Source organism: Lentisphaerota bacterium (assembly GCA_016873675.1).
In the GTDB taxonomy this organism is placed as follows: Bacteria; Verrucomicrobiota; Kiritimatiellia; order RFP12; family JAAYNR01; genus VGWG01.
Genome location: VGWG01000012.1, coordinates 1 through 45955 on the forward strand (window position 1 = coordinate 1; position 45955 = coordinate 45955).

Consider the following 45955-nt stretch of genomic DNA (forward strand, 5'->3'; position numbering starts at 1 on the left):
GACCCGGAGCGTCTGGCCGTGGCGGCGAAGGATTTCCCCGGGATCGAGACCTACCGGACGGTCGAGGAGATGCTGCGCAAGTCGTCCGTGAATCTCGTGACCTTGATCACACCGCACAACACGCATGCGCCGCTGGCGATGAAGTGTTTGAAGGCCGGCCGGCATGTGGTGGCCGAAAAGCCGATGGCTGTGACCACGGCGGAGTGCGACGCGATGATCGCGGCGGCCAAGCGCGCGAAGGTTGTGCTCTCCACCTACCACAACCGGCACTGGGACGGCATCATTCTCGGCGCTATGGAGCAAATTCGCGCGGGCGCGATTGGCGACGTGGTGCGCATTGAGATGGAGATGGGGCGTTTGGCCAAGCCGCGCGACTGGTGGCGCTCCAGCAAGTCCATCTCCGGCGGCATCCTGTACGACTGGGGCGTGCACCTCTGCGAATACATTTTGCAGATGGTGGATTCCGATATCGCCGAGGTCAGCGGCTTCACCTGGTCCGGCGTCTGGGCCAGCCAGACCCGCTGGAAAAAAGACACCATTGAGGACGATGGACAGATTGTGATCCGGTTCACCAGCGGAGCCTGGGCGACCATCCAGATCACATCGCTGGACGCCCGCCCCCACGAGCCGTGGTTCAAGGTGGTCGGCACCCAAGGGACTCTGGCACCGAACTGGCAGACCTCCGAGATCACGACGCTGGATGGCGACAAGCGGATCACGACGCAGTTTCCCAGCCCGCCGTCGCAAGGATACCAGTTCTATCAGAACATCGCGGATCATCTGGTCAAGGGTTCCAAGCTGGTGATTACGCCGGAGTGGTCGCGGCGGCCGATTCATATCATTGATCTGGCCTGCCGGAGCGCCAAGGCCGGCAAGGCCATGAAACCGAAGTACCGGTAAGCGAGGGTGGTATGACCAAGCGCAAGATACGGATGGGGATGGTTGGCGGCGGACGGGGCGCGTTTATCGGCGCGGTGCATCGCATGGCCGCGCAGTTGGATGGGCAGATCGAGCTGGTCTGCGGTGCCTTCAGCGCCGATCCGGCCAAGTCCCGGGCGTCGGGCGCGGATCTCTTCCTGCCGGGCGACCGCGTCTATGATTCCTATGCGGAGATGTTTGCACGCGAGCAGGCGATCCCAGCCGACGAGCGGATGGCGTGCGTCGCGATCGTCACGCCGAATCACATGCACGTTCCCGTGGCGAAGCTGGCGCTGGAGCACGGCTTTCATGTGATCTGCGACAAGCCACTCGCGTTCACGCTCCAGGAGGCCCGCGCTCTGGCGGCCCTAGTCCGCAAGAGCGGCTTGATTTTCGCTCTGACGCACAACTACACTGGCTACCCGATGGTCAGGGAGGCCCGCGAGATCGTGCGCTCGGGACAATTGGGAAAAATCCGCAAGATCGTGGCCGAATACCCGCAGGGGTGGCTGGCGTCACTGTTGGAGTCCACCGGCCAGAAGCAGGCCGACTGGCGGACCGATCCCAAACGCGCCGGGGCCAGTTGCTGCATCGGCGACATCGGCACGCACGCGGAGAACCTGGCGGAGTACATCACGGGGCTGCGGATCGAGTCGGTCTGCGCCGATCTGACGACCTTCGTCAAGGGGCGGAAGTTGGATGACGATGGCAGCGTGCTGCTCCGGTTCACGGGCGGCGCCCGCGGCATTCTCAGCGCCAGCCAGATTTCGATCAACGACGAGAACGCGCTGGCCATCCGCGTCTACGGCGAGAAAGGCGGCATCGAATGGCATCAGGAGGAGCCCAACACGCTGCTCCTCAAGTGGCCGGACCGGCCGCGGCAAATCCTGCGCACGGGCGGCGGCTATGGCTACCTCTCGGCCGCCGCGCTCAAGGCCACACGCCTGCCAGCCGGGCATCCAGAAGGCTACATCGAGGCCTTTGCCAACCTCTATCGCAGCTTCGCTTCGGCCGTCGCGCTGGCGCAGGCCGGAAAGCGGGTGCCGGCTGCGGCGCTGGATTTCCCAACCGTCGAGGATGGCGTCCGCGGCATGGCCTTCATCGAGACGGTCGTGAAGAGTGCGATAAGCAAACAGAAATGGACAAAAATGCCGGCGCTGTAAGCCCGGCTACAAACAGGAGGATGCGGCCATGGCCAGACCGGTTACTTTATTCACGGGACAGTGGGCGGATGTGACGTTACAGCAGCTCTGCGAGAAGGCCGCATCTTTCGGCTACGATGGCCTCGAGCTGGCCTGCTGGGGCGACCATTTCGAGGTCGAAAAAGCGGATGCCGCGTATTGCCGAAAGAAGCGCGCGCTCTTGGAACAGTACGGACTCAAGCTGTTCTCGATCAGCACGCACCTCGTGAGCCAAGCGGTCTGCGATCGGATTGACGAGCGGCACAAGACCATTCTCCCGCCGCACATCTGGGGCGATGGCGATGCCGAAGGTGTGCGTCGGCGCGCGGCAAAAGAGGTGATCAAGACCGCCAAAGTCGCGAAACTCCTGGGCGTAAGCGTGGTCAACGGTTTTACCGGCAGTTCGATCTGGCCGCTGCTCTACGCCTTCCCGCCAGTCTCCCCGGCGATGATTGATGCGGGCTACAAGGACTTTGGCAAGCGATGGAAGCCGATCCTGGACGAGTACCAGAAGCTCGGGATCCGGTTTGCGCTGGAGGTCCATCCCACGGAGATCGCCTTTGACATTGTTTCCGCGGAGCGGGCCATCGAGGCGGTGGATGGGCATCCAGCCTTCGGGTTCAACTACGACCCGAGCCACCTCGGCTATCAAGGCGTGGACTACGTGGCGTTCATCGAGCGGTTCCGAGACCGCATCTTCCACGTGCACATGAAAGACGTGGCGTGGCGCCAGACGCCGGGGTTGTCCGGCGTGTTCGGCGGGCATCTGACCTTCGGCGATTCCCGGCGATTTTGGGATTTCAGGTCGTTGGGCCGCGGCAACGTGGATTTTGAGCGGATCATCCGCGCGCTGAATGCCATCGGTTACACCGGTCCGCTCTCTGTGGAATGGGAGGATAGCGGCATGAATCGTGAGCACGGGGCGCGCGAAGCCTGCCAGTTTGTCAAGCGTCTGGATTTTGCGCCATCCTGCGTGGCCTTTGATGCCGCCTTCGAAAAGAAATAAGGACCGCAACCTATGCACAGTCCCTTTCGCGTTGTTTTGGTCGGTTGCGGCGGCATCAGCGCCGCGTGGCTCACGCCGATGGCGTCCATGCCCGACCTTCAGATCGTGGGCCTGGTTGACCGGATTGAGGAGAGCGCCCGCAAGCGGGCGGCACAATTCCATCTGGAATCGGCTGTGGTCGGGACGGATCTGCGGCAGGTGCTGAAGAAGACCAAGCCGGACATCGTGTTCGATTGCACGGTCCCCGAGGCGCATGCCGACGTGGCCGTCGAAGCCTTCAGGCAGGGCTGCCATGTGCTGGGCGAGAAGCCGCTGGCGGACTCGATGGTGAATGCGCGGCGCATGGTCCGCGCGGCGGCAAAGGCGGGGCGGACGCATGCGGTCATGCAAAACCGCCGCTACCTCCCGGAGATCCGGATTGCGCGGACGTTGATCGCCTCGGAGCGGCTGGGCGCGCTGACCACGCTGAACTGCGACTTTTACATCGGCGCGCATTTCGGCGGCTTCCGGGATGAGATGCGGCATGTGCTCCTGCTCGACATGGCCATTCACACGTTCGATGCGGCGCGACTGCTGTGCGGTGCGGACCCTGTGTCGGTGTACTGCAAGGAGTGGAATCCGGCCGGGTCCTGGTACAATCACGACGCATCCGCCGTGGCGGTGTTCACGATGAGCAATGGTCTGGTCTACACCTACCGCGGAAGTTGGTGCTCGGAAGGCATGAACACCTCGTGGGAATGCATCTGGCACGGCGTCGGCACACAGGGCAGTTTCCGTTGGGACGGCTATCGGGACCTCCGGGCACAGAAGGTGCGGGATGCGAGTATCAAAACGGGTCTCGGCATTGCGCTGGAGGATGTGGAGGCGGAGCCTTTTGCAGACGCCTCCGGTCCTATCGGACACGGCGGTGTGATCGCTGACTTCGTGAAGTGTTTGCGCGAGGGCCGTACACCCGAAACAGCTTCCAGCGACAACATCAAGAGTCTGGCCATGGTCTTCGGCGCGATCGAAAGCGCGGAGAAGGGCCGCGAGGTCACGGTTAAGTGGTGAACCCGGGTTGGAAAGGAAGAGACGCACATGACCCACTACACGAATCACAAGGACATCCGCATTGGAACGCTCGTCAAGGGGGGGCGAATGCCGGGGAGTATATCCGCCAGATCCTGCCGCACGGCTTTGAGAGCCTCTCGCTGACCTTCTGGCAGACGCTCGGCGACACCGACTTGAAGCGGCTCGCTCGGGACGTGAAGGAGGTCATCGGCGACCGGGACGTGGTGATCAGTTCGCTGGCCATGTTCGGCAATCCGCTGGAAAACGACGAGAAGGACAAAGAGACCCGCAAGGGATGGACGGCGCTGATCAACCACGCGCATCTGTTCGGCACGGACGTTGTGGCCGGATTTACGGGCCGGATTCGCGGCCGCTCGATCCCGGATTCCATTCCGCGCTTCAAGCAGGTTTTTGGGGAATTGGCCCGGCGCGCGGCGGATAAGGGCGTCCGGTTGGCCTTTGAAAACTGCAGCATGGGCGGCACGTGGGCGAGCGGCGACTGGAACATCGCACACAATCCGGACGCCTGGAGCATGATGTTCGACGCCGTACCGGCAACCAACCTGGGGCTGGAGTGGGAGCCTTGCCATCAGATGGTCTGCCTGATTGACCCGATGCCGCAACTGCGCGAGTGGGCAGGTCGGATCTTCCACGTGCACGGCAAGGACGCCACCATTCACTGGGACGTGGTACGGGCAAACGGCGTGTTTGGCAACAAACAGTTCGCCTTCCATCGCACACCGGGCTTCGGCGACAGCAACTGGACCGACATCATTTCCGACTTGCGCCGTAGCGGGTTCAAGGGGTCGATAGACATCGAAGGCTGGCATGATCCGGTGTATCGGAGTGATCTGGAAATGACCGGACAGGTGCATGCGCTGAACCACCTCAAGCAGTGCCGGGGTGGAAACTTCGTACCGACCCCGAAAAGCTGAAGGCGCATAACGAAGGAAGCAGAACAACCATGACGATGACACACAAAGAACGGACACTGAACACGTTGCATCGCAAACCGGTGGATGCCTTGGCCTATGGCGACGGGTTGTGGGGCGAGACACACAAGAAATACATTGCCCAGGGCAAAATGAAACCGGATGAGGACAGCGTCGATCACTTCGACATGAGTTGGCGTGGCGGCGGATGGCTGAACAGTACGGCCGACCTGGATTTCCACGATCAGATACTGGAGGAGACGGAAGACACCAAGCTGGTCATCAACGGCAATGGCGCGACGCTGCGGTGGTTTAAGGCGAAATCCGGCACGCCGGAACATGTGGACTTCACGGTCAAGGAACGCCCGGCCTGGGAAGACGTGATCAAGCCGAACCTGCTCCAGGTGGACCGGCGGCGCATTCCGTTCGAGAGGTACCGCGATCAGAAGAAGCGGGCCGCCGCGGAAGGGCGGGCGTTCTGCTGGTCCGGCCTGGCGCCCTTCGAACAGATGCATCCTGTCTGCGGTCATGAATACATGCTGATGGGCATGGCGCTCGATCCGGAGTGGGTCCTGGACATGGTGATGACTTTTGCCCGCATGACGATCATGCATCAGGAGGTGCTGTTTGCCGAGGAAGGCACGCCGGATTTCATGTGGTACTACGAGGACATGGGTTTTAAGGACAAGCCGTTCATGTCTCCCGCCATGTATCAGGAGTTGGTCGAGCCCGGTCATAAACTGCTTTTTGATCACGCGCATGCCCGGGGCATGAAGGTGCTCGTGCATTCCTGCGGCTTTGTGGAGCCCTTGGTGCCGGGTCTGATCAGGGCCGGCATGGACTGCCTGCAGGCGATGGAAGTCAAAGCCGGCATGGATGTGCCGCGACTGGCCGCCACGTTCGGCGACCAGATTAGCTTCTGCGGCGGCATCGATATCTGCGTCATCGCCAGCAATGATCGGGCTCGGATCGAGGACGAGCTCAACCGCACAATCATCCCGGTCCTGAAAGCCGGCAGCGGGTACATCGTCCATTCCGACCATTCGATCCCGCCGGAAGTCGAGCACGACACGCTCGCCTGGTTCTTCCAGCGAGCCAGCTCCATTGTCAGCCGCCGCTAGATGGCATCCCTGCCGATCCCTTGACACTTCGCCGAGCGAGGCGTAGAATTTCCCCCATGTCTGTCCTCGTGGAGCGGGATCATATCGGGATTTTCGGCAAGATGAACTCGGGCAAGAGCTCGGTGATGAACTTGCTGACCCAGCAGGAAACCTCGATCGTTGATGCGACACCCGGCACCACCGCCGACACCCAGATCGCCCTGCAGGAGATCCACGGCATTGGGCCGGTAAAACTCTTTGATACTGCGGGATTGGACGAAGCGGGGCGACTCGGCGAGAAGAAGCGCCACAAGACCTTGAACGACTTGAAGGCATGCGACCTGGTCCTGCTGGTCATTGACCCGGCGACCCGGGATATCCGCACCGAACGGGACGTCATTGAGAAGGCGCGCGATTTGGACAAGCAGATTCTGATTGTCTACAATCACTTTGGGCAGACCTCTGCGGCGCCGATCGAGGAAGCGCTGGACCTGCTCCGGTTCTACAAAAAAATTCACATCGAAGCAAACAATGTCAAATACCGCGCCGGGCTCCTTGATTTTATTCTCACGAATTATGTCCCCAAGCAAGACACCACCGAACTGCTCCCTTTTGTACGGAAAGACGAATACTACGTGCTGATCATCCCGATGGATGTCGAGACGCCGCCGGGCCGTTACTTGCGGCCCCAGGCCATGGTCGAGGAGTCGATCACCCGCCACTGGGCCTATCCGGTCTCGTTTCGTCTGGATTTAGGCAAAGCCCGCAGCACGCGCGAACAGGCGGAAGAAGAGAAATCGCGGTTTCAGCGCTTTCTGAATAACTTCCAGAAGCGCCCGAAAGCGATGATTACCGACTCGCAAGCCATGGATATCATGAAAGACTGGTGTCCGCCGGACATCGGATTAACCACTTTTTCGATTGTGATGATCAATTATTTCAGCCGTGGCAGGCTCCACACGTTTGCCGCCGGGGTGAAAGCGCTGGAGACCCTGAAACCCGGGGACAAAGTCCTCATCGTGGAGGCGTGCAATCATTCACGGATTGGCGAAGATATCGGCACGGTGCAAATCCCGAACCAGTTTGCGAAACGCTACCCGGGCGTCATGATCGAACACAACTTTGGCCGCGCGTTTCAGAACAACACACAGTTGGCGCAGTACACATTGATCATCCACTGCGGGGGCTGCATGATCAGCGCCCAGAAGCTCCAGGCCCGTCTGCGCGACCTGGAAACCGTGGGCGTGCCCATCACCAACTATGGCGTCCTGCTCGCGTATCTCCAGGGGCCAGAGACGTTGGAACGCGTGCTCAAGCCATTTACCGCAGACGACAACACCCGTGCGTATGGACGCCATTGAAACAGAGGGGTGTCGGCAATGCGGCAACTGCTGCCGGGCACCGGGGTACGTCCGACTGCGGCCGGGCGAACCCGAGGCCATCGCCGCAGCCCTGACCATAACGGTGGAGCATTTTCACGCACGCTACACGCGCCTGACAGCCGACCGCCGCGGACTGTCTCTGATCGAGCAGGCTGATGGCGCCTGCGTGTTTCTACAAGACGACAACCGATGCCACATCCAAGCGGTCAAACCGGGACAGTGTCAAAACTACCCGTCGCACTGGCGCACGCCGCTCCTGGACTCGAACTGCCCGAGATTCGCCGCTTCTCGTGGCACGACAGACGACGCTCCAGTGTTCAGCGCATTAGCGTCGCATAACTAATCTCTATATCCTTTCTTTATTACCACACTCAGAACTGCCAAATCGGCTGGCGTCACACCGGGAACGCGTCCGGCTTGCCCAAGATTCTCGGGTCGCACCCGGCTCAGCTTCTCCCGGCACTCATACCCGAGCGCGTGGATACGCCAATAGTCAACCCACGGAGGGATTACATCCGCTTCCATGCGCAACGCCCGGTCTGCCTGCCGCCGTTCTTGCTCGATATACCCGCGATACTTGATTTCTAGCTCCACCTGATCGACGACAACCGGCGGATATGCGCCGTTTGCACACGGAAGATCCGAATACCGCTGTCCGGGGCGAGCCAAATGCCGGGAAGCGGCGGCCCCATCGGAGAAATGAATCGTATCGAGCCGCACGCATTCCGCCGCGATCAGCCGAGCATACTGCTCCGTCTCCTCACGGAAAACCGGATCAGCCAGTCCCAGTCGCTGGGCATGGGCGAGCATCCGAAAACGCGCGTTGTCCTGCCGCAACAGCAACCGCCGCTCCGCGCGCGACGTGAACATACGATACGGCTCGTTCGTTCCCTTTGTCACCAGATCGTCTATCATCACGCCGATGTACGACTCCTGGCGGCTGAGCAGCAGCGGATTCTCCTCCCGGACACGCAGCGCCGCATTGACCCCGGCAACAAAACCCTGCGCGGCTGCTTCCTCATAACCGGTCGTGCCGTTGATTTGCCCCGCAAAGAACAAGCCCGCATGCCTTTTGGACTCCAGCGCGTGCGACAGATCGCGCGCGTCGATGGCGTCATACTCGATCGCGTAGGCATAAGCGAGAAACCGGGCCCGCTCCAGACCGGGTATCATCCGAACAAACCGCTCCTGGACCTCGCGCGGAAGGCTGTTGGATATCCCGTTCGGGTAAATCCATGCTGTCTTCCCACGTCCCTCTGGCTCCAGAAACACATGATGGCTCTCTTTATCGCCAAATTTGACAATCTTGTCTTCCAGCGAGGGGCAATACCGAACGCCTGTCCCACGAATGCCCCCTCCATACAGCGCGCTGAGCGCGAGATTATCCTGAATGACCTGATGACAGGAGGCTGTGGTGTGGGTCAGCCAGCAGGAAACCTGCCCGGAACCCGTCAAAACGCTGTCCCGTGGCAGGATCGCGCGAGACGAATGGACACTCGATATCGGCGGCTCTGGCGCCCTGTTCCACGTGGAACATTCGGTGTGTGCTGCCAGCATTCGCGCACCCTGCCATGAAAAGAGGGGTGGCGGCGCATCGCCTGCTTGTTCCTGCGTCTTCCAAAAATCAATAGATGCCGGATCCAGGCGCGGGGGTGTACCGGTTTTCAGGCGAATCCGTTCATATCCGGCATCGCGCAGGCTTTGAGAGAGGGCATGGGCGGCGTCGCGCCCATCTCCTCCGCCCAGCGTCACCTCGCGTCCGATATGGATTGTACCTCCAAGCGCTGTTCCCGTGGTTAACACGACGCACGTTCCCGTGATGCGCCCGTTCGCCGCTGTCTCGACACCAGTCAGCCGACCTGCCGATTCCCTGTCAGAGAAAACGAGCGCGGTGACCTCATCCTCGATCACCTGGAGATTGGGCGTGGATTCGATGACCGCCCGCATGCGCGCCGCGTAGGCGGCTTTGTCGCATTGAACCCGCGTGGCCCGCACGGCTGGACCGCGGCTCGCATTGAGGACACGGAACTGGATGCCGGTGCAGTCCGCAGTGAACCCCATCTCGCCTCCCAGCGCATCCAACTCATAGATCAGATGGGATTTGGCGAGACCGCCGATAGCGGGGTTGCAGGGCATCCGACCCATCGCATCACGGTGGGCGGTGATCAGCAGGGTCCGGCAGCTCATCCGAGCCGCGGCGAGCGCCGCCTCGGATCCGGCATGTCCGCCGCCGATGACAATCACATCCCACCTGTCTCCGCTAATCACCCCGATGCTTTTCATGGCCGGATATGGTAGCGCGTCGTCGGCCGTTCGTCCAGCCCGTATAATTCTGATTTTTGGAGAGTTATGCACAACTCGATCACACGGTCCGCCGGTCTGATTCGCTCCTTATAGAGCGATAGCACGGCGATCAACTATTGTCATAAGTTATTGCTTTATAGTATATTACGAATACATGTGATGATCTGCCTTGCTGCATTCAGGCCTGTTGACGGGATTGATGTCTACTGGTTACTGACTGCTTATCAACAGCCCATCATTGGATTCTAAGTGCTGATTCTCAATCACTTACCGACACAGAAACGCGCGAACACCGTATCCAACAGATCGTCGCTGAAGATTCTTCCGGTAATCCGCCCCAGCGCTTCCGCCGCTTCGCGCAAGGGAGTCGCGGCGAGGACCAATCCTTCCGGGTGATTGAGGAGGCTGATCGCGCGCCGGATGGCGGCATTTGCGGTCGTCAACTCCACGGCGTGCCGCTGGCTGATCGCGACCGCCTCGTGTGTTCCCGCGCTGGCCTCCAGCTTGGCTTGCAGCACCTCGACAACCGATCTCGCCCCGTCGGGGGTGAGTGCCGAACAGCGGGGCATGGCGACGGCAGCGGGCAGGTTGAGGGCGGCGGCCAGCGCCGCATTGTCGGCACAGTCGGGACGGTCGGCCTTGTTGACCGCAACAATCATCCGCTCAACCGGTAGGGCGGCGATCGCTTCCCGATCGGTCTCATTGGGAGGCGTCGTCCCGTCCACGACATAGATGACCCAGTCGGCCGCCTCGGTCAACTGCCGGGCCCGGGCGATTCCTTCGCGTTCCACAGCGCACGCGGCGTCGCGTATGCCGGCGGTGTCGGCCAGCCGCAGCGGAATACCCTTGAGGTTATACCCCTCCTCGATCGTGTCGCGCGTCGTTCCGGGGGATTCGGAAACAATCGCGCGCGCCCGACCCAGCAGCGCATTCAGCAGCGACGACTTGCCGGCATTGACCCGGCCCGCGATCACCGTCAGCGCCCCGTCGCGCAGCACATGTCCTTCGCCCCACGTCGCGAGCAGCCCCTGAGCCTCGGTGACGACCGCGCCGAGTTCGGTTCGCGCGGCATCCAAAAACCGGGGGGGCATCGCCCCTTCCTCGAAGTCAAGCAGCGTCTCGATGTCGGCGCACACGGCGGTCAGACGCGCGTAAAGCGCCTCGACGCGACGCCGCAACCCGCCCGCAGCTTGTTCCCTTGCGGCCCGCGCCGCCCGCCCGGTCTGGGCCTGGATCACATCGAGCACCGCCTCGGCCTGCGTCAGGTCGAGGCGGCCATTGAGAAAAGCCCGCCGGGTGAACTCGCCGGGGCCCGCCGGGTGTGCGCCTGCGTGAAACACGGCTTGCAGGACCTGGCGCGCGACCACCGGGCCGCCATGCCCCTGCAGCTCGACGGTGTCCTCGCCGGTATAGCTGCGGGGCGCCCGGAAGATCAGCACGAGCCCGTCGTCCAGTGCCTCCCCCGCCGCGCCAGTGGCAAATGTGGCGTGAAAGAACGTCCCGGCCGGCCGCTGCGACGGCGGATGTCCCGCGCACCGTGCGACCCGGTCGGCCACGGTGAACGCCTCAGGCCCGGAAATCCGAATGACAGCCACACCCGCCGGTCCCGCTGCCGTCGCCAAAGCCGCAATGGTTTGTGCGGGCATGCCGCCCCCTTTATTCGAAGTAAATCGGCAGGTCGGTCAGCCGCAGCCGCGGCGCGGGAAGGAGCGGCGCCGTGCGGCCCAGCAGATCGCAGGCGCGCACGGCGACGACCGCAGCGGTCACGATCTGCGGACCGCCCTCGTTCCATCCCAGCCACACCGGCCTCCCGGCGGAATCTTCGAACCGCAAAAGCCAGACCAATCCGCCGCCCGCAATCGGCTCCCGCCGCACAAATTGGCCGCCGGCACCCACGCGGAGCATGAACACCCGCCAAGCCTCCTGTTGTGCCGCCTGTTGGGGCAGATCGCCGGAATCAGCCGGCTGCATCAGGACGACCTGCTCGATCAGCCCCGAACAGACGGCCAGTATCGTCCGTCTCATGTATCGCGCGAGCCGAAGTTCGCACGCTTCGGCATCGCCTGTTCGATCCTCCCCGCCGTCGGCGGCCGGCTCCACGATCAGAATCGGCCGTGTCTGCGCGTTCGCCCCGCCCCGGGCCGCGCGACAGAACCGGGCCAGCTGCTTCAGCCACGCCGCATCGCTGACCGCCGCCGATTCCAGCCACGCCGCGCGCGTCCGGCAGACACAGGACTCCCATCCGCCGACACGGGCCAGCGCATGGGTCGTGTGTGACAGAAACCGAGCATTGCCCACCGCACACGCCGGCCCGGAGAAAACAACTCCAGGAAAAACGTCACGCACCTTCTGCAGCGGCTCCAGAAAACGCCGGTACTCCGCTGCCGACCGAAACCCCCACGCCGTCTCATCCGGGGCAAACCCGTACACCGCCCGCCGCACCTGCCAGCCGACCGGCTCCAAGGCACGCATGACAAAGGTCACCCACCGCTCCGGATCCTGGACCGCCCGTCGATCTTGCACCAGCAGAACCGATACGCAATAGCCCTCTTTCAACCATTTCTGGACCGAGGCCAGCGCAGCCGCCCGCTGTTCGTCCGCGTCGTGGCAACACAGACGAACCCAAACATCGCGAATGCCCGGCTCGCCCAAGGCCGCCAACCCCTGCGGCTCGGAAATCGCAGGCACCCCAACCGCCAGCCGATGCGGCAGCGTCACCGGCTCGGCAAACACCGCGTCGTCGCCCCCCCACGATACTCGGAGCCGCACGGGCATCCAGCCGATCGGCGGCGTCACGGAAGACGCGTCCTGGCGTTCGAGGTCCACCGCCTCCTCGCGCGCCGCATCCCAGAGAAATGCCGCAGCGGTGTCCACCGGCGGCGGCGACGGCACCCCGCACAGACGCCGCACCGCGCCGATGGCGCGCCGTTGCGCCCGCAGGCCGCGCATCCCCCACGGCGACGGCGCTTTTCCCGGAACCGCCGCCCGCGCCTCCGCCATCAGCCGGGGCGGCAGATCGAGTGCGGCCCAGTCGCGCAGGCGTGCCCAAGGCCCCGGCGCCGATCCGATCACACACCGCTCCAGCCCGCTAAAGCAAACGCCTTCGCGGGGCGCACGCCGGGTGTCCACCCACACGCTCCACCGGTCGAGATTACCGTGAAACACGCCCGCCTCGTGCAGATCGTGGATCGCCGCGCCAACCGCGCGCACCCACTCGCGGACGCAGCCAAAATCGTTCTGCTCCGCCAGCAGATGCGCGAGCCACTCCTGCAACGGACAGAGGCCGGCGTGCATCTGGAACACCGCCAGCCCCTCCCAGCGCCGCACTCCATCGGGACGAACCAGACACGCAATCGGCCGGGGCGACTGAACGGCGCGCCCCAGCAGCCGCCGGGCCGACTCCACCGCGCGCACAGCCTGGGCGCCCCCACCGCGCGCCGGTGAAACAGACGGAACAAAACCGCCGGTGGCCGGAAACCCCTGAATCAGAAAGTGGTGTCCGCGCGCGCCCGGCTTTCCCGCCGCCTGGAACGTGAACAGACGTCCACGGCGCACCCAATCCGCATCCCGGCCCGCCGCCAGCTCGGCCAACGATCGCCGCATCTCCTCCGTGCGGAAGGGCGCCTCCAAGCATGCGCGATAGGCGCCCACCGGCTCCCATCCCTCTGTGAAATCCATTTGTGTCCTGCGATTCATAAGTTTGCCGTCGCACCTACGCGGGTATCCAGAAGACAGCTTTTCTGCATTCTGAGCAGTTACGGTTTGTCATTATAGCGCATTCCGCCGCCGCCGCATCAGAAAATGATCCGGTGCCGTAGTGCCGTAAGGGGTCCATTATTTGAACTTGTTTTCCGACGATCCGTTTGATACAGTCCGGTTCAATTCGGTTCATCATGCACCAAGTCATTCCTGGAGGGTGATGGCATGTATTCAATTACGATTCATAATCTTGACCCTGATGTCCGTCGTCTGATCCAGAAACAAGCTGCGGAAGAAGGTTTGAGCCTCAATCAGTTGGTGAAGCGCCTGTTGCGGAAGGCTCTTGGACTATCGGGTTTGACCTCCGCTCAACCGCACGGTTTTGCTGAGTTCTCGGGGCTTTGGACGCGGGAAGAGGCCGCTGAATTCAATGCCTCCACCGAACGCCAGGTTGATCCGGAGGGTTGGTCATGAAGCGGGTAATGCTCGATACCAATGCTTATTCGGCTTTATTATCGGGCGACCCTGCCGTGCGTGCCGCGCTTGAATCCGCCACGGAAATCCTGTTGCCGCTTTTTGTTGTGGGTGAACTGGAGGCGGGGTTCTGTGGCGGCTTGCGCTATGCCGAGAATGTCGCCATACTTCAGCGCTTTCTGGACAAGCCTGGTGTTCGTGAAGTTCCGGCCGGTCATGAAACCGCACACCTCTACGGAAAATTGAAGGACGGACTGAAAAGAAAAGGAACACCCATTCCGGAGAACGACATCTGGATCGCCGCATCCGTGATCGAGCATGCCGCCGAGCTGATCACGTATGACCGCCACTTCACCACCCTTCATAACATTCGCATCTGGGATCACCTCGGCCGCAACACGGCGTGATCGCCATCCGGGTTTGGGTGGACACATCCCCTCAAACGTTCTATAGTCATGCCACTCGTTTCTGGCGCGGCTTGTCGCCCTGTGGAAAACGTCACCGACTGGGACTGATTATGCAGAACACCGAACCGAATAAACTGGAAACCATCGCCTCCCTGTGCAAACGCCGGGGATTCATCTTCCAAAGTTCCGAAATTTACGAAGGCATCAGCGGCTTCTGGGACTACGGTCCGCTCGGATGCGAACTGAAGCGCAACATCAAGGAGTCGTGGTGGCGCCAGACCGTCCGCCTGCGCGAGGACGTGGTCGGGCTCGAGGCGACCATCATCATGCACCCGGCGATCTGGAAGGCCTCGGGTCATCTCGACACCTTCTCTGATCCGATGAGCATGTGTCACGACTGCAAGAAACTCCTCCGCTCAGACCAGGCCTGGGACATCTTCACCGACGGCGCCACCGGCGCCGCCATGGCCGAACTCTGCGCCGGCGGCGCGCCCGACGTCGGCCGCGTCGTGGCCTGGATCAAAGGCCGCGGCAAGGGTGTGGCCCCCAATCTCGCCGCCGTCAAGGCCCCCGACGCCTGCATCCCGCGCCTCACCGCCGGCCTCGCCTCGGTCGCCTCGCCCCGCGCGCTCTACACCCTGCTGGCCACGCCCGCCGACGCCGACGCGCCGACGCGCGCCTGCCCCCATTGCGGCGGCTCCCTGACCGAGCCGCGCCCGTTCAACCTGATGTTCAAGACCATCGTCGGCCCCGTCGAGGATCCGGCTAACGTCGCCTACCTCCGCCCCGAAACCGCCCAGGCGATCTTCGCCCAGTTTCCCAACGTCTACGCCACGGCCCGGCAGACGGTTCCCTTCGGCATCGCCCAGATGGGGAAGGCGTTCCGCAACGAGGTGACCCCGCGCAATTACACCTTCCGCTCCCGCGAGTTCGAGCAGATGGAACTGGAATTTTTCATCAAGCCCGACGAGGCCGTCGAGCTGCTCTGCGGCCGGGTCATCACCCTCGCCGACACCCCCGACCTCTCCACGATCTCCGAGGCGTGGGGCTGGGAGGTCTGGCACAAATATTGGGTCGAGCAGCGCAAGGCGTGGATCATCGCGGCGGGGCTCCCCGCCGACTCGTTCGTCGAATATTGGCAGAAGCCCGACGAGCTGGCCCACTACGCCCGGGCCTGCGTCGATATCGAATACGCCTTCCCGTTCGGCACGCAGGAGTTGGAGGGGATAGCGGCCCGCTCCGACTTCGACCTCACGCAGCACCAGAAGCACAGCGGCAAGTCGATGGAGGTCTTCGACGAAGCCCTCAAGCTCGCGGCGAACAAACTCGACGCCGCCGCCAAGTCCGCCTTCACCGAAAAGGTCGTCGCCGACTGGACGGCCCGCGGCAAGAGCGCCGACGACGCCCGCGCCTTCGTCGCCCGGCTCTTCGAGGGCAAATATATCCCCCACGTGATCGAGCCTTCGTCGGGCGTCGACCGCATGGCCCTCGCCCTGCTGTGCAACGCCTACGCCGAAGAAACGGTGACGGATGAAAAGGGTAAGTCCGAGGTGCGCATCGTCCTGCGCTTCGCGCCGAACATCGCCCCGATCAAAGTCGCCGTCTTCCCGCTGGTGAAGAACAAGCCCGAGCTTTATGGCAAGGCTCGGGAGATCTTCGGCGGGCTCCAGCGGCGCTGGAATTGCTTCTGGGACGAATCGGGGGCGATCGGCCGCCGCTACCGCCGCATGGACGAGGCCGGGACGCCCTTCTGCGTCACCGTCGACTTCCAAACTCTGGAAGACGGCACCGTCACCCTCCGCGACCGCGACACGATGAAGCAGGAACGACTCACCGTCGCCGCGCTCAGGGAACGGCTGGACGCGATTTTGGACTGAAACACACGCATGCCGATTAACTCAGACAAACCTCATCGGACGAAATCAAAAAATAAAGCGGACGGCTTGCAAGAAGATAAAAGTGCTTACACGGTTGGAATGAGAGCGCCGCGCGAAGAAGAGCGCTTGATCGCCCAGGAGCATGCGGATTCCCTGAAAAGCGCCGAGGACCGTAACAAACAGGGTCAGTACTCGACGCCCTACCCGCTTGCATTGCAAATGGTCGCACAAGCGTTAAGCTATCTGCCAGGCCATTCACCGCTGACCTTTCTTGAACCGTCCGTCGGCACGGGCGTGTTTTTCAGCGCCCTGATCCGGATCGCGGATAGAAGCCGTATTTTATCCGCTGTCGGTTGCGAGATCGACGACGCTTACGGCCATTTTGCGAACACGCTATGGGCGGTTGATGGCCTGAACTATGTCAACGATGACTTTATTGCCTTTGCTGAGGATGAACGTAATCATGGAAGGTTCAATTTTTTGTGCACGAATCCACCATACGTTCGCCACCACCATCTTCGTCCCGATTACAAGATCAGGCTTCAGTCTTTGATTGCTTCGCGCCTTCATGTGCAGCCGAGCGGGCTTTCGGGATTATACGTGTATTTTGTGCTTATGGCTGACGCGCTTCTGGCTGAAGGCGCCGTGGCGTCATGGCTGTTGCCTGCTGAATTTCTTTACGTCAATTACGGAAAAGTGCTCAGGGACTACTTGACGACCCGGGTCACGCTCCTGTCTATTCACCACTTCAATCCGGACGAGGTTCAATTTGACGACGCGCTTGTATCATCCTGCATTGTGACCTATCGCAAACCCCCCCATCTGGCGACGCCACGTGCGAAATGACATACGGCGGCAGTTATCGGAACGCCCGAGAGAAGAAATCCCTGATGTTTGACCACCTGCAAAGCCTCAACAAGTGGACCATGCCCCATTTTGCTCCCATCGTATCCCGTTCACCTGACATTCGGATCAAAGACATGCTGTCTGTTCGCAGAGGCATCGCAACAGGGGCAAACGATTATTTTCTGATCGATCAGGCGACGATTGACAGGTATGAGATACCGGTCCTGTATCTCAAACCCATCCTGCCGAGTCCGCGCTTCGTGCACGATGTGGTGATCGAGGCCAATTCCGATGGAACTCCAGTTATACGCGATCTCAAATACCTGCTGGACTGTACCGCGTCGCCCGACGAAGTTCGCCGCAATCACCCAGGCCTCTGGGCCTATCTGGAGGAAGGCGTGGCCAAGGGAATTGCCGGACGCGCACTCTGCGCATCGCGCGAAATCTGGTATTTTCAGGAGAAACGCTCTCCGGCCTTGTTTATCGCCTCGTATATGGGCCGGTCCAGCGAGAGCCGTGCGTGCCCGATCAGGTTTTTTGTCAATTTCTCAACCGCGCTTGTTACAAACGTGTTTCTCAATCTGTATCCGACACCGGAATTGAATCGTGCATTGGGAGGAGACCGGGAACGCGTGTTGGATTTTCTGAACATGCTGACATCCATCCCCGGCCCTTGCGTCATGCAGGCCGGGCGGGCCTACGGTGGCGGGTTGCACAAGATTGAGCCCAAGGAGATGCTGGAAATACAGATGCCTTCGGTTCCGGCCTGGATGGAAGGGGTGTTCACGCGACAGTTGACGCTGCTCTGAAAATCGCTTGCCTTGGGCAGCAGAATCGCGTTATGATCCACGGTAAGGGCGGGAGGCAAGTCGCCGCCGCAACTCAAACAGGAGGCGTGGAATGAACACAATCACATGCAAACAGATTCTGTGTCCGGTGGATTTCTCGGACTGCTCAGACTATGCCATGCGCTACGCGGCCCTGCTGACGCAGAAACTTGAGGCGCACCTGACGCTGCTGCACGTGGTGGCGCCCATTCTGGTGCCCCTGCCGGGCGACGCGCTGATGCCGCCGATGCGGCAGGCCGACCTGGCTGATATTGCCGATGCCTGCCGCGAGCGCCTGACCCGGACGGCCGGGGATCTGGCCGAGAAAGGGGTCACTCGGGTCTCCTGCCTGGTCACAAACGGCGTGCCGTACCTCGAAATCATCCGCGCGGCCGAGGAACTGCACGCGGACATGATCGTCATGGGCACCCACGGCCGCAGCGGACTGGTCCACCTGATGATCGGGAGCGTCGCCGAACGGGTGGTGCGCAAGGCGCCCTGCGCGGTTCTGACGGTCAAGCACCAGTAGCCTTCCGCTTTGAAACGCGGGCGCCTACTCCTCCCAGCCTTCCGGACGCTGCGGCGGGGTCGGCGCACCTTTCGAAATACCTCCGGGGCCTGCGCCGCGCGTGCCCGCCGCGCGGCGTGCGTTGGCGATCCGTTCACGGATCCTCTCGGGATACTTCTGCAGGATCTCATTGGCCCCACGGATCTGTTCGACGCTCAGCGTGTCGCGAATCGCCAGCATTTTCTCCGTCTGGATCTTAGCCTGTTCGGTGCGCAAGCTGCCGATTTTTTCCACCAGATCCATCAACGCATTCGTCGGCGCCTGTTTGTCGGCCATGACTTTTGCCGCCAGCGCCATCTGCTCCACGGCGGCGCCCCAGAGCGCTTTGTCAACCACGGACTGCCGCTCCCTCAGCGCGCTCATTCTTATTTTCAGCCCCTCTTTCTGCTCGTCCGTCACGTTGAGCTCCCGCGCGGTTTCGGGATGGGAGAGCACCTGCAGCACGCGCAACGTGCGGTCCACCTCCTCCCCGGTCCGCGAAGGCCGCGCCACGCCCGCCGCAGCCGAAACATCCGGACGGCCATCGGGAAGCGCCCGATCCTGCGCACACGAGACACACGCGGCAACTGCCGCCACGCAAAAAAGCCACGCCCGCCCGCAGTTCTTCATCGTCATACCTCCCCCTTGTGATCGTTCGTGTTCCATCACGGCCGCAGCCGCGTCAGGCCCGATGAGTCGTTACCACCCTTAACGCACAGACCGCAAGCATTATTGTCCGATCCGCCCGCAATCCTCCGTGAGAAACCGATTGTACTCATCCAAAATTAACATCCGCTGTTCATATCTTTTTAATCCTTTTACAATACCTCCTCTTCTGCCCCTTATTTATACGCTCAATTCGTTTAAATATAGAGACTTATGACATTATAACCGCTTGTTCATATCGTGTTGGCAACCTGTTGATGCTTTGAACACTTTTTCTTCTTGCCCGGATGCGGGGATTGGTGTCTCATGGTGCCTTCATGCGGCATCTTTTTTTCAAGGCTTACTCTTATGAACGCGACAACGATTTGGACCAAAGCATGCGATCAGATCATGCAAATCATCAATAAAAGCCAGTATGAGGCCTGGTTTGCCACGTTGCGGCCGCTCGGGCTGGAGCGGGACACGCTCCTGCTGGGCGTCGACAATGATTTCAAACAGACATGGATCGAGGAGAATTACCGCGACGTGATCGCGTCGGCGTTGCAGGTCGCGTCGGGCGGCGACTCCGTGCCGTTCCGCTTCGTGGTGAGCATGGAGGATGCGGGCGGTGTTGACGCCGCAGAACTGCTGCCCACATCGGCGCCGCTGAAGTCCCCTGCGACGGCGAAGCGACGGCCGCGCATGCAGCCGACGTTGGCGGCCAATCTCAATCCCCATTTCACCTTCGAGGAATATGTAATCGGGCCGTCGAACAGTTTCGCCCACGCCGCCGCGACGGCCGTCGCGCAGGCTCCGGGGCGCACCTACAACCCCCTGTTCATCTATGGTCAGACCGGGCTTGGCAAGACCCATCTGATCATGGCGATTGGTCATCGCGCGGTGCAAAACGATCCCGAGACGCGCGTGGCCTACGTCACATCGGAGGCGTTGTTGAATGAGTACATAGACGCGATCCAGAAAAACGCGGTCACCGAATTTCGCAACCGCTACCGCAAAGTCGACATTCTGCTGGTCGACGACATCCAGTTCCTCGTCGGCAAGCAGCGTCTCCAGGAGGAGTTTTTCCACTGTTTCAACGACCTCCACATGAAAGGCAAGCAGATCGTGATGACCAGCGACCGACCGGCGCGGGAAATCGACGGCCTGGAGCAGCGGCTGGTCTCCCGGTTCGAATCGGGGCTCGTCACCGAGTTGGAATGTCCCGACTTCGAAACCCGCATGGCCATCCTGCGCTACAAGCAAAGCGCCTCCAAGGTGGTTCTTTCCGACGCCTGCATGACGTTCATCGCCCAGCACGTCACATCGAATGTGCGCACCCTCGAAGGGGCGCTGTTGCGCGCGATCACCTTCACCACGCTCAATCCCCACCCGCTGACTCCAGACAACCTGCAAAACCTTCTGAAGGACGTTTTGACTCAGGAGACTCAGGAAGATATCTCGTTTGATGAAATCCAGCGCATCGTCGCCGAACACTTCGATCTGCGCCTGACCGACATGTCCAGCAAGCGCCGCCCACGCTCCGTCGCGATGCCCCGGCAGGTGGCCATGGTGCTGTGCCGAAAACTGACCCGCTCCTCGCTTCCTGAAATTGCGAAGGCGTTTGGCAAAACGCATGCCACGGTCATTCACGCCTGTAAATTGATCAAGGTCATCATCGAGACCGATCCTGACCTGGCCAAACAGATTTATGCGGTGGTCCGCAAGCTCGGCCGCGACCCCAAGGATATCGATTTTTGAACCGTTTTATCGCTGTTTGCAACCCGTTGACAACATGAGTAAAAACCGTCAGTTCCCTGTCAACAGATCCGGATCTATGAACACTTACCCACGCGTTTCAACTTCCATGAACACCCGTTTTCAGCTTATAAACAGATCATTAGGTGTTTGTTTTTTATTGCAACCTTTTATAAATAAACCATTTACGATCTTATCAACCGCTTTATTCAGGCTTATTAGTAAGGATGTTGCATTTAAGTAATGACTTGTTATACTATTCTCTCAACCGCGCAACCGCGCAACCGCGCATGGAGTACGCAGGAGGATCACGGATGAAGTTCTCAATCGCCCGCTCGAAGTTTTTGGAAAGTCTGCAAACCGTTCAGAACGTGGTTTCGGGTAAAAACACGTTGCAGATTCTTGCCAATGCGCTGATCAAGGCCGAGGACGGAAAACTGTGGATCACGACCACCGACTTGGATATGTCGGTCCGCAGTTTGATTGAGGCCGAGGTAACAGTCGATGGATGCACGACGTTGCCGATTCGCCGGTTGGCAAGTATTGTGCGTGAGTTGTCCGAAGGGCGCATTTCGTTCGACGTGGATGACAAGGACGTGGCGGCCATTGAGTGCGGCGCGTCGTCCTTTCGCATCAACGGTTTGCCGATGAGCGACTTTCCACCCATTCCCGGGTCGGACGGACGGATGTGTTACCGCATCGATCAGGGGGCGTTTCGTGAAATGCTCCGGAAAACGTCGTATGCCGCCTCGCTCGATGAAACCCGCCGCGTGCTCAACGGGGTGTTGCTGGCCTTCAAGGATGGAAAACTGACGATGGTCGCCACGGATGGCCGCCGCTTGGCGTTGGTCGAGCACGAAGTTGAATTTCCACCCGAAAACGATGTGGAACTGATCCTGCCGACCAAGGCCGTGACGGAATTGGTCCACATTTTGGGCAACGACGGAGACCTCCGCATTTTTGTCCAAAAAAATCAGGTGATTTTTGAGTTTGGCAACACGATGATGAGCAGCAAGCTCGTGGACGGCGTTTATCCGAATTACCGTCAGGTCATTCCGTCGGGTTGCGACGAGCGTGTGGCGCTGGAGCGAGAGGCGCTGTTGACCGCCTTGCGGCGAGTCTCGATCATCGCATCCGACAAATCCAATGCCACCAAGCTGACGTTCGCCGCGAATCAGCTGGAAATTCTGAGCACCAGCCCAGACATCGGCGAAGCGCGCGAACTGCTGCCAATCAAATTTTCAGGCAAGCCTATCAGCGTCATCTTCAACCCGGAGTATATCATGGATCCGCTGAAGAGCCTCGATTGCGACGAGGTTTTCATCGAGATGAACGACGGCAACAGCCCGGCCATTCTGAAGTGTGACATCCCGTTCTTGTACGTGCTGATGCCGCTGCGGATCAGTTAAGTGTGATTTAGGCTTGCCAGTGGCGCACGGTCTGGTGTAAGATACCCGTCCGTTTGATGAGAAAAAGGGTTGTTTATGAAGAAGGAAATCCATCCGAATTACGCTGAAGCGACGATCACCTGCGCCTGCGGCCACGTGACCAAAACGCGCTCGACCGTCACGGAGATGAGCGTCAACACCTGCTCGGCCTGCCATCCGTTCTTCACCGGCCAGCATACGATGATCGACACGGAAGGCCGTGTCGATCAGTTCCGCAAGCGTTACGCGGCCAAGAAGTAGCCGGGAAGCGCCAGGTGCCGGGTCGGATAGGCCGCTGGGCGGCCGGGTCCGGCCCGTGTCGTTTGCGGGTCCCGGTGTCCGTGTTCAGAAATAGGGGCTGCTTCCGCCTGTGTGTTTTCCCGTTGCACCCGCGCGCTCCCCACGAGGTCGAGCCATGATCGAACGCGTGCATGTGGCGAAGCGGCTGGAACGCCTCGCCTTTGTTGAACAGTCCCTCTCCGATCCCGACGTGTTGAAAAACCGCAAGCTGCTCCGGGAGCGTGTGCGCGAGCACGCAACATTGAAGCGGCTGGAGGCGGCTTTCCGGGCCTACGAGGCCTGCCGGCGCGAATGCGCCAGCAACCGCGAGATTGAGGCTGACGCGACGACCGACACCGAGATGCGCGCGCTGGCCCGCGCCGAGCGGGAGCATCTGGAGCCCCAGCTCCCGGATCTCGAGCGCCAGATGATGCTGGCCATGCTGCCGCCCGACCCGACGGACATCCGCAACGCGCTGTTCGAAGTCCGCGCCGGAACGGGCGGCCAAGAGGCGGCGATCTTCGCGGGAGACCTGTTCCGCATGTACAGCCGCTACGCCGAGAGCCGGGGCTGGAACGTGGTGGTCATGGACGCCAGTCCGAGCGAAATGGGCGGGTACAAAGACATCCTGTTCATGGTCACCGGAGAGGGCGCCTATGGCATTTTCCGGCACGAGAGCGGCGGGCACCGCGTCCAGCGGGTGCCGGTGACCGAGGCTCAGGGCCGGATTCACACCTCGGCCGCCACGGTGGCGGTCTTTCCCGAGGTCGACGAGGAGGATGACATCGAGATACCGGCGGACGAGCTGCGCATCGACATCTTCTGCGCCGGCGGGCATGGCGGCCAGGGGGTCAACACCACCTACTCCGCGATCCGGATCACGCACCTGCCCACCGGCCTGGTCGCGCAGTGCCAGGACGAGCGTTCGCAACACCGGAACAAAGACAAGGCCATGCAGGTGCTGAAGTCCCGCCTGCTGGACCAGCGCCGCCAGGCTGAGGAAGCCAAACAGGGGCAGACCCGGCGCGACATGATCGGCTCCGGTGATCGTAGCCAGCGGATCCGCACCTACAACTTTCCCCAAAACCGCATGACCGACCATCGGGTGGGGCTCACGCTCTACAGCCTCGACCGGCTGATGGAGGGCGGGCTTGGGGAACTCCTCGACACGCTGCACAAACACGCCCAAAGTCTCCGTCTGGAAGCGGAGCTGCAGCCGTCCGTATCCACCCTCTAATCCGATTGACGGGAATGATCGCGTGATAGCCACTTCAAATTTGACCAAACGATTCGGCGCCGACATCTTGTTCGAGGCTGTCAGCGTTAAATTCACCCCGGGCAACTGTTATGGCTTGATCGGCGCGAATGGATCGGGCAAATCGACGTTCATCAAGATATTGGCTGGCCTGATGCCCTCCAGCCAGGGCGAGGTGACCATCGGGAAGGGCTGCACGCTGGGGTACCTGCGTCAGGATCATGCCGAATTTGACGAGGTGGCGATTCTCGATACGGTTCTCATGGGCAATGCCAGGCTCTGGGCGCTTCATCGCGAACGGGAGATGCTCTATTCCAAGGACGATCTCACCGAGGCCGAGCAAATTCGGAGTGGTCATGTCGAGGATGAGTTTGGCCAGGCGGGCGGGTACACGATGGAAGCCGATGCCGCCAAGCTACTGGACGGCCTCGGCTTCACCGAAGATGTCTTTGCGCGGGAGATGAAAACCCTGCAGGGCGGTTTCAAGCTCCGGGTGTTGCTGGCTCAGGTGCTCTTCGCCCATCCCGACGTCCTGCTGCTGGATGAGCCGACCAACCATCTGGATCTGGAGTCCATCGAGTGGCTGGTGGAGCTGTTGAAACGGTACGAGGGGACGGTCATCGTCATCTCCCATGACCGCTTCTTCCTGAATCAGGTGTGCACCCATATCGCCGATCTGGACTATCACGAAATCCGCATGTTCACTGGAAATTACGATGATTTCACCATCGCGAGCCTGGAAGCGCGCGAACTGCGGGAGAAATCCAACAAGAAGCTGGAGAAACAGATTCACGATCTCAAGACCTTCATCAGCCGGTTCAGCGCCAATGCCTCCAAGGCGAGACAGGCGACCTCCCGCCAGAAATTGCTGGGCAAGATTGAACTGGAGTCCGTGAAGCCCAGCTCGCGGGTGTCCCCCTATATTCGCTTCAATCCCCGGCAACGGCTGGGCGACAAGGTGATCCGTGTGGATCGCATTTCCAAGGGCTATGATCGCACGCTGTTCAAGGACTTCTCCTGCGAGATTCTGCCCAAGGAAAAGATCGCGATTATTGGGAAGAATGGCGTGGGCAAGACCACGCTTCTGAAAATCCTGTGCGGACTCCTCCCGCCCGATTCCGGCTCCGTGGTTCTGGGCAACACCATTCAATTCAGTGTCTTCCCGCAAGACCCCGGCGAGGTGCTCGATCCCGACATGCAGGCTTTGGACTGGCTCAAGCAATATGCGGATGAAACAACCAGTTCCGAGAGCGAGCTCCGGTCTTTCATGGGGCGCATGCTCTTCAGCCGGGACGATGTCTTCAAGCGCATCGGGGTACTCAGCGGCGGCGAGAAGGCGCGGCTCATTCTGGCTCGGAACATGTTGGAAGGCGGCAACGTGATGATTCTGGATGAGCCGACCAATCATCTGGATCTGGAGTCCATCGAGGCGCTGAATTTTGCGTTGTCCGAAACCGGATGCACGATCCTCTTTGTGTCCCATGATCACCGCCTGATCGGGTCGCTCGCGACGCGGATATTCGAGATCAAAGAGGAGCAGGTGTTGATTCGATCAGGCGAATACTAGGGCCTGTTTTCGGGGCGGGCGGAGAAGGAGACGTCATGAACGTGATCGAGATGGTCCGGGGCGTGCTGGTCAATCTGCTGTTTCTGCTGGGCTTCGTGACGCTCTGCGCCCTGCTGCGCGAGGGGTTCGAACGCCGCCGGCACGCCGTCTCCGCGTGGGGGAGCGGGTTGCTCTTCGGCACCATGGCGGTGGTGACGATGCTCGTGCCGTCCATCACGACCCCGGATCTGATCTTCGATACGCGGGCCGCCGTCATCGGCACCGCCGGCCTGATCGGCGGTCCGGTGACGGCGCTGATCAGCCTCCCCCTGCCCATCCTCTACCGGATCGGCATCGGCGGGTTCGGCGTGATCCCGGGCATCTGTGAGCTGGTGCTGCCGGGGCTTTTCGGCGCCGCCTGGCACATCGCCTTCGCACGGCGCCGCGCGGAGCTCACCCTGCCGCGCATCCTGGTCGCCAGCGCCGGGGTCGGCGCAATCCCCCATTTTCTGATCGTCGCGACCATCCTCACGTTTGCGCCGGAATACGCCGCGAACGTCGAGACCGGCAATCTGCTCATCATCATCGTCGGGACGGTCGTGGCGATGGCGCTGCTGAGCACGTTGATCGTGCTGGAGAGAAATCACGCGCACGCCATGTCTAACCTCGCCGATTCGGAGCGGCGCATGCTGCACTCCCAGAAGATGGCCGCCATCGGGCAGTTTGCCCGCCGGGTGGCGCACGATGTCATGAACACGCTGACCGTGGTGAACGGGAATGCGGAATTTGCGAAACGGATGGCTCCGGAACACGCCACCGTGCAGGCGCTCATGGACGAGATTATCGCGGAGACCGGACGCCTGTCGCACCGAAGCGGCGACCTGCTGGCCTTTGCCCAACCGGAGTCGGGCCGCGCCTTGCATCTGGACATCGGTCGGCTGGTCGATGGCCTCCGGCCGATGCTCGGGAACGCGCTCGGACCCGAGGTGGAGATCGTGGTCGAGGTCGAGCCCGACGCGGGGCGGGTGAAGGTCGATCCGGCCCGGATCGAGCAGGCGCTCATACATCTGGCGGTCAACGGGGCGGAGGCCATGGCGATGCGCGGACGGCTCACCCTCCGCGCGGCGCACGCCGATCTGACCGCGCAGGCGCGCCAGCGGTTGGAGGCGGGCACCCTCCCGCGGGATCGCCACACGGGCGATTTTGCCCTGATCACCGTGACCGATACCGGCAGAGGCATGACGCCCGACCAGATATCGCACATCTTCGAACCGTTTTACACGACCAAGCAAGACCGGGCCAACGCCGGCCTCGGCCTCTCGTCGGTGTACAACATCATCGCGCTGCACAACGGCTACATCGACATCCAGTCTCAATCCGGCCACGGGACGACGGTTTTGATCTATCTGCCCGTCTATGATACGATCAACCCCGCTGAAACCGACGCTGCGTGACCGGCTAGGTTAAAACCGACGCTGCGTGACCGCTGGCGGTTGCCGCCAGCGGCGGTGGAACCAGAGGTATTGCTCGGGATAGGCCCGGATGTAGGCGGCGAAGTGGCCGTTGATGGTGTCCAAGATGGTCGCGGTGTCGCGCTCGCGGTCTCCCGTCAGCTCGAACGTCAGCGGTTCGGAGAGGACCCCATGGTAGCGGAGCGGTCCCGTGCGAACGAAGGCCCCGACGACCATCGGATGGCGGGTGGCCAGGTACAGGCGCGCCGGCGATGTGTGGATGCTCGCGGGGCGCCCCAGAAAGTCGCGCCAGATGCCATGGCGGCCCGCGTGCTGATCTGCGAGCAAGGCCAGAATCCGGCCCTCCTTCCACCGTTTGACCAGCGTCGATGAGAACCCTCTTTTGTTGGAATGAATCTCGACATTCGTGCGCATATGGCTCTCGATGAAGCGTTGCGCCAAGGGGTTTCGCATGGGGCTGGCCAACGCCATCGTTGGTTTGAAAGCGGTGAGGAGGTGTACGCCGACTTCCCAGCAGCCCAGATGGGGCGTGAGCACCAGGACGGGTTGCCCCGGCTGTTCGATCAGGGCGCGCGTGGCTTCCGGAAAATCGGTGGTCACATGCCCCTTCAGGTGTTCGGGCGTGAGAAACTCGGACACCTTGAGGCTCTCCAGAAGATGCCCCACAAAATGCGCCAGTGAGGCCCGCGCAATGCGCTCGGCGCCCGCAGAATCCCCGGCGATGCCCGCCTTCAGGACGTTTTCTATCGCGATCCGCCGGCGGGTACGAGCCCAGGGGAATGCGAAATGGCCCACTGCCGCACCCAGCGGATAGGCGCGCCTCGCCGGCAGCAGTCGGAAAAGGGCCCAGAATAGGCGGATGCCGAGATAAAGCGGGTAATCAACAATCGAACTCATGGCGGGGTGTCCGGCTCGCGATTCTTTTGCTGCGGTGCCAGAAAGTCGTCAAAAGGGAAGTCTGGCTGCACGAGCGTGTCCAGCGGTGGAAGCGTGGAGCCTTTGGCGGCGATCATCAATAAGCGTTCGTAGAACTGGTCGCGCTGCGCGGTGTCGCCCGCGTCGGCGGCCTTGCGCAAGGCGTGGAGCAGGTGAAATCCGTAGAGACGGCGGGTGGTGGACGAAGGAAAATCCACATATTGTTGCTCCAGTAAATGCAGGAGGGCGGGCAAGACGGCGGGGTTTGGCGCGGCGAGGCCCGAGAGGGTTGGGTCCCGGCCGTACAGCGCCATCAGGGCGTGGCAGGCGAGGCGGCGGCATTTGAACCGCTCCGTCGGATCGACGGCATGGGTCATGCCGGACCACGCCCAGTAGAGGGCATGACTCTCGGGCGTGCGCCAGTCCAGCGGTCCCGTTTGCGCCTCGATCACGGCGACGCGGGAGGCGTCCAGCTTAAAGACGGCGGATGCCGCGTCGCGCGCAGATCCGGCGGATGGAAAAGCGCCCGCCGGCCCGAACACCGGCGCGGTCTCGGTCGCGAGGAATTGGCGGTAGGCAGGCGCCGCCTCGTCCAGGGTGCCGCCAATCTTGTGCAGGTAGAGCCAGGCCAGCTCGCGGCAGAGCTGAGCGTCGCCGGGATTCCACGCGAGTGCGTCGTCCCGTAGCAGCCGGAGCCCGTGCCAGACCCAGCGCACGCGATCCTCCGGGCGCAGCATCATGGCGCTGATATTGTAGGAGAGGTTCCATGCGTTGTACACCCAGGCGTCCGCCGCGTAGGGGTCGAGGCTGGTGATCCAGCTCGACAGTTGGACCAGTTCGAAATAGCGCCCTTCCCATTGGAGACGGTCGGCGCGGAGCCAGAGCGCCTCTGCGGCAAGACCGCGGAAGGCGCCCAGGCCGACGACGACGAAGGCGAGCGCGGGCGGCGGATCGGATGGACGGGGGGCAATGCCCGCGCCGCCCGTCCGGCGCCGATCGGCCAGCGCGCGGTTCTGGACCGAGGCGAACGCGAGTAGCGCCGCGAGGCTCACAACCGCCGACGCGGAGCCGGCGAGCCGGCGAACGGAACGGATGATGTCGGACGTCTCCATCGGCGTCATGCTCCGTTCTCGCGGCGTTTAAGGACACGGGCGGAACCCCACGCCAGCAGAGCGGGGAGGGCGAGAAAGCCGATCCACAACGGCTGCCCAAGACTGCGCAGCGGGATCGCCTCGCGCCGGGTGAGTTGCGTGATTGGCGCGGCGGACACCAACGGCCGCGTGACCGAACCGGCGCAGCGGACGATCTGAAGCCCGAAGCGCTCGCCCAGCCCCCTCGCCTCGGCGAGGTCCGTCGCGTCGGCCGTGGCGCGGGAGCCAAGAAGCGCGAGCAGAATCAGCACGACGGCGGCGAAGGAGGCCACGGGGAAAGAGAAGCAGCAGCCGAGGGCAAGGCCGCAGGCGGTCAGCGCCGACAGCACGGCCAGCAGGATGAGGGCGGCATACACGAGATTCCGCCCGAATGATCCGTCCGGCAGCAGCAGGGCCAGATTGCGTCCCGGATGCAGGAGCAGTGGCGTGCGGGCGCCCGGATCCAATTGGAAGGCGACTTCGATCAGCCCGCCAGAGGCGGATGTGAACGGAGGCAACGCCCGCACCAGGGGTTCACCCGCCATGAGCGTCTCATGAATCGTAAAGGCGGCTTCCGAGTGAGAGGGCTGAACGGCTTGCGCGCACAGCGTCATGGCGGATTCCTCACGCAGGCCATACTGCGTTTCGAACACCGCGCGCACCGTCGGCGCGATCCCGTCGGCGCAGGGGGGCAGGCGGAAGCGCCACGTCTGCGTCTCGCCGGGCTGGATCAGGGTGTAGCGGTTGCGGACCTCCTGGATGAGCTCGGCGCGCAGCGTGGTCACAGGACGATTCGCGGGCAGCCGCCCTTCCGCGCGGAGGGTTCGCAACGCCTGATCGGCCTCCTGGGCCGGGTCGGGCAGGATGCACGGCACCACACGGTCGCACCGCTGCCAGTCGCCGGGCAGCTCGGGCGCGCGGAGGAGGATCTGAAGCAGCAACCCCACCACGACGGCGCCGAGCAGCACGACGTTGAGCGCCATAATCCCGAGCCATTTGCCAAACCAGAGTTCGAAGGGCCTGACGGGCTTGACCACGGTCAGGGTAGCTGTGCCGGCGCTGCGTTCGGCGGCGACCGCTGCGCAACCGGCCCAGAGCGACGTCGCCGCGAGCAGGAAGAGGCAGACGCCCAGCGTGTGCCCGACCAGCAGCGTGAACAGGCCCTGGGCAGTGCCGTCGCCGCGCATCCAGCCCGGCAGCCCCGCAAGCGCCAGCAGCAGGAGGGCGGCGAGGGTCAGCACCATGCGCGAGCGGATCGCCGCGCGGACAGCCAGCAGGGCGATGGCGGAAACGCGCGGGATCATGCAGACTCCCGTTTGGCCGATTCCGTCGCAGCTCCGCCGATGCCGGTTTTATGCAGGAACGGGGCCGGTCTAAAATGGGTCAGCGCGGAGGCTTTCCCAGAAGCCCGCGCAACCACGTCGAGAAAATAGGTTTCGAGCGAAACCGTGGGGTGGTCGGTGGCGACAACACGGTTCAGGCGCGCCGCAAGCTCGGCGCGCAGGGGTTCGGCCTCAGCGTCTGAGAGGTTGGCGATCAGAAAGCGGGTGGTGTCGGCGCGGACGAGGAGGTCGTCCACGGCCCCCTCAGCCTGGACAAGCCCCCGGTGCATGATGGCCACGCGGTCACAGACATGCTCGACGTCGGCGAGCAGATGCGAGGTCATCAACACGGTCATGCCGTCGTTGGCGAGCGCGCGGACCAGATCTTTCACTTCGCGGCAGGCAACGGGATCGAGCCCGGAGGTGGGCTCATCGAGAATCAGCAAGTCCGGCGCGTTGATCAACGCCTGGGCAATGCCGACGCGACGCGCCATTCCCTTGGAAAACCCGTCGATCGGGCGGTCGGCGACCTCGGTGAGATCGGCCATTTCCAGAAGCGCCTCGCCCCGCTCGCGGCACGTGCGGCGATCAAGGCCAAAAAGGGCGCCATAGTAGTGGAGGGTTTCCCGCGGGGTCAGGAAGCGGTGAAGATGGGTGTTCTCGGGAAGATACCCGATGCGATGCTTGATGACAATGTCGGCGGGTGGACGGCCGAGGACGCTGACCGTTCCCGCCGTCGGGTGGAGGAGTCCCAGCAGCATCTTGATGGTCGTGCTTTTGCCCGATCCGTTCGGCCCCAGCAGACCGAACACCTCGCCGGGCTGGATCGTCAGGTTTAGCGAGTCAACCGCGCAAACGGTGGGCCGCCGCCAGAAGTCGCGGAAAATTTTGCGCAAGCCGGTTGTTTCGATCACAGGGGTCATGGAACCTCCAGGCACACGTGTCAGCCAATGTCGCGGGCGCGGAACAGGCCGACGCCCACACGGAGCGCCAGGGCGGAGCCGGCTGCGGCGAGCCCCGCGGCGCGGATGAGGTAAGACCCGGGCGCGGTGCCGCCGCGCGCGAGGGCGTCGGCCAGCCAGTAGTGTTGGATATTGGGGAAGAGGCCGGCCAGCACGCCGCGCAGGGAGGCGGCGGGCGCGCCCGCCGACCACGTGTCGGCGGCCAGCCCGGCGCCGAGGATCGCCGCGCCGACCAGCAGCACGGTGCCGGTCGGAAGCCGGACCGCCAGCGCGGCGCTCCAGGCCGCGAGCACCGCCAGCGCAAAGAACAGCGGCAGGGCAACGGGAATGATGCGGAGGTTCAAACGGAGCGCGTAGGGACCCCAGGCGCCAGCGTGGCTCCAGAAGCCCGAGGCCAGCAGCGTGAGCAGCAGGGCAGCCGGGATGAGCAGGAAGGCCGCAACCCCGAAACGGGCGCGGCGGCGGTTCTGGAGCAGCCCCGCAACCGCCAGCGCCGCCAGCGGCGCCAGGACGGCCCACTGCCGCAGGCGGACATCGGGCAGCCGATCCCAGGACTCGCCGACCACAACCGTGCGATCAGCGGCCGCCTCGGCGGCAAGCGTGGCGGCCGTTACCGCGACCCAGAACACTCCGCAAACCAGGAGAATGCCGACATACTTGGCCGTTAGAAACAGGCCGCGCCCCACCGGCTTGGACAGCGCGGCGGCGGCCGTCCCCGATGCGCATTCGCGGTGGACGGCCGCGCCGGCGGCGGCGCAGCCGAGCGCCAGCCCGAAAACCAGCAACGAGGCCAACCCGCCGTCCCGGGCCAGCCGCCCCTCCTCGCCGAAGGCGTGGAAATGGAAGAGGGGCGCGGCCGATGTCACGAGGACGGCGGCCAGCAGCACCAGCAGGGCCGCAGGCTCCTGAAGCGCCTCGATGAACGTGGTCCGGACAATCGCCCGGAATGAACGGAAGCGGTCAGACATCATCACCCTACATTCCGAAAACCGGGCGGGTGCTCGCTTTTCGGATTTCCTTCTCGTCAGCCCAGACGATCTCGCCCGTCTTGAGGTCTTTCAGGATCATCGAGAACTTGTAGTACTGGTCGAGTGTCCGGCCCGAAACGTTCTTGATCTCAGAAAGCGTTCCGGTGAGGTACATGTCGAGCGCCGTCTGCTGGCCGGCCTTGACCGCCTTCGAGGCGTCCACCAGCCCGAGCGTGTTTTCCTGGTCAATCCGCGCGATGTCGGTGCCGACCGTGCCGGCCGAGGACCGGTCAACAAAGCGGAACAGTCCCGAACGCAGCAATTGCATGCGCACCGAATCGGTGATGCTGATCATGTCGATGTGCTGGGTCGAGCGATTCTTCATCGGCTCGATGTCCAGCACCGGCCGGCGGTCGCTGACAAACTCCTTGACACCGGGGGCGACGAGGAGCGACTCGACCATTTTTTCAACGGTGCGGCGCACATCCTGAGGTTCCAGTTTGGTCGTTGCCGCAGCGCGGTCGAGCGGAACTTCGCGGACGTTGGACGTGGTGCATCCGGTCATCAGGGTGACCAGCGCGAGGAACACGAGGCAGGAGGTGGATGTTTTCATGGCAGGGTTTCCTTATTCTGGGTTGTGGTGAGAGCGGTTATTCGGATTGGCTGGTTTCGCGGATGCGCAATTTGGACGACACGGCGGCCGCCGAATTGGCGACGCCGGTGACGGTGACGGCATCGCGGCCTTCGAGAATCAGCGAGCGATACGGCTTCGTGTCGCCGTCGATCTCCATGCCGTTGGCGTCGAACCAGCAGATGCGGTAGTCAACCCGCACACGACCGTGACGCGTCGAGGCCAGCGAAATGTGGACGCGCTGCAGCCCGTTCACGGTGTCGTAAGTGACGCCGGTGACGTCGATGCGGCGCGCCAGACGGGTGTTGTCCTCGTGGATCAGCGTGGCACTCGTGAGGTGGTCGGTCTTGACCACGGTTCCTGCGGTGTCTGCACAGCCCGTCAGGCCGATGAGCCCCGCAGCGAACGCCGCAGAGAGGGCGATGTGTTTTACGGTTTTCATGGTGTGCATCCTTTCGTGTGTGGGGTGTTAGGGTTGAGAGAGAAGCCGTTGATAGACTGGCGGCTCGCCCGATCCGGCCAGCGGCGCGGTGGCGACGCAGCGGAAGCCCCCCGGATCAGCCAGCCAGATCAGGCGCGTTTCGCCGGCGGTCACCGTCACAGGCGCCTCCAGGACGGCGCCGGTCGCGGTGTTGCGGAAGCGAAGGGTGTGTGGCCCGGGTTCCACCGGTCCGCGGTACAGGTGGGTGACCATGGGGATCAGGTACCACGCGCGTGTGTCCGAGGTGGTCGCCAGCGACGAGGCCGCATTGGCGAGCATCACGCTGTATTTCATGTAGTCGTTCCCCGAATGATTGGCTAGCTGTTGCGCCGCGACACGGGTAGCCGCGCGCGTGACGTTACGGATGACCACGCCCGGGATCTTGTCCCGCAAATCCCGGTACGCCAGCGATTGCAGGTAGACTGCGGGCGCGGTCGTACCCACCGCCGCGCCATCGGCGGTGATCTCCAGTGGCGCAGGCATGTAGACGGGATCGTCGTAGTAGGGGAAGTCGACCGCAACCAGCGTCAGTCCGATCGGAATCGGAATCTTCACCGTCAGCCGTCGCGAAATCAACCCCTCCTCATAGAGCACCACGATTTCGGTCTGCGAACGGGCGAGTGTGGCCGCATCAATGTGGTGTTGCGCCGCCAGCGCCTCAAACGTCTGCGTGTCCTGCGTTTTGATCAGCCGGAAGAAATCGCGCATGACCGTCGGGTTCTGGGGTACGAGCTCCCAGGCCTTGCGGTAACTCAGCGCGGCATTCGCCGCATCCCCCTGCGCCTCGAACATCAGTCCGCAGAAATACCACGCCAGCCCATTCTCATACGAACTGCGCGTCCGCGCGAGCACCGGCGCCATGGACGCAAATTTGTTCGTGACAGCTCCCATGGCTTTCTCGTGCGACGCATCGGCCTCCTGCTGCGCCTTTTCCACCTCTTTCGCGTAGCGCTCGGCGATCTGATCCTGGGCGAAGACGGTGCGGCGGGCCTCGACGCCGGCCCCTTCGCGGTCCCCGGCAAAGAGGTAGTTGAGTGTCTGATAGTGGAGGGTCTGGATCAGCTCGTAGGGCGCCGGCTCATAGGTGCGGACCGTGTCGTCGGCAACGGTGGATGCGACCACCGCCGCGCCCATTGCGCCGACCTTGACCACCGGGCCGGACTCGGTCTCGGTGATCATCCGGTCCAGCACGGTGGCAAATTCGGCGCGGCTGCCGGCGAAATCGCCGGTGAGCATCTTGACCCGGCCGCACTCGATGCGGCCCAGTTGCTGGTCGCTGCGCGACTGCTTGAGTGCGTCGGACCACGCCAGCGCGACGGAGGAATCGCCGGCTTGAAGCGCGGTGATGGCGGTGAGCGCTTTCGAGCTGTGGGTCGTGCAGCCGGTCAGGCCCCACACGGCAACCCACGCGACCCATGCCAGCGACGACAGGCGTTTGAATCGGCTTGACATATGCATGTCTTCGCGTTAATCGGGAACGATCGTGGTGACGGTGGTCCCGGCCTTGCTACCGATGGAGACATCGCGCCAGGCCGCCGTGTCAAAATTGACCTTCACGCCCTTCTGTGCGAGGGCCTCGGCGTAGGTCACGGCCGCCAGCGCGCGGAAACGCTCCAGCGACTGATACCGCTGCAGGCCGGCATCCGAAAGTTCCAGCGCCACGCGGAAGGCCGAGCCCTCCTGGATGTTCACCGTCTGCTGCCAGTCTTTCATCCACGGGCGGGAGATGCGGAGCTGATGCAGACCCGGCGCGCAGGAGAAGGTTCCCGGTGACGACCCCACCGCCGCGCCGTCCAACTCGACCGTGACGCCGCCGACCAGACGGCGCATCTCGCCCAGCAGCTCGTTGGGCGCGCGGACCCCCGACTCCAGCCCCTGGATCAACTCATCCACGGTCGTGGTGACCGTGAACGTCACCAAACCAACGGCCGCCGCAGCGGGCCTCCACGTGGTGGCCTTGGCGGCGATTGAGGCCCCGGCCTCCTGGGCCCAGACATCCAGCAGATCATTGTAATACGCGGTGGCATTCGCGCCCTCGGCGCTCTCCGCAGGCACTGGCGCGCGGCGTGTCCAGTTTTCGCCGTAAACCGAGGCACCCGTCGCGGCGTCGCTCACCTTGACCGACATCCGCAGGGTGAAGGTGACCACCGGTTGATCGCCCACCTTTCGCGTTGCACGGTCCGCGCCAATCACCGAGGCCGTCATGAGATAATCGACCCCCAGCATTTGCGCCACGCGCACGGCCGAACCGCCCGTGAAGACGCCGCTGACCAAGCCCGCTCGCTCATCCTCGGAGGTCACCTTGAACCGGTTGAAGCCTTCGGCGATCTCGGCCTTGTCAAGCACGATCAGCCCCGCGCCGGCCAGCTCGGCGCCCAGGCGGTCCCGCACGCCATCCACCAGATCGTCCAGCCCGGCTGTCTGGGTCTGGTTTTTCACAAAGATGGCGATCTTGGAATGAGCCGCCGGTTGGGGTCTGGCCGCCAGCGTCGCGGACCGCTGCGCATCAATCGACACAATGTCCATCCCGGGATTGGCCGCCTGAATCCGCTCCTTGAACGCTTTTAATTCAGCCGATTCTTCGGGTTTAACGGCCTCGCTGACCGTCACGCCCTGCGCGGCCGCGCGCACGCCGATAAGCCCCGCTGCCGCCAGCACCAGAAGACTGCACAGATGTGTGTTTCTCATCACGTCACCTCAGAAGTAAAAGTTGATCACCGGAACAAACGGAATGTCGTTGTCCTGAATCACATTGATCACGCCGATCTGAACGCCGATCAGGGTGCGCGTCACATTGATGACGCCGATTTGCAACCCGTCCACATGATCGGCGCCGTTGAAGCCGCCAATCTGGAGCACGCTGGCCCGCTCGGCGTAGTTGACCGCGCCGATCTGAAGCCCGTTGAGCGTGCTCCCGGCGGTGTTCACCAGTCCGGCCTGGAACCCCATGGCGGGGCCGTCGCTGATGTTGGCGATGCCGCCCACTTGCAAGGCTTTCGTCGTGCCCTTCACGTGATTGACCAGCCCCACATCAAGACCGTAAAGATCGCGGCACACCCCGTAAATCAGATTGATTCGAAGGCCGTAAACATCCCAATCAGGTGAAGGAACCTGAGCGGGAGCGATGAGGCTGAACATGAGGGGCGAAACCCCGGCCGATTCAGGCGTCGGCGACCCATCCAGCGCCAGCGCCCGCATGCCGGCGCAAGCCAGCATCGCAACACACACCCGTATGGCCTGTTTGATTCTCATCGAGACCTCCTGTTTTGTAGGACCCCTCACTTCGCTACGGACGCGTCGCCCTGGACGCCCCGCGTATCCGGAGCAGCGGCACACGCCGCACCCACATACGACGCCAGAAGTATGCCACGTTTCCGCGCGGGTGTCCACCCCACACACACGCGAGAAGGATTGACGTTCAGACCGCGTCTGTCGCATACTCTGCGGCTCACTCCAAGCAAGGAAACGACTATGCAAACAATCGCGCTGAATGACGTCTGGCAACTTCTGGAAAAACCGTTGATCGCAAGCGGTGACGAGCCTGTGCCGGCCGCCGCAGAGTGGGCTGCGGCGATTCCGGCCGTCGTCCCCGGCGAGGTGCACCTGGACCTGCTGCGCCAGGGGCGGATCACCGAGCCGCTCTATGATCGAAATGCCCCGAATTGCGCCTGGGTCGAGGACCGGTCCTGGTGGTACCGTCGCTCTTTTCAATTCGCCGGCGCGCCCGGTCGGCGCGTCGAGCTGGTCTGCGAGGGGCTGGATTACCAGGCGAGGCTCTGGCTCAATGGCGTTCCGATCGGCCGCGCCGCCAACGCCCTGATCGCGCATCGCTTTGACGTAACACACGCCCTGTGCCCCGGTGAAAACACGCTGCTGATTCGCTTGGACGCCGGTGTGGCGGAGGCGCAAAACAAGCCGCGGGCGAAATACGGACAGGGCGCTCACGAGAGCATCTGGACGCGCAAGGCGGCCTATACCTTCGGATGGGACTGGGCGCCGCGGCTGGTCAACTGCGGTATCTGGCGGCCGGTGCGGCTGGAGATCCTCGACCCCGTGGCGTTGCGCGATGTCTGGGTCCGTACCCGGCTCGTCGGCAAGGGCCGCGCGATTGTGACGGTCGCCGCCGAGATCGAGAACGTGACGGACGCCCCGGCGGACGCCACGCTGACGCTGACTATTCCCGGCGTCGGCGAGCGGACGCTGCCGGTCGCTGCCGTGGCGCCGGGCCGGCGCTGCATCGAGACCGCGTTCGAAGTGGCGCGCCCGCGCCTCTGGTGGCCACGCCCGCTGGGCAAGCCAAACCTGTACACGCTCGAGACGCGGCTGCTTCACGGGGGCGCGACCTGCGCGACACGCACCACGCGCTTTGGCATCCGCGAGATCACCCTCGCGCAGGAGCCGAACCCCGCCGTCCCCGGAGGCCAGACGTTTACGTTCGTGGTTAATGGCGAGAAATGCTTCATCAATGGGGCGAATTGGGCGCCGTCCGACGGTATCCCCGCACGGATCACGCCGGAGCGGCGCACGCATCTGCTGACGCTGGTCCGCGATGCCCACATCAATATGTTGCGGGTCTGGGGCGGCGGTATCTTTGAAGAAGACGATTTCTATGACTATTGCGATGCGAACGGCATTCTGCTGTGGCATGACTTCATGATGGCCTGCTTTATCTATCCCGGCGACGACGCAGGCTTTCGCCAGCAGATGGCCGACGAGCTCGCAGTGGCCGTTCCGCGCCTCCGTAACCACCCCTCCATCGCCGTGTGGTGCGGCAGCAATGAATCGGACTGGGCGTTCGATAACAATTGGTATCCCGGCTGCGAGGCCAACACAAGCCTGGTTCTGGAGCATGAGCTGATTCCCGGTCTGATGAAAAGCCTCGATCCGGACCGGCCCTACCGGCCGACGAGCCCCTTCGGCGGCAAGGATGTCAACGACGAGGACCAGGGCGATCAGCACTGGTGGTCGGTGAGCATCGCCACGGGCGGCAATGACCCGATTGACTACCGCAACTACCGGCGGGCGCACTGCACGTTCAACTCGGAGTATGGATATTTCGGTATGCCCGCGCTGGAATCTATCCATGATTACCTGCCCGAGGACCAGCGGACCGTGGACTCCGAGGGCTTCCGCCTGCATACGAACCGCCACGGCTTTATGGAGAAGGGGCAGAAGGGTCAGATCAAGGTCTTTGCCGCGATTGATTTGCTGGCGGGGAACTCGGCGTCCATGACCCTGGAACAGCTCGTCGAGGCCTCTCAATTGCTGCAGGCCGAGGCGCTGAAAACCGCCACCGAACAGGCGCGCCGGCGGAAGTTTGATTGCGGCGGCAGCATGTTCTGGATGTTTCCGGACTCCTGGGGCGAGATCGGGTGGTCCGTCGTGGATTACTATCTGCGCAAGAAGGCGTCCTATGATTATGTCCGCCGGGCCAGCGCGCCGGTGCTTGTGTCCATCAAGGAGGAGGAATGCGGCGTCTCCACGTGGGTAGTCAACGACACCCGCGCCCGTGTCACGGGCACGCTGGAGTGTACGCTGATGTCGTTCGACGGGCAGGTCCGGTCGCGGACGTCGCAGGCCGTCGTCATACGCAAGAATGCGTCGGTGCGTTGCGGTTTGGATCGGATGTCGCTGATGCGAAGCGGCGATTTTTACCACGCCCGGTTGAGCGGACCCGCAGGCGTGATCGCAGAGAACGTGTTCTTCTTCATGAACATCAAGTCCCTCAAGATGCCACCCGCAACGGTGCGCTCCGAGATCCTCTCGCGCGATTCGGGGTGCGCCGTGATGCGGCTCTTCACGGACGTGTTCGCTCACTTCGTTCGGGTTGACCCCCCTGCGGGGCTCGACACCGAGGACCGCTGTTTCGACATCCTGCCGGGCGGCTCGCGCGACATCGTCCTGCGCGGCGACCTGTCTTGCCTTGACGCCGTGCGCCTCCGTTGGCGCAATCGGGAATAACCCCTTGGGAGAAAGAAAATGACCCATCACGAGAACCTGAAGACCCCGGTGAGGCGTTACCGCCGGAAACCGGAGCCCGAGGCCCCCGGGCGCCCCAAACCCCGCGCGTGGTCCGCGAAGTGGATTGGGCGGCACCACATGATGTTCCGATATGCCGATCAGTTGCAGCCCGCGCCGCTCTACCGGCGGGAGTTCACGCTGGAGGGTCCGGTTCGGCAGGCGACGTTGCACATCTGCGGCTTGGGCTTTTACGTCGCGCGGATCAATGGGCAGCGGGTGGGTGACCAGGTGCTGGAGCCCGGGCCCTCGCAGTACGATCAACGGGTCCGCTACAGCACCCACGATGTCACGAGCCTGGTGCGCGCTGGCGCGAATGCCCTGGGCGTGATGCTCGGCACCGGCTGGTACAACGGACATACAGTCGCGTTTTGGAATCTGGACCGGGCGGTATGGCGGGATTACCCCAAGCTGATTCTTGAGTTGGAGGTGCAACTCGAGTCCGGCGCCACCGTTTGCCTGCACTCCGATGGCTCGTGGCGGGTTGTGGAAGGGCCGGTGCGTTTTGACGCTCTGCGCAATGGCGAACACTACGACGCCCGCGCCGAGCGTCCGGGGTGGGACACGCCGGGGTACAACGACAGCGCATGGGAGCAGGCCGTGATCGTGCCGGGCCCCGGCGGATTGCTGGAGCCGCAGGTGGCGCCGCCGTGCCGCGTCATGCAGACACTCACGCCGGTGGCGGTGCGCAGGCTGGCTTCAGGCGCGGCGGTCTACGACATGGGGCAGAACATGGCCGGCTGGGCGCAACTTCGGGTCAGCGGACCCGCCGGCACGGAGGTTGTCCTTCGCTACGCCGAGTCTTGCAACGCGGACGGCGATATTGACGTCCGCAAAATGAATCGCTTCGTCGTGAGCGGCGAATTCCAGACGGATCGCTACATTCTCAAGGGGCAGGGCGAGGAGATTTGGGAGCCTGGCTTCACCTACCACGGGTTTCAATACGTCCGCGTGGAGGGGTTGCCGGGCGAGCCGACCCTCGACACCCTTCGCGGACGCGTCGTGCATACGTCGTTCGACGCCATCGGCGGCGTGGAGACGTCCAGTGAAACGCTCAATCGGTTGCAAACGTGCACGCGATGGGCGTATATCGGCAACTTCGTGGGATTCCCCACCGATTGTCCGCACCGCGAGAAGAATGGCTGGACCGGGGATGCCCATCTCGCGGCCGAGACCGGGCTCTGGAATTTCGGGGCCGCCTCCGCCTATGGCGAGTGGCTCGACAGCATCGCGGATTGCCAGCGCCCGAGCGGGCAAATTCCCGCTATCGTGCCCTGCTCAGGCTGGGGGTACAATTGGGGCTCCGGACCGGCGTGGGACAGCGCGCTCATCCTGATTCCCTGGTACATCTATCTCTACACGGGCGACCGCTCGCACATCGACCGCCTGTATCCCGCCATGGCGCGCTACGTCGGGTATTTGGGGACGCTGGCCACAGACCACATCGTCCACTTCGGCCTGGGCGACTGGTGTTCGGTGGATCCGCGCACGGTTCCCTCGGGCATCACCTCCACGGCCTATTATTACGCCGACACCCGGCTGCTGGCGCGTTTCGCGCGGATGACGGGCAGCAAAAAGGATGCTGCGGCGTTCGAGGCGCTGGCCGTGCGCATTCGCCGCGCATTCAACGCCGCGTTCTATCGCGGCAACGGCGTGTATGCCGATGGCCAGATGACGGCGATGGCCTGCGCGGTCTATCAGGGACTGGTCGAGGACGACCAGCGGGCGGCCGTCGTGGCGCGGCTGGCGGAAGCGGTCGAGCGCAACAGCTACAAGGTGGAGTTCGGCATCCTCGGTGCCAAGTACGTGCCGCGCGTGCTGGCGGAGAACGGACGCGCCGATGTCGCGTTCAAGGTATTCACGCAACCGGAGCTTCCCGGCTGGGCCAACTGGCTGCGGCAGGGCGCGACCACCCTGCGCGAGAATTGGGACGGTAGCGACTCGCAGAACCACATCATGTTCGGCGACATCAGCGCATGCCTGTACCAGTATTTCGCCGGGATTATGCCGGACCCGGAACACCCGGGCTTCAGCGAGGTGACGGTGCGGCCGCAACCGGTCGAGGGGCTGGACGCGATGAGCGCCTGGCATCGGGCGCCGGCCGGCATCATCCGCTCCGCTTGGACGCGGGAGGCCGGCGGGATAACGTGTGACGTGACGCTGCCGGAGGGCGTCACCGGCATGTTGCATCTGCCCGACGGAACTCGCGTCGCCTTGGTTCCTGGCCACCAGCGCGCCTCGTGTCCGTCACGGTGACTGCAACGTCCCGATGAGGATTAGACGCTCGCTGGCGGGGTCTTGCCGTCCGGGCGCACGGGGCGCGTGGCGCGCGGAAAGATGGCCGACCGGAGGCCGACCACCACCAGATAGAGCGTCAGACCGCACAGAACCAGGCTGGCGCCGAAGAGGGTCGCGTTGCCAACAGGCGCTCCCGCCGCAGATGGGCCCGGGAGGAATTTGCGCAGGAGCAGGACGAGGCTGGCGCCCGTGGTGACGAGCATGAAGAGCGCGGGCCCGACAATATACCAGATCCGGCGGCCGCATCGGAGGAGCCAGAGGGCACCGAGCCCCAGGACAAACGCGGCCAGCAACTGGTTCGCGGTCGCAAACAAGCCCCACAAGGTCATGATGCCGCTGGAAAAGGAGAACCAGAGCATCAGCGCCACCGCGATGCCGGAGTTGACCCAGTAATGGCTGAGCACCCAAGCCAGGAGTGACGGGGGCTTCGGCGAGGACGATCCGGCGGGCGCCGCGGCCGTCTCCGGTCCCGGCAATAGCCCGTCGGCTCCGGCAGGCTCCAGTTCCCGATCCATCTGCGCGTCCTCAATGGCCGCCAGGCCAAACAGGGCACGCCAGACCTCCTCCAGCAGGTACCGCATCAACCGCACTGCGGTGTCCAGCGTCGTAACCAGAAAACCCTCGAGCAGGATCATGCCGCCGATTGCGCCGACCGCGATTGGAAGGCCAAAGGCGGCGCGGGAGGCGGAACCCACCGCCATGGCGAACCCGAGGATCGGGTTTCCGCCCGTCTTCAGTCCCGCCAAAGCCGGATGGACATCGGTCAGATAATCGGCGCGGCCCAGCCCCAGCAAGAGGACGCAGATGACGGTGATCGCCAGGATGCTCTCCAGCACCATGCCCCAGTACCCGATTCTTCTGGCTGCGGGTTCAGACACGAGCTGCTTGCAGGTGGTGCCACCGGCGCACAGGCTGTGAAATCCGCTCACCGCGCCACAGGCGACGGTAATGAACAGTCCCGGCCAGACAAACCCCAGCGCCCGTGATCCAGACGCCAGATCCAGCGCTGGCAGGGCCTCTTCCACCGGGATAGCGGTGCCGCGAAAAGCGGCCACAATCACGGTTGTCACGAGCAGGGTCAAGCCGATGTAGAGAATGTGGACGTTGATGAAATCCCGGCTTTGCAAAAACAGCCACACGGGCAGGCCAGCAGCCAGTAGCACGTAAACGGCTAGGACGATCTTCCACGTGTCGGCGGCAACCGAAACGGGAAAACACAAGCCGAAAACGATGCTGACGGCGCAGATGACAAGCGCCAGAACCGAGCACTTCCACACCGCCACGCGCCGCTTGATGTACAACCAGCCCACGAACGGGGCCAGCGCCGTGATCACGATGACGCTGGTGGAGGCAATGCCGCCGATGACCACCTGATCATGGATGGTGCGAAAGAGCGTCTGGCCGCCGCTAAGATCCAGCCGGCTGATCGGCACCAGGCTCACCAGCGCGGCGGCCGAGAGATTCAGGAAGGTCGCGCACACCAGCGCCAGCAGCAGCACCAGAAAGAGCACGAGCGCGACGAAGGGTCCGGTGCCCAGCAGGCGCCGGACCACCGTCGCCATCGATTGTCCGCTCATGCGGGTGGACATGAACGTGGCGAGGTAGTCATGCACGGCGCCGATGAGCATGCCTCCGAAGACAACCCACAAGACCGCCGGCAGCCATCCGTAGCAGACCGCGATCACCGGGCCGATGATCGGACCCGCGCCGGCAATGGAGGCGAAGTGATGGGCAAAGACAACCGGCGTCGGGGTCGGCACATAGTCATGGCCGTCGTTCAAGCGAACGGCCGGGGTGATCCGGTCCGGCTGTTCGCCCCAACTGCGCGCCAGAAAGGTCGAGTAGAGGTGACCACCCAGCACCAGAATCGTGATCGAGATCAGCAGAATCAGCAGGACCGTCACGTGCAGGCCTCCTCTCGAGCGTTTCCAGTCACCCCGGTCATCGCCCCTTTGTGAAGAAAGAAACAGGGCGGGGGCGTAAAAAAAGCGGCGCAATCGCGCCGCATCCGAACCCGCCGGATCGGGAGCCTGCGGCGATTCAGCCGTTTCGGCTCCGCAAACTGGTTGCCTCACTAGGATTTGAACCTAGACAAGCAGATCCAGAGTCTGCTGTGCTACCGTTACACCATGAGGCAAGGAAGGCTTCCCCGGATGCGAAACCGGCTGACAAGATAACGAACACGGCTCGAAAAGGCAAGGGTTTTCGGTAAAGACAAAAACCGCCGAATCTGTCATACTGGTAACCGCCTTTGAAGGAGCACCGAACCGGAAGGAGTCGAACCATGGCGGAACAGGGATTGCACACGCTGGCGCTGCATGCGGGACAACAGGCTGATCCGACGACGGGATCGCGCGCGGTTCCGATTTATCAGACCACCTCGTATGTGTTCAAGAGTTCGGATCATGCGGCCAATCTTTTCGCGCTGAAGGAACCCGGCAACATCTACACGCGGCTGATGAACCCGACCAACGATGTCTTCGAGCGGCGGGTCGCCGCCATCGAGGGCGGGACGGGCGCGCTGGCCGTCGCCTCGGGCCAGTCGGCCATCACCTACGCGCTCCTGGCGGTCACGCGGCCGGGGGATGAGATCATCGCGGGCAACAACCTCTACGGCGGAACCTATCAGCTCTTCAACCACACCTTCCCGCGGGTCCTGTGCCGGACGGTGCGCTTTGTCGATTCGCGCGAGCCTGAGGCATTCCGACGCGCAGTCACGCCCAAAACGCGCGCGATCTACATCGAGACCATCGGCAATCCCAAGCTCGATGTCCCCGATTTCGAGGCGATCGCCGCCATCGCCCGCGAGGCCGGGGTGCCTCTGATTGTGGACAACACCGTCGGCATCGGACTCGTCCGTCCCCTCGCGCATGGCGCCGACATCGTGGTGTGCTCCGCCACCAAGTACATCGGCGGACACGGCACCTCGCTCGGCGGCGTGATTGTGGACGGCGGCACGTTCCGCTGGAACAACAGCAAATTCCCCGAATTTACCGAACCCGACCCGAGTTATCACGGACTGGTCTACTGGGATGCCCTGGGGAACGTCCCGGGGGCGGGCAACATCGCCTTCATCACCAAGATCCGCGTCACGTTGCTGCGCGACATGGGCGCCGCGCTGAGCCCGTTCAACGCACACGAGTTTTTGCTGGGCATCGAGACGCTCCCCCTGCGTCAGCAGCGGCACTCGGCCAACGCCCTCGCCGTCGCCCGCTGGCTTCAGCGGCACCCGCGCGTGAGCTGGGTGACCTATCCCGGCCTGCCGGATGCGGCCGGCCACGCCGTCGCCGCAAAATACCTGAAGCGCGGCTTCGGCGGCCTGGTGGGCTTCGGCATCACGGGCGGCCTCGCGGCGGGCCGGGTGTTCATCGACTCGGTAAAACTCCTCTCGCACGTCGCCAACATCGGCGACGCCAAGACGCTGGTGATCCACCCCGCCTCGACCACCCACCAGCAGCTTACGCCGGAACAGCAGCAGGCCACGGGTGTCACCGCCGACTACATCCGCCTCTCCATCGGGTTGGAAGACGTCGAGGACATCATCGCCGACATCGCCCAGGCGCTGGAGAAGACGGTCGGCAAATCGTAGCCGCAGGCCGTGCGCCGTGCCACCATGGACCTCAGCCTGAATCTCGTTCTGATCTGTCCAGAGATCCCCCACAATACAGGGGCGATCGGAAGGCTCTGCGTCGGCTTGGACTGCGCCCTTCACCTGATTCGTCCGTTGGGGTTTCGGCTCACCGAAGCGGCTATCCGCCGTGCGGGGCTTGATTACTGGCCGCACCTGCGCCTGACCGTCCATGATTCGTGGGAGGCCTACCTCGCGTCGACCCGGCCGACTCGCCTCTTCTTCGCCAGCACGCGCGGCAGCCGCTCGCTCTACGACTGCGTGTTCCGGTCCGGCGATCATCTGGCCTTTGGCAACGAGAGCAGCGGGCTGCCCGAACCGTTCTACGCCCGCTACGCCGACAGCCTCATGCAAATCCCCATGCCCGGTCCGCACGCGCGGAGCCTCAACCTCGCCAACGCCGCCGCCATCGTCGCCTATGAGGCCTTTCGCCAAATCGCCCATCCACCCCCAGGTTAAGAAAAGCAGAAAGCAGAAAGCAGAAAACGGAAAGCTGAAAGGGATGCGCGAAGCGGGTAGGGCGCGGCGTCTCCGCCGCGCCGCTGATCACGGAAAATGCCCAAAAAATGCCCATTCCTGCCTCCTTCTCTCCAGTTTACCCCCCATTTTTCAGCCTCACCCACAGGGCGGTGAAAAAATAATGAAAAAATAATGATACTAAACGATTGACATA

General features: G+C 62.9%; 38 protein-coding genes, 1 tRNA gene and 1 pseudogene. 24 read left to right on the top strand and 16 right to left on the bottom strand.

Going from position 1 to position 45955, the window contains the following annotated elements:
- The 8 genes and pseudogenes from FJ222_02970 to FJ222_03005 form a co-directional block, all read left to right on the top strand.
- Nucleotides 1-900 (top strand): Gfo/Idh/MocA family oxidoreductase (locus FJ222_02970; GenBank protein MBM4163390.1); only part of this gene is annotated, 900 nt, incomplete at its 5' end.
- 38 nt (nt 901-938) lie between these two features.
- The gene (locus tag FJ222_02975) at nt 939-2081 is read left to right on the top strand and encodes a Gfo/Idh/MocA family oxidoreductase (GenBank protein MBM4163391.1); all 1143 of its coding nucleotides are present in this window, start codon (nt 939-941) and stop codon (nt 2079-2081) included.
- A gap of 28 nt (nt 2082-2109) precedes the next feature.
- Nucleotides 2110-3105 (top strand): sugar phosphate isomerase/epimerase, encoded by a 996-nt coding sequence (locus FJ222_02980; protein MBM4163392.1) that lies wholly within the window; start codon nt 2110-2112, stop codon nt 3103-3105.
- A gap of 12 nt (nt 3106-3117) precedes the next feature.
- Complete coding sequence (locus FJ222_02985; protein MBM4163393.1) at nt 3118-4155, top strand: Gfo/Idh/MocA family oxidoreductase; 1038 nt, start codon at nt 3118-3120, stop codon at nt 4153-4155.
- A 27-nt stretch (nt 4156-4182) separates the two neighbouring features.
- Nucleotides 4183-5090: pseudogene (locus FJ222_02990) on the top strand (sugar phosphate isomerase/epimerase).
- Nucleotides 5091-5119: 29 nt separating this feature from the next.
- A complete protein-coding gene (locus FJ222_02995) occupies nt 5120-6208 on the top strand; it encodes a hypothetical protein (protein MBM4163394.1) in 1089 nt (362 codons plus the stop codon).
- 56 nt (nt 6209-6264) lie between these two features.
- Nucleotides 6265-7548, top strand: coding sequence for a GTP-binding protein (locus FJ222_03000; protein ID MBM4163395.1), 1284 nt, complete (start codon nt 6265-6267; stop codon nt 7546-7548).
- Nucleotides 7535-7912: a YkgJ family cysteine cluster protein gene (locus FJ222_03005; protein ID MBM4163396.1), complete on the top strand. Its 378-nt coding sequence runs from the start codon at nt 7535-7537 to the stop codon at nt 7910-7912. The genes FJ222_03000 and FJ222_03005 overlap by 14 nt, the downstream gene beginning before the upstream one ends.
- Here the strand turns inward: FJ222_03005 and mnmG are convergent.
- The 3 genes from mnmG to FJ222_03020 form a co-directional block, all read right to left on the bottom strand.
- Nucleotides 7909-9837, bottom strand: coding sequence for a tRNA uridine-5-carboxymethylaminomethyl(34) synthesis enzyme MnmG (mnmG, locus tag FJ222_03010; protein ID MBM4163397.1), 1929 nt, complete (start codon nt 9835-9837; stop codon nt 7909-7911). The genes FJ222_03005 and mnmG overlap by 4 nt on opposite strands.
- A gap of 299 nt (nt 9838-10136) precedes the next feature.
- On the bottom strand, nt 10137-11519 hold the full coding sequence (mnmE, locus tag FJ222_03015) for a tRNA uridine-5-carboxymethylaminomethyl(34) synthesis GTPase MnmE (GenBank protein MBM4163398.1): 1383 nt from the start codon (nt 11517-11519) through the stop codon (nt 10137-10139).
- Between the two features lie 10 nt (nt 11520-11529).
- Complete coding sequence (locus FJ222_03020) at nt 11530-13569, bottom strand: hypothetical protein (GenBank protein ID MBM4163399.1); 2040 nt, start codon at nt 13567-13569, stop codon at nt 11530-11532.
- Nucleotides 13570-13797: 228 nt separating this feature from the next.
- Here FJ222_03020 and FJ222_03025 point away from each other — a divergent pair, with 228 nt between their 5' ends.
- The 6 genes from FJ222_03025 (at nt 13798) to FJ222_03050 (ending at nt 18532) form a co-directional block, all read left to right on the top strand.
- Complete coding sequence (locus FJ222_03025) at nt 13798-14046, top strand: hypothetical protein (protein ID MBM4163400.1); 249 nt, start codon at nt 13798-13800, stop codon at nt 14044-14046.
- A complete protein-coding gene (locus FJ222_03030) occupies nt 14043-14453 on the top strand; it encodes a type II toxin-antitoxin system VapC family toxin (protein MBM4163401.1) in 411 nt (136 codons plus the stop codon). The genes FJ222_03025 and FJ222_03030 overlap by 4 nt, the downstream gene beginning before the upstream one ends.
- 110 nt (nt 14454-14563) lie before the next feature.
- Nucleotides 14564-16330: a glycine--tRNA ligase gene (locus FJ222_03035; GenBank protein MBM4163402.1), complete on the top strand. Its 1767-nt coding sequence runs from the start codon at nt 14564-14566 to the stop codon at nt 16328-16330.
- A gap of 9 nt (nt 16331-16339) precedes the next feature.
- Nucleotides 16340-17176, top strand: coding sequence for a hypothetical protein (locus FJ222_03040; protein ID MBM4163403.1), 837 nt, complete (start codon nt 16340-16342; stop codon nt 17174-17176).
- A gap of 44 nt (nt 17177-17220) precedes the next feature.
- Entirely contained in the window at nt 17221-17985 is a 765-nt protein-coding gene (locus tag FJ222_03045) for a hypothetical protein (protein MBM4163404.1), read from the top strand.
- 91 nt (nt 17986-18076) lie between these two features.
- The gene (locus FJ222_03050; protein ID MBM4163405.1) at nt 18077-18532 is read left to right on the top strand and encodes a universal stress protein; all 456 of its coding nucleotides are present in this window, start codon (nt 18077-18079) and stop codon (nt 18530-18532) included.
- 24 nt (nt 18533-18556) lie between these two features.
- Here FJ222_03050 and FJ222_03055 read toward each other — a convergent pair whose 3' ends face one another.
- Nucleotides 18557-19186: a hypothetical protein gene (locus FJ222_03055; GenBank protein ID MBM4163406.1), complete on the bottom strand. Its 630-nt coding sequence runs from the start codon at nt 19184-19186 to the stop codon at nt 18557-18559.
- A 336-nt stretch (nt 19187-19522) separates the two neighbouring features.
- On the opposite strand from FJ222_03055, the gene dnaA reads away from it, so the two are divergent.
- From dnaA to FJ222_03085, 6 genes are all read left to right on the top strand, one after another.
- Nucleotides 19523-20953, top strand: a complete 1431-nt coding sequence (gene dnaA, locus FJ222_03060; protein ID MBM4163407.1) for a chromosomal replication initiator protein DnaA — start codon at nt 19523-19525, stop codon at nt 20951-20953.
- A gap of 311 nt (nt 20954-21264) precedes the next feature.
- On the top strand, nt 21265-22359 hold the full coding sequence (gene dnaN / locus FJ222_03065) for a DNA polymerase III subunit beta (GenBank protein MBM4163408.1): 1095 nt from the start codon (nt 21265-21267) through the stop codon (nt 22357-22359).
- 75 nt (nt 22360-22434) lie between these two features.
- Nucleotides 22435-22638 carry a 50S ribosomal protein L31 gene (gene rpmE, locus FJ222_03070; GenBank protein ID MBM4163409.1) on the top strand — a complete coding sequence of 68 codons (204 nt, stop codon included), beginning with the start codon at nt 22435-22437 and terminating at the stop codon, nt 22636-22638.
- Between the two features lie 154 nt (nt 22639-22792).
- Nucleotides 22793-23893, top strand: a complete 1101-nt coding sequence (prfA, locus tag FJ222_03075) for a peptide chain release factor 1 (GenBank protein ID MBM4163410.1) — start codon at nt 22793-22795, stop codon at nt 23891-23893.
- The gene (locus FJ222_03080; GenBank protein MBM4163411.1) at nt 23808-25478 is read left to right on the top strand and encodes an ATP-binding cassette domain-containing protein; all 1671 of its coding nucleotides are present in this window, start codon (nt 23808-23810) and stop codon (nt 25476-25478) included. The genes prfA and FJ222_03080 overlap by 86 nt, the downstream gene beginning before the upstream one ends.
- Nucleotides 25479-25513: 35 nt before the next feature.
- A complete protein-coding gene (locus FJ222_03085; protein MBM4163412.1) occupies nt 25514-26911 on the top strand; it encodes a hypothetical protein in 1398 nt (465 codons plus the stop codon).
- Nucleotides 26912-26920: 9 nt separating this feature from the next.
- On the opposite strand, the gene FJ222_03090 is transcribed toward FJ222_03085, so the two are convergent.
- From FJ222_03090 to FJ222_03135, 10 genes are read right to left on the bottom strand one after another with little or no spacing between them, the layout of a single operon-like run.
- Nucleotides 26921-27826 carry a hypothetical protein gene (locus FJ222_03090; GenBank protein MBM4163413.1) on the bottom strand — a complete coding sequence of 302 codons (906 nt, stop codon included), beginning with the start codon at nt 27824-27826 and terminating at the stop codon, nt 26921-26923.
- The gene (locus FJ222_03095; GenBank protein MBM4163414.1) at nt 27823-28956 is read right to left on the bottom strand and encodes a hypothetical protein; all 1134 of its coding nucleotides are present in this window, start codon (nt 28954-28956) and stop codon (nt 27823-27825) included. The genes FJ222_03090 and FJ222_03095 overlap by 4 nt, the downstream gene beginning before the upstream one ends.
- A gap of 5 nt (nt 28957-28961) precedes the next feature.
- Nucleotides 28962-30278: a hypothetical protein gene (locus FJ222_03100; GenBank protein ID MBM4163415.1), complete on the bottom strand. Its 1317-nt coding sequence runs from the start codon at nt 30276-30278 to the stop codon at nt 28962-28964.
- Nucleotides 30275-31219, bottom strand: coding sequence for an ABC transporter ATP-binding protein (locus FJ222_03105; GenBank protein MBM4163416.1), 945 nt, complete (start codon nt 31217-31219; stop codon nt 30275-30277). The genes FJ222_03100 and FJ222_03105 overlap by 4 nt, the downstream gene beginning before the upstream one ends.
- Nucleotides 31220-31239: 20 nt before the next feature.
- On the bottom strand, nt 31240-32229 hold the full coding sequence (locus FJ222_03110) for a hypothetical protein (GenBank protein ID MBM4163417.1): 990 nt from the start codon (nt 32227-32229) through the stop codon (nt 31240-31242).
- A 4-nt stretch (nt 32230-32233) separates the two neighbouring features.
- Complete coding sequence (lpoB, locus tag FJ222_03115; GenBank protein ID MBM4163418.1) at nt 32234-32839, bottom strand: penicillin-binding protein activator LpoB; 606 nt, start codon at nt 32837-32839, stop codon at nt 32234-32236.
- Between the two features lie 37 nt (nt 32840-32876).
- Nucleotides 32877-33308: a DUF1425 domain-containing protein gene (locus tag FJ222_03120; GenBank protein ID MBM4163419.1), complete on the bottom strand. Its 432-nt coding sequence runs from the start codon at nt 33306-33308 to the stop codon at nt 32877-32879.
- A gap of 18 nt (nt 33309-33326) precedes the next feature.
- A complete protein-coding gene (locus FJ222_03125) occupies nt 33327-34796 on the bottom strand; it encodes a hypothetical protein (protein ID MBM4163420.1) in 1470 nt (489 codons plus the stop codon).
- 9 nt (nt 34797-34805) lie between these two features.
- Nucleotides 34806-36026 (bottom strand): PEGA domain-containing protein, encoded by a 1221-nt coding sequence (locus tag FJ222_03130; GenBank protein ID MBM4163421.1) that lies wholly within the window; start codon nt 36024-36026, stop codon nt 34806-34808.
- A gap of 9 nt (nt 36027-36035) precedes the next feature.
- Nucleotides 36036-36590: a hypothetical protein gene (locus FJ222_03135; protein MBM4163422.1), complete on the bottom strand. Its 555-nt coding sequence runs from the start codon at nt 36588-36590 to the stop codon at nt 36036-36038.
- 111 nt (nt 36591-36701) lie between these two features.
- On the opposite strand from FJ222_03135, the gene FJ222_03140 reads away from it, so the two are divergent.
- The gene (locus FJ222_03140; GenBank protein ID MBM4163423.1) at nt 36702-39299 is read left to right on the top strand and encodes a glycoside hydrolase family 2 protein; all 2598 of its coding nucleotides are present in this window, start codon (nt 36702-36704) and stop codon (nt 39297-39299) included.
- Between the two features lie 18 nt (nt 39300-39317).
- Entirely contained in the window at nt 39318-41612 is a 2295-nt protein-coding gene (locus tag FJ222_03145) for an alpha-rhamnosidase (protein MBM4163424.1), read from the top strand.
- A 20-nt stretch (nt 41613-41632) separates the two neighbouring features.
- On the opposite strand, the gene FJ222_03150 is transcribed toward FJ222_03145, so the two are convergent.
- Entirely contained in the window at nt 41633-43558 is a 1926-nt protein-coding gene (locus tag FJ222_03150; protein ID MBM4163425.1) for a carbon starvation protein A, read from the bottom strand.
- A gap of 159 nt (nt 43559-43717) precedes the next feature.
- Nucleotides 43718-43791, bottom strand: a tRNA-Gln gene (locus FJ222_03155).
- A gap of 147 nt (nt 43792-43938) precedes the next feature.
- Here FJ222_03155 and FJ222_03160 point away from each other — a divergent pair.
- Nucleotides 43939-45243, top strand: a complete 1305-nt coding sequence (locus tag FJ222_03160) for an O-acetylhomoserine aminocarboxypropyltransferase/cysteine synthase (GenBank protein MBM4163426.1) — start codon at nt 43939-43941, stop codon at nt 45241-45243.
- A gap of 24 nt (nt 45244-45267) precedes the next feature.
- Nucleotides 45268-45741, top strand: a complete 474-nt coding sequence (locus tag FJ222_03165; GenBank protein ID MBM4163427.1) for a tRNA (cytidine(34)-2'-O)-methyltransferase — start codon at nt 45268-45270, stop codon at nt 45739-45741.
- Nucleotides 45742-45955 lie beyond the last annotated feature (214 nt).

Bases quoted from the DNA above. Each gene is read 5' to 3' on its own strand.
- FJ222_02975 (MBM4163391.1), top strand. From the start codon at position 939: ATGGTTGGCGGCGGACGGGGCGCGTTTATCGGCGCGGTGCATCGCATG.
- FJ222_02980 (MBM4163392.1), top strand. From the start codon at position 2,110: ATGGCCAGACCGGTTACTTTATTCACGGGACAGTGGGCGGATGTGACG.
- FJ222_02985 (MBM4163393.1), top strand. From the start codon at position 3,118: ATGCACAGTCCCTTTCGCGTTGTTTTGGTCGGTTGCGGCGGCATCAGC.
- FJ222_02995 (MBM4163394.1), top strand. From the start codon at position 5,120: ATGACGATGACACACAAAGAACGGACACTGAACACGTTGCATCGCAAA.
- FJ222_03000 (MBM4163395.1), top strand. From the start codon at position 6,265: ATGTCTGTCCTCGTGGAGCGGGATCATATCGGGATTTTCGGCAAGATG.
- FJ222_03005 (MBM4163396.1), top strand. From the start codon at position 7,535: ATGGACGCCATTGAAACAGAGGGGTGTCGGCAATGCGGCAACTGCTGC.
- mnmE (MBM4163398.1), bottom strand. From the start codon at position 11,519: ATGCCCGCACAAACCATTGCGGCTTTGGCGACGGCAGCGGGACCGGCG.
- FJ222_03020 (MBM4163399.1), bottom strand. From the start codon at position 13,569: ATGAATCGCAGGACACAAATGGATTTCACAGAGGGATGGGAGCCGGTG.
- FJ222_03025 (MBM4163400.1), top strand. From the start codon at position 13,798: ATGTATTCAATTACGATTCATAATCTTGACCCTGATGTCCGTCGTCTG.
- FJ222_03030 (MBM4163401.1), top strand. From the start codon at position 14,043: ATGAAGCGGGTAATGCTCGATACCAATGCTTATTCGGCTTTATTATCG.
- FJ222_03035 (MBM4163402.1), top strand. From the start codon at position 14,564: ATGCAGAACACCGAACCGAATAAACTGGAAACCATCGCCTCCCTGTGC.
- FJ222_03040 (MBM4163403.1), top strand. From the start codon at position 16,340: ATGCCGATTAACTCAGACAAACCTCATCGGACGAAATCAAAAAATAAA.
- FJ222_03045 (MBM4163404.1), top strand. From the start codon at position 17,221: ATGTTTGACCACCTGCAAAGCCTCAACAAGTGGACCATGCCCCATTTT.
- FJ222_03050 (MBM4163405.1), top strand. From the start codon at position 18,077: ATGAACACAATCACATGCAAACAGATTCTGTGTCCGGTGGATTTCTCG.
- FJ222_03055 (MBM4163406.1), bottom strand. From the start codon at position 19,186: ATGACGATGAAGAACTGCGGGCGGGCGTGGCTTTTTTGCGTGGCGGCA.
- dnaA (MBM4163407.1), top strand. From the start codon at position 19,523: ATGGTGCCTTCATGCGGCATCTTTTTTTCAAGGCTTACTCTTATGAAC.
- dnaN (MBM4163408.1), top strand. From the start codon at position 21,265: ATGAAGTTCTCAATCGCCCGCTCGAAGTTTTTGGAAAGTCTGCAAACC.
- rpmE (MBM4163409.1), top strand. From the start codon at position 22,435: ATGAAGAAGGAAATCCATCCGAATTACGCTGAAGCGACGATCACCTGC.
- prfA (MBM4163410.1), top strand. From the start codon at position 22,793: ATGATCGAACGCGTGCATGTGGCGAAGCGGCTGGAACGCCTCGCCTTT.
- FJ222_03085 (MBM4163412.1), top strand. From the start codon at position 25,514: ATGAACGTGATCGAGATGGTCCGGGGCGTGCTGGTCAATCTGCTGTTT.
- FJ222_03090 (MBM4163413.1), bottom strand. From the start codon at position 27,826: ATGAGTTCGATTGTTGATTACCCGCTTTATCTCGGCATCCGCCTATTC.
- FJ222_03095 (MBM4163414.1), bottom strand. From the start codon at position 28,956: ATGGAGACGTCCGACATCATCCGTTCCGTTCGCCGGCTCGCCGGCTCC.
- FJ222_03100 (MBM4163415.1), bottom strand. From the start codon at position 30,278: ATGATCCCGCGCGTTTCCGCCATCGCCCTGCTGGCTGTCCGCGCGGCG.
- FJ222_03105 (MBM4163416.1), bottom strand. From the start codon at position 31,219: ATGACCCCTGTGATCGAAACAACCGGCTTGCGCAAAATTTTCCGCGAC.
- FJ222_03110 (MBM4163417.1), bottom strand. From the start codon at position 32,229: ATGATGTCTGACCGCTTCCGTTCATTCCGGGCGATTGTCCGGACCACG.
- lpoB (MBM4163418.1), bottom strand. From the start codon at position 32,839: ATGAAAACATCCACCTCCTGCCTCGTGTTCCTCGCGCTGGTCACCCTG.
- FJ222_03120 (MBM4163419.1), bottom strand. From the start codon at position 33,308: ATGCACACCATGAAAACCGTAAAACACATCGCCCTCTCTGCGGCGTTC.
- FJ222_03125 (MBM4163420.1), bottom strand. From the start codon at position 34,796: ATGCATATGTCAAGCCGATTCAAACGCCTGTCGTCGCTGGCATGGGTC.
- FJ222_03130 (MBM4163421.1), bottom strand. From the start codon at position 36,026: ATGAGAAACACACATCTGTGCAGTCTTCTGGTGCTGGCGGCAGCGGGG.
- FJ222_03135 (MBM4163422.1), bottom strand. From the start codon at position 36,590: ATGAGAATCAAACAGGCCATACGGGTGTGTGTTGCGATGCTGGCTTGC.
- FJ222_03140 (MBM4163423.1), top strand. From the start codon at position 36,702: ATGCCACGTTTCCGCGCGGGTGTCCACCCCACACACACGCGAGAAGGA.
- FJ222_03145 (MBM4163424.1), top strand. From the start codon at position 39,318: ATGACCCATCACGAGAACCTGAAGACCCCGGTGAGGCGTTACCGCCGG.
- FJ222_03160 (MBM4163426.1), top strand. From the start codon at position 43,939: ATGGCGGAACAGGGATTGCACACGCTGGCGCTGCATGCGGGACAACAG.
- FJ222_03165 (MBM4163427.1), top strand. From the start codon at position 45,268: ATGGACCTCAGCCTGAATCTCGTTCTGATCTGTCCAGAGATCCCCCAC.